Annotated in this window: 55 protein-coding genes (1 of these 55 only partly in view); 28 read left to right on the forward strand and 27 right to left on the reverse strand. The window is 68.5% G+C overall.

The features are described from left to right. From G341_RS23545 to hemE, 6 genes are all read right to left on the reverse strand, one after another. Positions 1-205: transposase (locus G341_RS23545; protein ID WP_155826767.1), on the reverse strand; the 205-nt coding region annotated here is incomplete at its 3' end. Between the two features lie 51 nt (positions 206-256). Continuing rightward, positions 257-1,774, reverse strand: coding sequence for a hypothetical protein (locus G341_RS0114160; protein ID WP_018179809.1), 1,518 nt, complete (start codon positions 1,772-1,774; stop codon positions 257-259). Further along, positions 1,771-2,469 (reverse strand): hydrogen peroxide-dependent heme synthase, encoded by a 699-nt coding sequence (gene hemQ / locus G341_RS0114165; RefSeq protein ID WP_018179810.1) that lies wholly within the window; start codon positions 2,467-2,469, stop codon positions 1,771-1,773. The genes G341_RS0114160 and hemQ overlap by 4 nt, the downstream gene beginning before the upstream one ends. 33 nt (positions 2,470-2,502) lie before the next feature. Further along, positions 2,503-2,943, reverse strand: coding sequence for a nitroreductase/quinone reductase family protein (locus G341_RS0114170; RefSeq protein ID WP_026303675.1), 441 nt, complete (start codon positions 2,941-2,943; stop codon positions 2,503-2,505). Positions 2,944-3,006: 63 nt separating this feature from the next. Beyond that, entirely contained in the window at positions 3,007-4,359 is a 1,353-nt protein-coding gene (locus tag G341_RS0114175; RefSeq protein ID WP_018179812.1) for an FAD-dependent oxidoreductase, read from the reverse strand. Beyond that, a complete protein-coding gene (gene hemE / locus G341_RS0114180) occupies positions 4,356-5,402 on the reverse strand; it encodes a uroporphyrinogen decarboxylase (protein ID WP_051092831.1) in 1,047 nt (348 codons plus the stop codon). Before hemE ends, G341_RS0114175 begins: the two co-directional genes overlap by 4 nt. Positions 5,403-5,472: 70 nt before the next feature. Here hemE and G341_RS0114185 point away from each other — a divergent pair, with 70 nt between their 5' ends. The 5 genes from G341_RS0114185 (at position 5,473) to G341_RS0114205 (ending at position 10,211) form a co-directional block, all read left to right on the forward strand. After that, entirely contained in the window at positions 5,473-6,063 is a 591-nt protein-coding gene (locus tag G341_RS0114185; protein WP_026303677.1) for a DUF3000 domain-containing protein, read from the forward strand. Between the two features lie 12 nt (positions 6,064-6,075). Then, positions 6,076-7,320 carry an HRDC domain-containing protein gene (locus tag G341_RS0114190; protein ID WP_018179815.1) on the forward strand — a complete coding sequence of 415 codons (1,245 nt, stop codon included), beginning with the start codon at positions 6,076-6,078 and terminating at the stop codon, positions 7,318-7,320. A gap of 94 nt (positions 7,321-7,414) precedes the next feature. After that, complete coding sequence (locus G341_RS0114195; RefSeq protein WP_018179816.1) at positions 7,415-8,266, forward strand: LLM class F420-dependent oxidoreductase; 852 nt, start codon at positions 7,415-7,417, stop codon at positions 8,264-8,266. Positions 8,267-8,382: 116 nt separating this feature from the next. After that, positions 8,383-9,417, forward strand: a complete 1,035-nt coding sequence (locus tag G341_RS0114200) for a Dyp-type peroxidase (RefSeq protein ID WP_018179817.1) — start codon at positions 8,383-8,385, stop codon at positions 9,415-9,417. Continuing rightward, positions 9,414-10,211 (forward strand): family 1 encapsulin nanocompartment shell protein, encoded by a 798-nt coding sequence (locus G341_RS0114205; RefSeq protein WP_018179818.1) that lies wholly within the window; start codon positions 9,414-9,416, stop codon positions 10,209-10,211. Before G341_RS0114200 ends, G341_RS0114205 begins: the two co-directional genes overlap by 4 nt. A 26-nt stretch (positions 10,212-10,237) precedes the next feature. On the opposite strand, the gene G341_RS0114210 is transcribed toward G341_RS0114205, so the two are convergent. From G341_RS0114210 to G341_RS0114225, 4 genes are all read right to left on the reverse strand, one after another. Further along, positions 10,238-11,422 (reverse strand): CaiB/BaiF CoA transferase family protein, encoded by a 1,185-nt coding sequence (locus tag G341_RS0114210; protein ID WP_018179819.1) that lies wholly within the window; start codon positions 11,420-11,422, stop codon positions 10,238-10,240. Beyond that, entirely contained in the window at positions 11,422-13,365 is a 1,944-nt protein-coding gene (dxs, locus tag G341_RS0114215; protein ID WP_018179820.1) for a 1-deoxy-D-xylulose-5-phosphate synthase, read from the reverse strand. The genes G341_RS0114210 and dxs overlap by 1 nt, the downstream gene beginning before the upstream one ends. A 140-nt stretch (positions 13,366-13,505) precedes the next feature. After that, positions 13,506-14,756, reverse strand: a complete 1,251-nt coding sequence (locus tag G341_RS0114220; RefSeq protein ID WP_018179821.1) for a class I SAM-dependent RNA methyltransferase — start codon at positions 14,754-14,756, stop codon at positions 13,506-13,508. A 44-nt stretch (positions 14,757-14,800) separates the two neighbouring features. Then, on the reverse strand, positions 14,801-16,786 hold the full coding sequence (locus G341_RS0114225) for an APC family permease (protein ID WP_018179822.1): 1,986 nt from the start codon (positions 16,784-16,786) through the stop codon (positions 14,801-14,803). Between the two features lie 162 nt (positions 16,787-16,948). Here G341_RS0114225 and G341_RS0114230 point away from each other — a divergent pair, with 162 nt between their 5' ends. Next, the gene (locus G341_RS0114230; RefSeq protein WP_026303680.1) at positions 16,949-17,629 is read left to right on the forward strand and encodes a potassium channel family protein; all 681 of its coding nucleotides are present in this window, start codon (positions 16,949-16,951) and stop codon (positions 17,627-17,629) included. Continuing rightward, entirely contained in the window at positions 17,626-18,282 is a 657-nt protein-coding gene (locus G341_RS0114235; protein WP_018179824.1) for a potassium channel family protein, read from the forward strand. Before G341_RS0114230 ends, G341_RS0114235 begins: the two co-directional genes overlap by 4 nt. Here G341_RS0114235 and G341_RS0114240 read toward each other — a convergent pair. Next, the gene (locus G341_RS0114240) at positions 18,265-18,960 is read right to left on the reverse strand and encodes a DUF3159 domain-containing protein (RefSeq protein WP_081622568.1); all 696 of its coding nucleotides are present in this window, start codon (positions 18,958-18,960) and stop codon (positions 18,265-18,267) included. The genes G341_RS0114235 and G341_RS0114240 overlap by 18 nt on opposite strands. Before the next feature lie 67 nt (positions 18,961-19,027). Next, positions 19,028-19,402: an OB-fold nucleic acid binding domain-containing protein gene (locus G341_RS0114245; protein ID WP_018179826.1), complete on the reverse strand. Its 375-nt coding sequence runs from the start codon at positions 19,400-19,402 to the stop codon at positions 19,028-19,030. Positions 19,403-19,459: 57 nt separating this feature from the next. On the opposite strand from G341_RS0114245, the gene G341_RS0114250 reads away from it, so the two are divergent. Beyond that, entirely contained in the window at positions 19,460-20,200 is a 741-nt protein-coding gene (locus tag G341_RS0114250) for an alpha/beta hydrolase (protein ID WP_155826976.1), read from the forward strand. 28 nt (positions 20,201-20,228) lie between these two features. Here G341_RS0114250 and G341_RS0114255 read toward each other — a convergent pair whose 3' ends face one another. Beyond that, complete coding sequence (locus G341_RS0114255) at positions 20,229-21,293, reverse strand: Lrp/AsnC family transcriptional regulator (RefSeq protein WP_026303682.1); 1,065 nt, start codon at positions 21,291-21,293, stop codon at positions 20,229-20,231. Between the two features lie 191 nt (positions 21,294-21,484). On the opposite strand from G341_RS0114255, the gene G341_RS22135 reads away from it, so the two are divergent. Next, entirely contained in the window at positions 21,485-22,849 is a 1,365-nt protein-coding gene (locus G341_RS22135; RefSeq protein ID WP_245557003.1) for an MFS transporter, read from the forward strand. Between the two features lie 92 nt (positions 22,850-22,941). Here the strand turns inward: G341_RS22135 and G341_RS0114265 are convergent, their stop codons facing one another. Together G341_RS0114265 and dut are read right to left on the reverse strand one after the other, a co-directional pair. Continuing rightward, the gene (locus G341_RS0114265) at positions 22,942-23,772 is read right to left on the reverse strand and encodes a DUF3710 domain-containing protein (RefSeq protein ID WP_018179830.1); all 831 of its coding nucleotides are present in this window, start codon (positions 23,770-23,772) and stop codon (positions 22,942-22,944) included. Continuing rightward, complete coding sequence (gene dut, locus G341_RS0114270; RefSeq protein ID WP_018179831.1) at positions 23,773-24,243, reverse strand: dUTP diphosphatase; 471 nt, start codon at positions 24,241-24,243, stop codon at positions 23,773-23,775. 57 nt (positions 24,244-24,300) lie between these two features. Here dut and G341_RS0114275 point away from each other — a divergent pair, with 57 nt between their 5' ends. Beyond that, complete coding sequence (locus G341_RS0114275; RefSeq protein ID WP_018179832.1) at positions 24,301-24,825, forward strand: DUF3093 domain-containing protein; 525 nt, start codon at positions 24,301-24,303, stop codon at positions 24,823-24,825. Positions 24,826-24,843: 18 nt separating this feature from the next. Here the strand turns inward: G341_RS0114275 and G341_RS0114280 are convergent, their stop codons facing one another. Beyond that, on the reverse strand, positions 24,844-25,143 hold the full coding sequence (locus G341_RS0114280; RefSeq protein WP_026303684.1) for a DUF4193 domain-containing protein: 300 nt from the start codon (positions 25,141-25,143) through the stop codon (positions 24,844-24,846). 308 nt (positions 25,144-25,451) lie between these two features. Here G341_RS0114280 and cei point away from each other — a divergent pair, with 308 nt between their 5' ends. After that, a complete protein-coding gene (cei, locus tag G341_RS0114285; protein ID WP_018179834.1) occupies positions 25,452-26,177 on the forward strand; it encodes an envelope integrity protein Cei in 726 nt (241 codons plus the stop codon). 34 nt (positions 26,178-26,211) lie between these two features. On the opposite strand, the gene G341_RS0114290 is transcribed toward cei, so the two are convergent. Continuing rightward, positions 26,212-27,090 carry an inositol monophosphatase family protein gene (locus G341_RS0114290; RefSeq protein ID WP_018179835.1) on the reverse strand — a complete coding sequence of 293 codons (879 nt, stop codon included), beginning with the start codon at positions 27,088-27,090 and terminating at the stop codon, positions 26,212-26,214. 114 nt (positions 27,091-27,204) lie between these two features. Between G341_RS0114290 and ppgK the strand changes: the two genes are divergently transcribed. The 3 genes from ppgK to G341_RS0114305 all read left to right on the forward strand — a co-directional run bounded on the left by ppgK (position 27,205) and on the right by G341_RS0114305 (position 30,061). Continuing rightward, positions 27,205-27,978 (forward strand): polyphosphate--glucose phosphotransferase, encoded by a 774-nt coding sequence (ppgK, locus tag G341_RS0114295; protein ID WP_018179836.1) that lies wholly within the window; start codon positions 27,205-27,207, stop codon positions 27,976-27,978. A 144-nt stretch (positions 27,979-28,122) separates the two neighbouring features. After that, positions 28,123-29,649, forward strand: coding sequence for an RNA polymerase sigma factor (locus tag G341_RS0114300; protein ID WP_018179837.1), 1,527 nt, complete (start codon positions 28,123-28,125; stop codon positions 29,647-29,649). A gap of 205 nt (positions 29,650-29,854) precedes the next feature. Further along, on the forward strand, positions 29,855-30,061 hold the full coding sequence (locus G341_RS0114305) for a DUF7455 domain-containing protein (RefSeq protein ID WP_018179838.1): 207 nt from the start codon (positions 29,855-29,857) through the stop codon (positions 30,059-30,061). 42 nt (positions 30,062-30,103) lie between these two features. On the opposite strand, the gene G341_RS0114310 is transcribed toward G341_RS0114305, so the two are convergent. Further along, complete coding sequence (locus G341_RS0114310) at positions 30,104-31,783, reverse strand: DEAD/DEAH box helicase (RefSeq protein WP_245557012.1); 1,680 nt, start codon at positions 31,781-31,783, stop codon at positions 30,104-30,106. Between the two features lie 94 nt (positions 31,784-31,877). Here G341_RS0114310 and G341_RS0114315 point away from each other — a divergent pair, with 94 nt between their 5' ends. After that, positions 31,878-33,122, forward strand: coding sequence for a YihY/virulence factor BrkB family protein (locus G341_RS0114315; RefSeq protein WP_245557004.1), 1,245 nt, complete (start codon positions 31,878-31,880; stop codon positions 33,120-33,122). A gap of 10 nt (positions 33,123-33,132) precedes the next feature. Here the strand turns inward: G341_RS0114315 and G341_RS0114320 are convergent, their stop codons facing one another. Next, the gene (locus G341_RS0114320; protein WP_018179841.1) at positions 33,133-33,372 is read right to left on the reverse strand and encodes a DUF3039 domain-containing protein; all 240 of its coding nucleotides are present in this window, start codon (positions 33,370-33,372) and stop codon (positions 33,133-33,135) included. A 46-nt stretch (positions 33,373-33,418) separates the two neighbouring features. On the opposite strand from G341_RS0114320, the gene G341_RS0114325 reads away from it, so the two are divergent. The 4 genes from G341_RS0114325 (at position 33,419) to G341_RS0114340 (ending at position 37,772) form a co-directional block, all read left to right on the forward strand. Further along, on the forward strand, positions 33,419-33,775 hold the full coding sequence (locus G341_RS0114325) for a DUF3099 domain-containing protein (protein ID WP_018179842.1): 357 nt from the start codon (positions 33,419-33,421) through the stop codon (positions 33,773-33,775). A 145-nt stretch (positions 33,776-33,920) separates the two neighbouring features. Then, the gene (locus G341_RS0114330; protein WP_018179843.1) at positions 33,921-35,036 is read left to right on the forward strand and encodes a TDT family transporter; all 1,116 of its coding nucleotides are present in this window, start codon (positions 33,921-33,923) and stop codon (positions 35,034-35,036) included. Beyond that, positions 35,033-36,535: a DUF7782 domain-containing protein gene (locus G341_RS0114335; protein ID WP_018179844.1), complete on the forward strand. Its 1,503-nt coding sequence runs from the start codon at positions 35,033-35,035 to the stop codon at positions 36,533-36,535. Before G341_RS0114330 ends, G341_RS0114335 begins: the two co-directional genes overlap by 4 nt. A gap of 226 nt (positions 36,536-36,761) precedes the next feature. Beyond that, complete coding sequence (locus tag G341_RS0114340) at positions 36,762-37,772, forward strand: sigma-70 family RNA polymerase sigma factor (protein WP_018179845.1); 1,011 nt, start codon at positions 36,762-36,764, stop codon at positions 37,770-37,772. A 102-nt stretch (positions 37,773-37,874) separates the two neighbouring features. On the opposite strand, the gene G341_RS0114345 is transcribed toward G341_RS0114340, so the two are convergent. Both G341_RS0114345 and G341_RS0114350 read right to left on the reverse strand, forming a co-directional pair. Further along, positions 37,875-40,517: a bifunctional acetate--CoA ligase family protein/GNAT family N-acetyltransferase gene (locus G341_RS0114345; protein WP_018179846.1), complete on the reverse strand. Its 2,643-nt coding sequence runs from the start codon at positions 40,515-40,517 to the stop codon at positions 37,875-37,877. Next, on the reverse strand, positions 40,486-41,709 hold the full coding sequence (locus tag G341_RS0114350; RefSeq protein WP_018179847.1) for an acetoin utilization protein AcuC: 1,224 nt from the start codon (positions 41,707-41,709) through the stop codon (positions 40,486-40,488). Before G341_RS0114350 ends, G341_RS0114345 begins: the two co-directional genes overlap by 32 nt. Positions 41,710-41,821: 112 nt before the next feature. On the opposite strand from G341_RS0114350, the gene G341_RS0114355 reads away from it, so the two are divergent. Beyond that, on the forward strand, positions 41,822-42,505 hold the full coding sequence (locus G341_RS0114355; protein WP_018179848.1) for an iron-dependent transcriptional repressor DtxR: 684 nt from the start codon (positions 41,822-41,824) through the stop codon (positions 42,503-42,505). Positions 42,506-42,509: 4 nt separating this feature from the next. After that, positions 42,510-43,493, forward strand: a complete 984-nt coding sequence (gene galE / locus G341_RS0114360) for a UDP-glucose 4-epimerase GalE (RefSeq protein ID WP_018179849.1) — start codon at positions 42,510-42,512, stop codon at positions 43,491-43,493. A 7-nt stretch (positions 43,494-43,500) separates the two neighbouring features. On the opposite strand, the gene G341_RS0114365 is transcribed toward galE, so the two are convergent. Both G341_RS0114365 and G341_RS0114370 read right to left on the reverse strand, forming a co-directional pair. Further along, positions 43,501-44,565, reverse strand: a complete 1,065-nt coding sequence (locus tag G341_RS0114365) for a DUF4192 domain-containing protein (protein WP_018179850.1) — start codon at positions 44,563-44,565, stop codon at positions 43,501-43,503. 72 nt (positions 44,566-44,637) lie between these two features. Then, on the reverse strand, positions 44,638-45,612 hold the full coding sequence (locus tag G341_RS0114370; RefSeq protein ID WP_018179851.1) for a hypothetical protein: 975 nt from the start codon (positions 45,610-45,612) through the stop codon (positions 44,638-44,640). 136 nt (positions 45,613-45,748) lie between these two features. Between G341_RS0114370 and G341_RS0114375 the strand changes: the two genes are divergently transcribed. Genes G341_RS0114375 through G341_RS22140 form a run of 3 tightly spaced genes read left to right on the forward strand, consistent with a single transcriptional unit; the run spans position 45,749 to position 48,838 of the window. Further along, positions 45,749-46,930: an SPFH domain-containing protein gene (locus tag G341_RS0114375; RefSeq protein ID WP_018179852.1), complete on the forward strand. Its 1,182-nt coding sequence runs from the start codon at positions 45,749-45,751 to the stop codon at positions 46,928-46,930. Positions 46,931-46,934: 4 nt separating this feature from the next. Then, positions 46,935-48,365: a TFIIB-type zinc ribbon-containing protein gene (locus G341_RS0114380; RefSeq protein ID WP_245557006.1), complete on the forward strand. Its 1,431-nt coding sequence runs from the start codon at positions 46,935-46,937 to the stop codon at positions 48,363-48,365. Next, entirely contained in the window at positions 48,362-48,838 is a 477-nt protein-coding gene (locus G341_RS22140) for a hypothetical protein (RefSeq protein WP_018179854.1), read from the forward strand. Before G341_RS0114380 ends, G341_RS22140 begins: the two co-directional genes overlap by 4 nt. Here G341_RS22140 and G341_RS0114390 read toward each other — a convergent pair. Both G341_RS0114390 and G341_RS0114395 read right to left on the reverse strand, forming a co-directional pair. Continuing rightward, positions 48,832-49,458 carry an MBL fold metallo-hydrolase gene (locus G341_RS0114390; RefSeq protein ID WP_018179855.1) on the reverse strand — a complete coding sequence of 209 codons (627 nt, stop codon included), beginning with the start codon at positions 49,456-49,458 and terminating at the stop codon, positions 48,832-48,834. The two genes, G341_RS22140 and G341_RS0114390, sit on opposite strands and share 7 nt — an antisense overlap. Then, positions 49,455-50,555 (reverse strand): S-(hydroxymethyl)mycothiol dehydrogenase, encoded by a 1,101-nt coding sequence (locus G341_RS0114395; protein ID WP_018179856.1) that lies wholly within the window; start codon positions 50,553-50,555, stop codon positions 49,455-49,457. Before G341_RS0114395 ends, G341_RS0114390 begins: the two co-directional genes overlap by 4 nt. A 225-nt stretch (positions 50,556-50,780) precedes the next feature. Here G341_RS0114395 and G341_RS0114400 point away from each other — a divergent pair, with 225 nt between their 5' ends. Both G341_RS0114400 and G341_RS0114405 read left to right on the forward strand, forming a co-directional pair. After that, positions 50,781-51,731 (forward strand): PAC2 family protein, encoded by a 951-nt coding sequence (locus G341_RS0114400; RefSeq protein WP_018179857.1) that lies wholly within the window; start codon positions 50,781-50,783, stop codon positions 51,729-51,731. A gap of 38 nt (positions 51,732-51,769) precedes the next feature. Further along, on the forward strand, positions 51,770-54,223 hold the full coding sequence (locus G341_RS0114405; RefSeq protein WP_026303689.1) for a DEAD/DEAH box helicase: 2,454 nt from the start codon (positions 51,770-51,772) through the stop codon (positions 54,221-54,223). Here the strand turns inward: G341_RS0114405 and G341_RS0114410 are convergent. Further along, the gene (locus G341_RS0114410; protein WP_018179859.1) at positions 54,210-55,157 is read right to left on the reverse strand and encodes a hydrogen peroxide-inducible genes activator; all 948 of its coding nucleotides are present in this window, start codon (positions 55,155-55,157) and stop codon (positions 54,210-54,212) included. The two genes, G341_RS0114405 and G341_RS0114410, sit on opposite strands and share 14 nt — an antisense overlap. Before the next feature lie 106 nt (positions 55,158-55,263). On the opposite strand from G341_RS0114410, the gene G341_RS0114415 reads away from it, so the two are divergent. Both G341_RS0114415 and G341_RS0114420 read left to right on the forward strand, forming a co-directional pair. Continuing rightward, on the forward strand, positions 55,264-55,851 hold the full coding sequence (locus tag G341_RS0114415; RefSeq protein ID WP_026303690.1) for a peroxiredoxin: 588 nt from the start codon (positions 55,264-55,266) through the stop codon (positions 55,849-55,851). Positions 55,852-55,895: 44 nt separating this feature from the next. Continuing rightward, positions 55,896-56,429 carry an alkyl hydroperoxide reductase gene (locus G341_RS0114420; RefSeq protein ID WP_018179861.1) on the forward strand — a complete coding sequence of 178 codons (534 nt, stop codon included), beginning with the start codon at positions 55,896-55,898 and terminating at the stop codon, positions 56,427-56,429. A gap of 142 nt (positions 56,430-56,571) precedes the next feature. Here G341_RS0114420 and G341_RS0114425 read toward each other — a convergent pair whose 3' ends face one another. Continuing rightward, positions 56,572-57,549, reverse strand: the 3' portion of a protein-coding gene (locus G341_RS0114425; protein ID WP_043451673.1) for an aminotransferase family protein. 258 nt of this gene lie beyond the right edge of the window; only the last 978 of its 1,236 coding nucleotides appear in the window; its start codon lies beyond the right edge, outside the window; its stop codon occupies positions 56,572-56,574.

The raw sequence follows: 57,549 nt of genomic DNA on the forward strand, positions 1-57,549 counted from the left end.
GCCGTTTCCACACCGTCTGCCATGGCCCGAACACCTCCGACGGCAGGTCACGCCACGGAATCCCGGTCCGGTATCGATAGATGATCGCTTCGACAACCTGCCGGTTGTTGCAGAACGGACGCCCTTGCCGCCCAACGTTTGACGGCAACAACGGCTCGATCCGCTCCCACTGCGCATCACTGAGCGACTCACACCTAGAACTCATCCACCGATCATCAGCGACCGATCACCCAATCATTAGGAGACACGCCCTAGATCAGTCCGGCGCGACGATGAAGGCCGTCAGGCCGACGATCTTCTCGTCCTCGTCTTCGCCGACGGTATCGATGATTCCGCGGCGGCCGATCGGTTCGAGATCCGTGCGCGCCAGCTCCGCCATCGACGCCGCGTCCGTGACGACCGCCGGGAATCGCTCGCCGGCTTCGGTCCGCCCGATCACCCAGCCCCGCTTCGGCGTGCCGTCCCGGTTGAACTCGACGGTGTAGGTCTCGATCGTGCCGGTGCCCGCGGTCGGCTCGACCACCGGCGGATGCTCGGTGGCGAACGCGCCATCGACGTCGCCGCCGCGGAAGGGATGTGCCGGGCGCGCCGAATCCAGCACCACCGCATGGTGTTTCGTCAGCATGCCGCCGTTGGCATACACGAGGCCGACGCCAGGTTCGACGCGCAGCCGGTCGGTGACCGCGGCCAGCGCGTGCATCGAATAGTTGTTGCCGGGACCGCCGAAGGCCGATAGACCGCCGGTCGCCGTCAGGTCCGCACCCAACGGGCGGTCCAGATAGGCCGCCGCCAGCTTCGGCACGATCGGGAAGCAGCTGTACAGGTCGAGGACATCGACATCCGCGGCCGCGAGCCCGGCCCGCTGCAGCGATTCGTCCAGCACCGCAGCCATCGCCGGATCCGAATGGAAGTCGACCCGCGAGAGCAGATCGTCGGAGTCGGCGGCACCGGCGCCGGATCGCACATAGACCCAACGGCTTTCGTCGATGCCGGCCTCGCGCGCCGCGGCGACGCTGGTGACGATGACGGCGGCGGCCTGATTGACCGCGATCTGCGCGTTCATCCGCACCGGATAGGGCTGACACACCAGGCGATTGCGGTCGGTGACCGTGCCGATGTCGTCGGCGGTACGTACCTCGGGATCCCAGGCCGCCGGCTGCGTCGCCGCGACGGTGGTGAAGTCGGCGAAGAGCTGCGCCGCAGACCGGTACGCCTCCTCGAAGGTCTGCCCGAGGTGAGCGCGCAAGCCGTTCTCGTACAACGGATATGCGCGCACCGGCGGCGCGAGCTGATAGCGCAGCATGATCTCCGACGCGATGTCCGCAACGTTGACATTCGGGAAGCCGCCGGGCGTCCAGTCCGGCACCTTGCCCGCCGCGAGGAAGGCCCGCATCGATGCGACCGCCTCGACGCCACCCAGTACTGCGATCCGGCTGTCGCCGGCCACGATCGCCGCGGCCGCATCGTCCAGCAGCTTGGCCGGCTGGTTGCCGCCGATCGGGCTGTCGATCAACCTGGTTGCGCCGCCGCCGATCTCGGTCTTGACCAGGGCTGCCAGTCCGTCGTAGCTCCAGCCGAGGACATTGACGATCCCGATCGTGTCGGCCTGGGCGGCCAGCGTCGCCGCGCCGCTGTCGGCGGCCGCGCGGCCGATGACGTCGGTCAGCAGATCGAGTGGCGAGCGAGCGGCGTCGAGCGAGCGTTCGCGGTTGTCACGCAGCTGTCCGACACCGACGATGACCGGGACGCGGTCATCGGTGAGCGGGCCGCTCACGGCAGCCGCGACAGCAGCGCGTCGACCTCGACGCGGGGGCCGGTGAAGAACGGAACCTCTTCGCGCACATGCAGCCTCGCCTCGGTCGCCCGCAGTTCCCGCATCAGGTCGACGATGCGATGCAGCTCCGGCGCCTCGAACGCGAGGATCCACTCGTAGTCGCCGAGCGCGAAGGCCGGCACCGTGTTGGCCCGCACATCCTTGTAGTCGCGCGCCTTCATGCCGTGGTCGGCGAGCATCTTGCGCCGCTCTTCGTCGGGCAGCAGGTACCACTCGTACGACCGGATGAACGGGTAGACGCAGACGTAGTTGCCCGGATCCTCGCCGGCCAGGAACGCCGGAATGTGGCTCTTGTTGAATTCGGCGGGCCGATGCAGCGCGGCATTGCTCCACACCGGGTTCGACACCCGGCCGAGGGCGGTCTCGCGACGGAACGCGTTATAGGCCGCCTGGATCTGCTCGATCTGCTCGGCATGCCACCAGATCATGAAGTCCGCGTCGGCGCGGACACCGGACACGTCGTAGATGCCTCGGACGACCACGACACCGTCATCCTCGAGGCTTTTGAAGAACGCCTCGGTCTCGGCGATCGCCGACGATCGATCGTCGCCCAGCTCGCCTGGCCGTACCGCGAACACCGAAAACATCAGGTAGCGGAGGGTGGAGTTGAGCTTGGCGTAATCAAGACGGGTCATGAACCCATCGTGCCAGGCGGCCCGATCAGCGAATTAGCGCGGTGTCAAGATGACCACCGGAATGTCCCGGTCGGTCCGTTTCTGGTACCCCTCGTAGCCGGGATTGACCTTGGTGATCTGCGGCCACAGCGCAGCCTTCTCCGCGGCCGTCGCGGTCCGCGCGGTCATCGGGGTGGTCACGTCGTCGACCGTGACCTCCACCTCGGGCGTCACAACCAGGTTCTTGTACCAGTCTGGATGGTCGGAATGACCGCCCTTGGAAGCCACGACCACCACCTGGTCCGGGCCGTATACGGGCGCGGTCAGCATGGTGCCGCGCCGCTGGCCGGACTTGCGGCCGGTCGTGTACAGCTCCAGCGTCTGCATCCCCAGCAGCCGCCGCGGAAAACGCCCGCCGGTCACCGCCAGCAGCGCGCGGTGTCCGTTCTCCAACATCCATGCGCCCGCTGATGCGGTTCGATCAGCCATCGACATCCGTGCTGCTCCTTACGGTTCCGACAATCGCCATCCGGGTGGGCGGCGGCGTATTCGATTCACTCAATTCAACTGCGCCACGAGCGACCGCACAACCGCGTCGGCGCGGGCCACACAGGCGGGGACCCCGACCCCGGCATACGCGGCGCCCGCCAGACCCAGACCGCGCGGCGCAGCCGCGTCGATCGCGGCGATCAGGTCGGCATGGCCGGGTGCGTACAACGGGATCCCCGACGACCACCGTTGCACCGCCGCATCGCTGATCGTGGGCGCCGCCAGGCCGACCAGCCCGCAGACGCGCGCCAGGTCGTCGCCCGCCTGCTCGACCAGTTCCGCCTCCGACACATCCACCAACGACTGCGGGTACCGGCCGAAGGAGCAGCGCACCAGCTGCGGACCGCCCGCAAGATGCGGCCACTTGTTGGTGGTGAAGGTGAATGCCTTGGCGCGCAGGGATTCCCCTGACGCCACCAGCACGCCGGAATTGTCCGGGAGTGGGGCCGCCGGGTCGATGGCCAGCACGACCAGCACCGACTGGGCGACCGGAATTCGCGCATGCAATCGGCCCAGTTCGCCGTCCAGCAACCCCGCGGCAACCGGCGGCGAGACGGCGGCGATCACCGCGTCGTAGTCGCGGACGGCGTCGGCATGCACCGACCAGCCGCGCGCGGCCGGCCGAATGGCGGTCACCCGGTCAGTCCGATGTGCCGGCCGCGCCGCGGCGAGCAGCGCGTCGACGAGGACCCGATAGCCGCCGTCGCGAAGCGATCCGAACACCGGCCCGGGCGTGGGCGCCGCCAGCAATCCGCTGACGGCCGCGGTCAGACTCGGCGCACCGGCGTCGAGCCGAGCGGCCAGCTGCGGCAGCGCCGCCCGAACGCTGGTGTGATCGGCACCGGCCGAGTAGACCCCGGACAGCATCGGGTCGACGGATCGGTCGACGACCTTGTCTCCCAGACGATCCCGCACCAACGCGCCGATCGACCGGTCCTCCCCCGGCGTCCAGTCCAGCGGCCGGTCTGCCTCGCCGCGTATCCGTTCGACATCGGCGCCGGCGATGACCTCCCGGACCGCATCGACCGAGGCCGGAATGCCCATCAGCGTCGGCCGCGGCAAGGCTCGCAGATCGCCGTCGGCCAGCAGAGCTGGCTGCCGCCGGGCCGGATGCACGATGCGCCCGGCGATACCCAATTCCGTTGCCAGGTCGACGATCTCGGGTCGGCGGACCAGAAAGGCCTCGGCGCCGACATCGACCGTGACGCCCCCGACGGTCGCCTGGCGGAGCGTACCGCCGGGCTCTGCTGGTTCGTAGAGATCGATGGCCGCGCCGTCACCCAGCAGCCGCCGCAATCGATGCGCGGCGGCCAGCCCCGAGATACCGCCGCCCACGACGGCGATGCGCGGCCCGGAAGTCACAACTGGTGGACCAGGCCGACGATGCGGGTCAGCACATCCGGGTCGGTGGCCGGCAGCACGCCGTGGCCGAGGTTGAAGATGTGTCCGGTCGCGCCCGCCGCGACCGCGCGATCGGCCTCGTCGACGATGCGCCGCACCTGTTCCTCGATCACCGGCCAGGGCGCGGACAGGATCGACGGATCGAGATTGCCCTGCAACGCCTTCCCGGCGCCGACCCGACGCTGCGCCACGTCCAGCGGAATACGCCAGTCGACGCCGACGACATCGGCCCCGACCTCACCCATGGCACCGAGCAGCTCGCCGGTTCCGACACCGAAATGGATGCGTGGCACCGCCTTCGCCTCGCGCACCTCGGTGAGCACCCGGGCGCTGTGGGGTGCGACGAACTCGCGGTAATCGGCGAGCGACAACGCTCCCGCCCACGAGTCGAACAGCTGGACCGCGTGCACACCGGCCTCGACCTGAACCTTGAGGAAGGCGATGGTGATATCGGCAAGCGTGCCGACCAGCTGATGCCAGGTCTGCGGATCGGCATGCATCAGCGCCTTGGTGCGTTCGTAGTTGCGGCTCGGGCCACCCTCGACCAGATACGACGCCAGCGTGAACGGCGCCCCGGCGAAGCCGATCAGTGCCTTGTCGCCGAGCTGCTCGCGGATCTGCCCGATCGCGTTCGCGATCGCCCCGACGGCGTCGGGCTGCAGCCGCGGCAGCGCCGCGACCTGCTCTTTGGTGCGGATCGGGTCGGCGATCACCGGGCCGGTGCCGGCGACGATGTCCAGATCGATCCCGGCCGCCTTCAGCGGGACCACGATGTCGGAGAAGAGGATCGCGGCGTCCACGTCGTGGCGGCGTACCGGCTGCATGGTGATCTCGCAGACCAGCTCCGCGTCGAAGCACGCCTCCAGCATTCCGCGGTCGGCCCGGATCTCGCGATACTCGGGCAGCGAGCGCCCCGCCTGCCGCATGAACCAGACCGGTCGACGGTCCGGGCGCCCTCCCGTCGCGGCTGCAACCAGGGCCGGAACCGTGCTCTCTGTGCTCATCAGGAACAGGTTAGTCGCTGTGACGGCGCGCCTCCGCCGCCGCATCCGCGCCGCGTTCTACCGTCGCCGAGTGACTACATCCGGAGCATCGACCGAGCCCGCGGCCTTCCGCGCAGCCGTCGAATCGATGCACCAGGCGACGGTCCGGCCGGAGATCGAGATCGGCACGATCCGCCCACCGCAGCGCCTGGCGCCGTTCAGCCATGCGATCGGCGCCGAGGTGCGTCAACCGGAGCCCGACGAGATACCCACCGACTCCGAGGGCACCGCGTTCGGCCGGCTGATCCTGCTGCACGATCCCAGCGGCCAGGAGGCCTGGGACGGCACCATGCGGCTGGTCGCCTACATCCAGGCCGAACTCGAGGCCGCGCTGGCCACCGATCCGATGCTGCCCGAGGTGGCATGGAGCTGGCTCACCGACGCATTGGAGTCCGGTCTCGCCGTCACCGCGCTGGGCGGCACCGTCACCTCGACCACGTCCGTCCGATACGGAGACATCGCCGGCCCGCCGCGCGCGCATCAGTTGGAGATGCGCGCGTCGTGGACCGCCCAGGACATCGACCTCGCCCCGCATGTCGAGGCGTTCGCGTCGGTGCTCGCGTCGGCTGCCGGCCTGCCGCCGGCCGGCGTCACCCGCCTGGGCTCGATCGGCAGCGCATAGTCGCGAGTTCCCGTGACCGACCACCCGGACAACGACCCACCGACGCCTGACGCCGACGAGCCCCCTCCCGTCACCCCGCTCACCACGCCCGCCGACGGCGTTCCCCCCGTGCTCGTCTCCGGTGCCGAGTTCGATGCGGCCGCGGCCGCATTGACCGCCGGAACCGGACCGATCGCCCTCGACACCGAGCGCGCATCCGGCTTCCGCTACTCCCAGCGCGCCTATCTGGTGCAACTGCGCCGTCGCGGGTCCGGCTCCTTCCTCATCGACCCGATCGACGAGCCGGACGGCCTGGCCGGCGTCGCGGCCGTTCTCGGCGATGCGGAATGGGTGCTGCACGCCGCCGACCAGGACCTGCCGTCGTTGCGCGAGTTGGGATTCCACTGCTCCGCGCTGTACGACACCGAACTCGGCTGCCGCCTCCTCGGCCTGCCGCGGGTGAATCTCGCCGAGATGGTCGCGCATTTCCTCGGACTGGGCCTCGCAAAAGGTCACGGCGCCGCGGACTGGTCGCAGCGACCGCTGCCCGACGATTGGTTGAACTACGCCGCTCTCGACGTCGAGGTGCTGATCGAGCTGCGCGACGCCGTCGATGCCGCCTTGGTCGAAGCCGGCAAGGACGAGTGGGCGCGGCAGGAATTCGAATGGGTACGCACCCGACCCGAGCCGGCCGAGAAGCCCGATCGGTGGCGCCGCACCTCCGGGATCCACGGCGTCAAGGGTGCCCGCGCGCTGGCCATCGTGCGTGAACTATGGACTGCCCGTGATGAATTGGCTCGCAAGCGGGACGTCGCACCGGGTCGGGTGCTGCCGGACTCGGCGATCGTCGCCGCGGCGACCGCGCCGCCGAAGTCGGTCGCCGAACTGACCGCGATGCCGATCTACAAGGGGCCCCGGCAGCGCCGTCAGGCCGGACGCTGGTTCACCGCGATCGACCACGCCCAGCGGCTGCCGGAATCCGAACTGCCGCGCCGCAACCCGAAATCGACCGGACTGCCGCCGACGAACCGCTGGGACGACCGCAACCCGGAGGCCGCCAAGCGCTACAAGGCGATTCGGCCCGCGCTCCTCGAGCTGGCGGAAGCCAATTCGCTGCCGCTGGAGAACCTGCTGTCCCCCGATATCGTGCGTCAGCTGTGCTGGGACGGGTTCGATGCCAACACCGAGTCGGCAGTCGCGCAGCGCCTCGCCGCCACCGATGCCCGGCCGTGGCAGCAGGAGCTCGCGATCCCGGTGATCGTCGCCGCGCTGCAATAGCCTTCGGCGCCGGTCGGAGATGGCGCAGAAGGACTGTTCCAGTCAGCGGAATCGACCGCGTCGGAACGGATTGCGGCGGTCGTACCGTCGACCAATGAAATTCGGAATGTCGCTGTTCACCTGCGATCGCGGAATCACCCCGGCGGACGCGGCGGTCGCCGCCGAGGAGCACGGATTCGACACCTTCTACGTGCCGGAGCACACCCACATTCCGGTCGTGCGGGCCTCCAATCACCCGGGCACGGGCGATGAGATCCCGGACGATCGCTACTTTCGCACCCTCGATCCGTGGGTCGCGCTCGGCTCGGCCGCGTCGGCCACCAGCCGGATCGGCCTCGGCACCTCGGTCGCGCTACCGCTGGAACACGATCCGATCGCGCTCGCGAAGACGATCGCCACCGTCGACCATCTGTCCGGCGGCCGGGTGACCCTCGGCGTCGGATTCGGTTGGAACATGGAGGAACTCGCCGATCACGGGATCCCGCCGAACAAGAAGCGGACAGCATTGCGTGACTACCTGGCCGCGATGCAGGCGCTGTGGACGGCCGAAGAGGCCGAGCACGATGGCCCGTTCGTGAAGTTCGGGCCCAGCTGGGCCTGGCCCAAGCCGGTGCAGCAGCCGCGGCCGCCGATCCTACTGGGCGCGGGCGGCACCGAGAAGAACTTCGAGTGGATCGTGCGCGCCGGCGACGGCTGGATCACCACGCCGATCGAGCAGGCCATCGACGAGAGCGTGCAACGGCTGGGCGAACTGTGGACGGAGGCCGGACGATCCGGCAAGCCGCGGGTCATCGTGCTGGCCGATCAGCCGGACCTGGAACAGCTTCGGCACTGGGACGCCGTCGGCGTCGACGAGGCCGTCTTCTCCTTCCCGGACGCGTCGGCCGACGAGTCACGGTTGTTCGTGAAGGATCTGGCCGAGAAGCTGGCGCCCTTGCGCCCCTGATGCAGTGAATCGGTCACGATGCGGTTGATCGATCAACTGCATCGTGACCGAAACCTCGCATCAGCAACCGCGATTTGAGCGGCAACAGCGGACGCCGACGCCTAGGCTGGTTCACGATGCCGATGAACCCGCAGTTGCAACCGGTGCTGGCCCCGTTGACGGCGTCAGCGATCTTCCTGGTCTTCACGATCGACCCCGGCGGCGAGGAAGAGCTGAACGCCGCACTCGCCGAATACAGCGGACTGGTGCGCACCGTCACCTCCCGCCGCCCGCCCGTCGAGCCGGCGGGCGCCGTGCTGGGAATCGGCTCCGATGCCTGGGACCGGCTCTTCGACGGGCCGAAACCCGCAGGGCTGCACCCGTTCATCGAACTGACCGGCGACGTGCACCGGGCACCGGCCACCCCCGGTGACCTGATGCTGCACATCCGGGCCGAACGTCAGGATCTGTGCTTCGAGATCGCCAAACTGGTGACCGAGCGGTTCGCGTCGTGCACCACGGTCGTCGACGAGGTCCACGGATTCCGCAACTTCGATCAACGCGCGATGATCGGCTTCGTCGACGGCACCGAGAATCCATCCGGCCCCGCCGCCAACGCCTCGGTGTTCGTCGCCGAGGCCGACGACCCCGGCTTCGGCGGCGGCAGCTATGTCGTGGTGCAGAAGTACCTGCACGATATGTCGGCCTGGGATGGCCTCGGAACAACCGACCAGGAAGCCGCCATCGGCCGCTCCAAGTGGGAGAACATCGAGATGGCCGACGACGTCAAGCCGTCTAACTCGCATATCGCCCTGAACGTGATCGTCGATCCGGACGGCACGCAGCGCCAGATCGTCCGCGCCAACATGCCCTTCGGGCGTCCCGGATTCGGCGAGTTCGGCACCTTCTTCATCGGCTACAGCTCCGACCAGGCGGTGACCGAGGAGATGCTGCAGAACATGTTCATCGGCGATCCGCCCGGCAACTACGACCGGCTGCTCGACTTCTCGGACGCCGTCACCGGCAGCCAGTACTTCGTCCCCACCATCGACTTCCTGGATCAGCCGCCGCCGCTTCCGCAAGCGGCCGCAGCGACGTCAGACGAGCCGGACACCGCGGCATCCATCCCCACCGGCTCACTCACCATCGGTTCACTCAAGGAGCACTCATGAGCAATCTGCATCGCGAACTCGCACCGATCTCGGAGGCCGCGTGGGCCGACATCGAGGAGGAAGCGGCTCGGTCGTTCAAGCGCAACGTCGCCGGACGCCGCCTGGTCGACGTCGACGGACCGCACGGGCTCGGACTGTCCTCGGTCTCGACGGGCCACACCACACCGATCGCCTCCCCGCGCGACGGCATCTCGGCCGCCGTCCGCGAGTCCCAGCCGATCGTCGAGCTGAAGGTGCCGTTCAGGTTGTCGCGCACCGCGATCGATGATGTGGACCGCGGCGCGAAAGACCCCGACTGGGATCCGCTGATCGCCGCCGCACAGAAGATGGCGCTCGCCGAAGACCAGGCCATCTTCACCGGATTCGCCGAAGCGCAGATAGCCGGCATTCGGGATTCGGCTGCCGCGCAAGCGCTTCAGCTGCCCGACGACGTGCGCGAGTATCCCGACGTGTTCAGTCGCGCCGCATCGACGCTGCGCCTCGCCTCGGTCGAGGGCCCGTACTCGGTGGCGGTCAGCGCCGAGGTGTATTCGCTGATCAACGAGACCACCAACCATGGCTACCCGATCATCGAGCACGTCCAGCGCGTGCTGTCCGGCGACATCGTGTGGGCGCCGGCCATCGACGGCGCCTACCTGCTGTCCACCCGCGGCGGCGACTTCCAGCTGACCATCGGCCAAGAGTTGTCGATCGGCTACGACAGCCACGACGCGACGTCGGTGAACCTGTACTTCACCGAATCGCTCAGCTTCGCGGTCTGGACGGCCGAGGCGGCCATCGCGCTGACCCGCTGATCAAGTCCCGGTAGGCCGGGCCTCGCTCAGCGCTGCGCCGCAACTCCGCCGGCGACCATCGCATCGATCTGCGCGCCGGTCAATCCGGCTTCGCCGAGAAGCGCCCGGGTGTGCTGGCCGAGGGCCGGCACTTCCCCCATCGGCGCCTCGAAGTCGTCGAAGGTCGCGGGCGGCAGCAAGGCCTCGATCGTCGCGGATTCCGTTGTCACGGTGCGCCATCGATCACGGGCCTGCAGCTGCGGATGATCGATCACGTCGCCGATCTCCTTCAGCTGCGCGGCCGGGACGCCGGCATCGAGCAACCGGTCGGCCAGCTCCGCGGTCGTGTACCGCCGCGTCCGTTCGGCGACCGCCGCGTCGCAGTCGGTGCGATGCCGCACCCGCAGCACGTTGGTGGTGAACCGTTCGTCGTCGGCGAGTTCCGGCGCATCCAGCGCCTTGATCACCAGATCACGCCATCCGGGATCGCTCTGCACCCCGATCAGCATCTGACCGTCGCTGGTTGGATAGGCGTCATACGGCGCGATCGCCGCATGGCTGACACCCATCCGCGGCGGCGGCGCGCCCGCGTACAGCTGGGTGTACAGGGCGTGGCCCATCCACTCGACCGTGGCCTCGAGCATCGAAACATCAATGGCCGCACCGACCCCCGATACCCCGCGCCGAACCAGCGCGGCGAGAACCGCCTGCGACGCATACATGCCCGCGGCGATATCGGACGTCGGGATTCCGGTCTTGGCCGGATGCTCGGGCGTCCCCGTCAGGGAGATCAGCCCACTCTCGGCCTGGATCAACATGTCGTACGCCTTGTGATGCGCGAACGGGCCGCCGGCGCCGTAGCCGGACATGGTGACGACGATCAGCTCGTCGTGATCGGCCCGCAGGCTCTCGGCATCGAGCCCGAGCCGCGCCGCGGCCCCGGGCGCCGGATTCTGCACCACCACATCGGATTTCGCGATCAGGCTGCGCACCGCATCCGCGCCCTGTTCGCTCTTGAGATCGACCGCGAGCGACTCCTTGCCCCGATTGAGCCACACGAAATGCGATGCCGACCCGTGCACGACGTGGTCGTAGCCACGCGCGAGGTCGCCGCCGTCGACCCGTTCGACCTTGATGACCCGCGCGCCCAGATCGGCGAGATTGCGCGTCGCCAGCGGCGCGGCCACCGCCTGCTCCAGAGCAACGACGGTCACGCCTTCCAGCGGCAGCATCAGGGTTTCTTGGTGTGCGCCGAGTTCTTGGCGGGGGCGGCCGTGGGATCGAGCTCCCCGTCTGACATCCGCGACACGCACTCGGTGATCGTCATCGCGACATCCTGTGCGGTGAGGCCCAGCTTGGCGAGCAGCTGACCGCGGCTCGCGTGCTCGAGGAACTCCTGAGTGATGCCGATGTCACGGCACGGCGTCGACACGCCATGCTGCCGGAGCTTCTGCGACACCGACGACCCGACGCCGCCGTGCACGCCGCCGTCCTCGATCGTCACCACCAGGCGATGCGATCCGGCCAGCTCGACGATCGAATCCGGCACCGGCAGCACCCAGCGCGGATCGACGACCGTGGCGCCGATCCCCTGCTGGGCCAGCCGGCTCGCGGTCTCGACGGCCAGCGGGCAGAACGCCCCGACGCCGATGATCAGCACGTCGTTGCCGTCACCGCGGCCCGGCTCGGCGAGCACGTCCACGCCGTCGGCCAGTCGCCGGGTCGCCCGGAGATCCTCCGGCACAGCGCCTTTCGAATAGCGCAGCGCGGTCGGGCCGTCGGCGGTCGCGAGGGCCTCGGCGAATTCTTCGCGCAGCCGCACCGCGTCGCGCGGCGCCGCAACCCGCAGGCCGGGAACGATCGCCATCAGCGACAGATCCCACATGCCGTGATGCGACGGACCGTCCGGCCCCGTGACGCCCGAGCGGTCGAGCACCAGGGTCACCGGCAGCCTGAGCAGGGCGACATCCATCAGGAGCTGATCGAAGGCGCGGTTGAGGAAGGTGGAGTACAGCGCGATGACCGGATGCAGGCCGCCCAGGGCCAACCCGGCCGCGGACGTGACCGCATGCTGTTCGGCGATGCCGACATCGAACATTCGGTCCGGGAATCGCTCTCCGAACGCCGCGACGCCGGTCGGGCCGGCCATGGCGGCGGTGATCGCGACGATGTCGGCGCGGCGCTCCCCCTCGGCGATGAGCGCGTCGGCGAAGATCGACGTCCAGTCGAGCGGCGCGGCACTGATGGCCTGGCCGGTCGCCGGGTCGATCACGCCGATGCCATGCATCTGATCGGCCTCGTCGTTCTCGGCGTGGGCGTAGCCCATGCCCTTCTGGGTCATCGCATGCACGATCACCGGACCGCCGAACGACTTGGCGTGCCGCAGGGCGTTTTCCAGCGCGCGCTCGTCGTGGCCGTCGACCGGGCCGACGTACTTGATGCCCAGGTCGGAGAACATCTGCTGCGGCGCGATCATGTCCTTGATGCCGCTCTTCATGCCGTGCAGGACGGCGAACGCGCTCGGCCCGACCACCGGGATCTTGCTGACGATGCGCCGGGTCTCGTCGAGCATCCGCTCGTAGCCGGGCTGCAGCCGCAGGCCCGACAGGTGGCGGGCGAAGCCGCCGATCGTCGGCGCGTAGGAGCGTCCGTTGTCGTTGACGACGATGACGACCGGACGATGGGCGCCGGCGATGTTGTTCAGCGCCTCCCAGCACATGCCGCCGGTGAGCGCGCCGTCGCCGACGACGGCGACCACATGGCGGTCGGTCTGGCCTGTGAGCTCGAACGACTTGGCCAACCCGTCCGCGTACGACAGCGCCGCGGAGGCATGCGACGACTCGACCCAGTCGTGCTCGCTCTCGGCGCGCTCCTGGTAGCCGGTCAGGCCGCCCTGCTGGCGCAGCGTGTCGAATCGTCCGGCACGGCCGGTGACGATCTTGTGCACATAGCTCTGATGTCCGGTGTCGAAGATCACCGCGTCGCGGGGCGAGTTGAAGACTCGATGGATCGCCAGTGTCAGCTCGACGACGCCCAGGTTGGGTCCCAGATGCCCGCCCGTGGCCGATACCTTCGCGATCAGGAAATCGCGGATCTCGCCGGCCAGCTCCGTCAGCTCGGCCTGGGTGAGGCCACGCAGGTCCCCGGGTGATTTCACTGAATCCAGCACATCCATTGCGCGGTACCCCTTCTCCCAGCTGTGAACATCTAACGGCCTGCGCCGCGGTACATCGATCGGCCCTGCCGAGGCAGTACCCCGTGAAGTCTACTGTTGCACCGGAGCACCCGGAGTGAGCAACGTGATCGGCCCCGCAGTCATCGCGCGAGCAGCGCGATCGCCTCGAAGTGATGGGTCATGGGGAACGCATCGAAACCCCGGATGACGGTCGGCCGGTAGCCGCGCCGGCCGAAGTCCGCCAGATCGCGCGCGAAGGTCGCTTGGTCGCATCCCACATGCACCACCGCGCGCGGCTGTGCCGCCGACACCGCTTCGACGACCGCGGCCCCGGCGCCGGCACGCGGCGGATCGAGCACGACGACATCCGGCGACGGCAGGCCCGCGATCGCCCGGTCGACCCGGCCGAGATGGAAGCGCACGCCGGCATCGTCGGCGAATGCCGCGCCGCCGGCGTCGACCGCTCGCGGGTCGGACTCCACGACATGCACCTCGTCGGTACTGTCGCGCATCGCCCCCGCCAGCGGCCCGCCACCGCCGAACAGATCCCAGCCGACGGCCGCCCGGCCGACTCCGGAGGCCGCGAGCAGCTCGCCGACCACCGTCGAATAGCTCGCCGCCGCATTCCGGTGCGACTGCCAGAACCCGGTCGCCGGCAGCGACCACGTCCGGTCACCGACGCGCCAGGTCGCCACCCCGGATCCGGCGAGCACGGATTCGCGGCGGGCCTTGGCGGCGCTCGCCCGATGCTGCTGCGCCCGAGCACGTTTGCCGCCGCGCCGCTGCGACACCGCCGCCAGCTCGACCACATGCCGGTCGCCCGCGTCGTCGAGCACCACGACCAACTCCGAGCCGGCCTCGGCCTCGGGAAGATCCGCGAGGAGCCCGTCGGCGGCGGCCGCGCAGTCGAGCGTGGGCACCACGGCCCCGCCGCGCGCGTGCATGCCCGGTCGGCCCTGCGGATCGACGCCGAGCCGCATCCGGCCGCGCCAACCGGTTTCGACCGCAGCCGGGACCGGTTCTGCGGCAAGTGATTCGATTTCGCCCGCCCATTCGATCCCGTCGCCGACACGCTGCAACAGCTCGGTGAGCACGGTCGCCTTGATGCCGCGGGCCGTCGCGCCGGTCATGTGCGAGGCGTCGCAGCAGCCGACCCCGGCAGCGTGTGCGCGGCAGGCCACCTCGATGCGGCCCGCTGCGGCGTCGACGATCTCCTCGATCTGTGCGTGGCAGAACGACTTTCCCTTGTCCTCGGTCACCCGCACGACGAGTCGCTCCCCCGGCAGGGCATCACGGACGAAGACGACGCGTCCGTCCCGGCGGCCGACGCAGACGCCGCCGTGACCGGGACGGTCGACCGTCAGCTCGAACGTCTCACCCTGCCAGTTCACCCGCTAGACCCTACGCGGCCAGGCGCCCGGCGTTCAGTCACTGGCTAGACTCCGCGGCGGGCGTCGCCGGGCGCATGAAAGATGCGTTCGTCGTCCTTGCGCCGCACCGACGAACTGAGCTGCCACGGCACCGACGTCACCATCACGCCCGGCTCGAACAGCAGCCGCCCCTTGAGCCGCAGCGCCGACTGGTTGTGCAGGATCTGCTCCCACCAGTGGCCGACCACGTACTCCGGGATGAACACGGTGACCACATCGCGCGGCGACTCGCGCCGGATCCGGCGAACGTAATCGATTATGGGCCTGGTGATCTCGCGGTACGGCGAGGCGATCACCTTGAGCGGCACCGGGATGTCGCTCTCCTCCCATTTGGCGACCAGCTTCTTCGTGTCCGCGTCGTCGACCGCCACGGTCACGGCCTCCAGCACGTCCGGGCGGGTCGCGCGGGCATAGGCCAGCGCCCGCAGCGTCGGCATGTGCACCGTGGACACCAGCACGATCGAGTGCGATCGGCTCGGCAGCGCCACGTCGTAGTCGATTTCTTCGAGCTCGTCGTGGATCCGCGAATAGTGGCGATGGATCAGCTTCATCATCACGAAGATCGCCCCCATCGCGACGATCGCGATCCAGGCACCGGCCAGGAACTTCGTGATCAGCACGATGATCAGCACCGTTCCGGTCATCCCGAACCCGATGCCGTTGATGACCCGCGACCGCTGCATGTGGCGCCGGGTGCCCGGATCGGTCTCCACCCGCAGCCGTCGCGTCCAGTGCCGCACCATGCCGATCTGGCTCAGCGTGAACGAGACGAACACGCCCACGATGTAGAGCTGGATGAGTGACGTGACCTGCGCGCCGAACGCGGCGATGAAGATGATCGCGGCCACGGCCAGGAAGATGATGCCGTTGCTGAACGCCAGCCGGTCGCCGCGCGTATGCAGCTGTCGCGGCAGATAGCGGTCCTGGGCGAGCACCGAACCGAGCACCGGGAAACCGTTGAAGGCGGTGTTGGCCGCCAGCACCAGGATCAACGCGGTCACCACGGCGATGAAGTAGAAGCCGGGAGTGAAGTTGTGGAACACCGCGTCCGCCAACTGCGCGATCAGCGACTTCTGCTCGTAACCGTGCGGCGCTCCGCCCAGCTGCTTGTCGGGATCCTCGACGTATTTCGCGCCGATGCGCCGCGCCAGCAGGATGATGCCCATCAGCAGCACGACCGCGATCGTGCCCAGCATCAGCAGCGTCGTCGCCGCGTTGCGCGACTTGGGCTTGCGGAAGGCCGGCACGCCGTTGCTGATGGCCTCCACACCCGTCAGGGCGGCACAGCCCGACGAGAAGGCTCTGGCTATCAGGAAGACCAGCGCCACCCCGGCGATGCCGGTGTGTTCGGCGTGGAGCTTGTAATCGGCCGGCTCGGCCCGCAGATTCTCGCCCATCACGAAGATCTCGATGAAGCCCCACACCAGCATCAGGAACACGCCGACGATGAAGGCATACGTCGGAATCGCGAAAGCGGCACCCGATTCCCGGATGCCGCGCAGGTTGATGGCGGTGATGACGACGACCGCGCCGATGCAGAACAGTACTTTGTGGGTGTTGACGAACGGTACCGCCGAACCGATGTTCTCCGCGGCCGACGAGATCGACACGGCGACCGTCAGGACGTAGTCGACCATCAGCGCACTGCCGACCGTGAGACCGGCCGTCGGGCCGAGATTCACCGTCGCGACCTCGTAGTCGCCGCCGCCGGACGGATATGCGTGCACGTTCTGCCGGTAGCTGGCGACCACGACGAGCATCACCACCGCGACCGCGAGACCGATCCACGGCGTATAGGCGTACGCGGACACTCCGGCGATCGACAGCACGAGGAAGACTTCCTGCGGCGCATAGGCGACGGAGGACATGGCATCCGAGGCGAAGACCGGCAACGCGATCCGTTTCGGCAGCAGCGTGTGCGCCAACCGGTCGCTGCGGAACGGCCGGCCGAGCAGCAGCCGCTTGGCGGCTACCGAAGTCTTGGAAACCATGGACACGCGGACAACATTAAAACTCCGCTAAGCAGGCTCGCACACGCGCCCGCTCCTATCCGGTCTATGTTATTGCCGTCAGGTTTTCCGGGACGTCGGCGCAACCGATGGAACGGCTTGGCGCGAACCCGCATCGAGCATGGTCGGAGCAGAGGAGACAGGGTGCACGTAGTCGTCATGGGGTGCGGGCGCGTCGGCTCCTCACTCGCGCTGGCGCTCGCCCGCAACGGCCATTCGGTCGCCGTGGTCGACCGGGACGAGTCGGCGTTCCGCCGCCTCGGCGAGGACTTCCCCGGCGACCAGGTGCGCGGCGTCGGCTTCGACCAGGACGTGCTCCGCCAGGCCGGCATCGAACGGGCCGACGCCTTCGCCGCGGTCTCGTCCGGCGACAACTCCAACATCATCTCCGCCCGCGTCGCCCGCGAGATGTTCGGCGTCGAACGCGTCGTCGCACGCATCTACGACGCCAAGCGTGCCGCGGTCTTCGAGCGCCTGGGCATCCCGACCGTCGCGACGGTTCCCTGGACCACCGAACGATTCATGACGGCCCTCGGCGACAGTCCCGAGCGCAAAGCCGGCTGGCGCGACCCGTCCGGCAACGTCGTGGTGTTCCAGCTCGCGCTGTCCGAGAGCTGGGTGGGCACCACCTCGGCCGGCTTCCAGTCGCAGACCGGCGCGCGGATCGCGTTCCTCATCCGATTCGGGTCGCCGGTGATGCCGGAGCCGAATACCGCTCTGCAGCAAGAGGACCAGGTATTCGTCGCGGTCCCGGCCGACCGGGTCGACGAAGTGAAGGCGATGGCCGCCGGGCCGTCTGCCGAGGGAGAGGGGAACGCCCGATGAAGGTCGCCATCGCCGGGGCCAGCGCGGTCGGGCGCTCGATCGCCCGCGAGCTGCTTTCCAGCGGCCACCACGTGCTGCTCCTCGAACGCGATCCCGCGCGGGTCGACACCAGCGCGATCCCGACCGCGACCTGGGTCTACGCCGACGCGTGCGAACTCGACAGCCTGGAGAACGCTCAACTGCAGACCTACGACGTCGTGATCGCCGCGACCGGCGACGACAAGGCGAACCTGGTCGTCAGCCTGCTGGCGAAGACCGAGTTCGCGGTCGACCGGGTGGTCGCCCGGGTGAACGACCCGCGCAACGAATGGCTGTTCGACGAGTCCTGGGGCGTCGACGTCGCGGTCTCGACGCCACGGATGCTGGCCTCGCTCGTCGAAGAGGCGGTGTCGGTCGGCGACCTGGTGCGGCTGATGACGTTCCGCCAGGGGCAGGCCAACCTGGTCGAGATGACACTGCCGTCGGACACTCCACTCGCCGGCCGGACTGTGAGCCGGCTGCAGCTGCCGCGGGACACCGCGCTCGTCGCGATCCTGCGCGGCGGCCGGGTCATCGTGCCGCAGCCCGACGATCCACTCGAGGGCGGCGACGAGCTGGTGTTCGTGGCGCACGCCGACGTGGAGTCGGACCTGCGCTCAGCGATCGTCGGCTGACGCCGGAGGGCGATCGTCGGCCGACGATGCAGGACGATCGTCGACAGACGCCGCAGGGCCGTTCTCCGCCGGCCCGGCGTCGGCGCTGTCCGCGTCAACGTCGGCCTCCTCGGCGCTTTCGATCCGTTCGGCCCGGCGCACCAGAACGATCGTCAGCAGCGCCGCCACGGCGGTGAGCGGCCAGCCCATGCCGATCCGGGCCACCGCGAGCGCGCCGGTGTCGTTGTGGTTGTACAGCCAGTGCTGAACGACGTACCGGGCGGCGAAGACGACCGCCCATCCGGCGGTCGCGATGTCGTAGGCGTAGAGGACGCGGCGATTCTTGCGCCACGCAGTCCCCTTGCCGTTCAACGCCTCCCAGGCCACGCCGACCAGCGGCCAGCGCACGATGATCGACAGCACGAACAGCCCCGCGTACAGCAGGGTGGTCCAGATGCCGAACAGGAAGTAGCCCTTGGCGCTACCGGTGCGATGGGCGATGAACGCACAGATCGCGACGCCGATGAAGCCGGAGATGGCGGGCTGGATGTTGTCGCGCCGCACCAGCCGGAGCACCAGGATCGCCGCGGCTGCGCCGATGGCCGCCCAGATCGCGGCCGTGAGCCCCCAGAAGCTGTTGACGGGCACGAAGACGACGATCGGCACCGTCGAATAGATGAGCCCCGATACGCCGCCCATCTGGGCCAGCAGGGTCTCGTTCTCGTTGTGCTCGGACTCGTCGTGCTGGGGGTTGGTGCTGCCGTGCTCAGCCGTCAACTGAGAGCAGTTCGTAGTAGGGGTTGTAGATCAGCTTTTCGCCGCCCTGGCTGCCGAGACGGCCGCGGATGAGTACCTGCCGGCCTGGCTCGATACCCGGAATCCGGTTGCGGCCGATCCACTTCAGCAGCACGGTGTCGGTGCCATCGAAGAACTCGGCGACGACCCCGGTACGGGCCGAACGCGAGCACGTCTGCACCGATCGGAGCTCGCCGCGGAGGGTGACCTCCTCGCCTCGGCAGCAATCGCGGGCAGGCTGCGCGCCACTTGCGCGCGACTGCTCGGAGATCACTTCGGCGTCGAGCTGATCGAGGTCCTCGGTGAGCCTGCGCGTGAGGCGTTTGAGGTATCCCGCTGCGGTCATACCCGCCAGATTAGACCCCCCTCGAAACCGTGGCCACTGCCCGGGCAGGATCATCCCGTGCAACGGGATACGAAGCTGTCAGCTGCAGCAATGGTGGCCATGCCGGGCGCCGGATTCGACGGCGACTTCGCAGGTCGGGCGTTCGGGCCGGCGGCGTCGACCCTCGGTATCGCGATCAGACCGGCCGATCCGGATCCGGACGACTGGGTCCTCGGCTACCGCGGCGTGCTGGACGACGTCGCACAACGTGGTCCGGTGCTGGCCGCGGGCATTTCGATCGGTGCCTGCGCCGCTGTTCACTGGGCGCTCGACAATCCGGAGCGCTGCGCCGGCGTATGGGCTGCATTGCCCCCGTGGACCGGTCCCGCCGGGGATGCGCCCGCCGCGCTGAGCGCCCGAATCAGCTCCGACTCGGTCGAAAACATGGGTCTGGACGCCACCATCGCCGAGATGCGCGACGGATCCCCCGCCTGGCTGGCCGACGAACTCGAACGTTCCTGGCGGGCGATCGCCGCGCGCCGCACCGGCAGCGACGGATCAGCGCTCGCGTCGCTTTTTCGGCAGGTCGCGTCGTTCACCGCCCCGACCGACGACGAGTTGGCGGCGCTCGCGGCGACCGGCGTGGCGGTGGTCGTGGTGGCTGCGACGGATGACCCGGTGCATCCGGCGGCGGTCGCCCAGCACTGGCGTGCCGCGTCCGGCGGCCAATTCCACTACGGCACAGTCACTCTCGAGGAGATCGGGATGACTCGCGGCGCCATCGGCGATTCCTGCGCTCGGGTCTGGAGCGGCATCTAGCCTTCGAAAGTGAATCTCGAGGTCGAGATCACAAAGCCGACGACGCAGCGGCCGTGCGCCGTTTCGGCGAGATCTGCGGCGGCGCGAGCTTGTCTCCGTGCACCAGCGCGCCCGCATGCTTGACCCGGCGCAGCAACGGAACCAGCTCATAACCGGTGATCCCGTCGACACGTGCAAGATCCTCGGTGACAAAGGAATACAGATCGGCGGCGCTCGCGCCGATCACATTCGCGGTGAGGTTCGCCCGTCCGGTGACCGCTGCGGCGAACGGGATTCGGGTGTCGGTGCCCAGGGCCTTCCCGACCGAGGCCAACGACCGCGGCGCGACGGTGAGCCATAATGTGGTGCTGCGCAAGCCGATCGCGGCGGTGGCCAGGTCCACATGAAAGTAGGCCACTCCGGAAGCGATGAGCCGCTCCACACGGCGCGTCACCTTTCCGGGGGTACTGCCCGCCGCCCGCGCCAGCGTCGAGTACGGGACCCGCCCGTCCCGGCCGAGCTCGTCGAGCAGGAGACGATCGATGTCGTCGAGCTCGGTCCGTGCGGCCCCCGATGAAACACTATGGGTCGCAGTGGCCTTCAATGCCGCGGTCTGAGCGGGGGTGAGCACATCACTCCACGTGTCCTGATGCTCGCCCGCGCCGCCGATGAAGGTATGCATGATCTCGGCGGGTGCGACGTCGAGCACCGGCGCCGACCTCGGCAGTATCTCGTGCAACAACTCGTGAGTCTCGAAGCCCGCAGGTGCGCGGAGATTGAAATCGACCTCCCAGCCGGCCCCGTAGATCGACACCCACGACACATCGTCGCGCGCGGCGATCGTGCGGGCGATCGCGTCGGCCCCCTCCGGTCGACACCGGACACGGACCAGCCAGTTGGCGCCGCCGGTGCCGTGGAGATCGGCGGTCATCGTGACGCGCAGGAATCCGTCGCGGCGCATCCGCCGGTAGCGTCGGGCGACCGTTTGTTCGGCGACGTCGAGGATCTCGGCGAGTTCGACGAATGCCACCCGAGGCGATATCTGCAGTGCGCGAGCGATCTGCGCGTCCAACTTGTCCAATGTGGAGGATTCCAACGCAACTCTGGCACTCACAGCCGGAATTCTACGTCTGACCACATTGCAGGCGACTAGGGCGACTCCGAGCGCCAGACTAGAGACATACATCAGCACAGCGTCGATCCGGACCCACGTCATCGGGTCCTCGATGGATCGTCGCTCCCGACTCCGACGAATCCCTTGCAACCAATTCCTCGGAGACGAACCTCTGAAAGGTACGAATCCCCATGGCACGTAAATGGTGGACGCTGGTCGTCGTCTGCGCGGCAACATTCATGTTGCTGCTCGACGTCACGATCGTCGTCGTCGCGCTCCCCGACATCGAGCATGCACTCGGTGCGAGTTTCTCCCAACTGCAGTGGGTCACCGACGCCTACGCGCTGGCGCTGGCATCATTGCTGCTCACGTCGGGATCGATTTCGGACAAGTTCGGGCGACGCCGCATCTTCTCGATCGGGCTGGTCGTCTTCACCATCGGCTCGCTGTTGTGCGGTGTGGCGCAGGACCCGACGATGCTCATCGTCTCCCGGGCGCTCCAGGGCATCGGCGGAGCAGCGCTCTTCGCCACGTCGCTGGCGCTGCTCGCCGCGACCTTCCACGGCCGCGAACGCGGGATCGCATTCGGTGCGTGGGGTGCCGTCACCGGCATCGCGACGGCTCTCGGACCGATCCTGGGTGGCGTCCTGACCACCGGCATCACGTGGCGGTCGATCTTCCTGGTCAACCTGCCCATCGGCATCATCGCCCTGTTCCTCACACTGCGCATGGTCGACGAGTCGCGCTCGCCGCACGCACGCCGCATCGATTGGGCGGGAGTGCTCACCTTCACCGCGGGACTGCTCGCCGGCGTGTACGGCCTCACCGAGGCAGGTCAGCGGTCGTGGACCGATGGACTCGTGCTGGGATGTTTCGTCGCCGCCGCCGTGCTGCTGGTGGCGTTCGTCATCGTCGAACTGCGGGTCGCCCAACCGATGTTCGACTTGGGCCTGCTGCGCACCCCGACCTTCGGAGGCGGTCTGATCGCAGCCTTTGCGATGAACGGGTCGCTGTTCGCGATGCTGCTCTATGTGGTTCTCTACCTGCAGAACTCGCTCGGGTACTCCGCTATGGACACCGGCCTGCGCCTCCTCGTGATGTCCGGGTGCACGATGGTCGTCGCGACGATTGCGGGCCGTCTCTCCGAGCACCTGCCGCTGCGTTGGTTGATCGGTCCGGGACTGCTGCTTGTGGGCGGTGGACTGTTCCTGATGGCCGGACTCGACGCCGGCTCATCCTGGACCCATCTGATCCCCGGGCTCATCGTCGCCGGTATCGGCAGCGGCAGGTCAACCCGCCGCTCGCCGCGACCGCGGTCGGCGTGGTGCCGGTACACCAGTCCGGGATGGCCTCGGGCATCAACACCACCTTCCGCCAGATCGGCATCGCGGTGGGCATCGCCGTCTACGGATCGCTGTTCAGCTCTCGGATGGCCGACTCGATGCACCACGACCCTGCCGGTGGCACGCATGCCGCCTATGCCGACGGCCTCAACCTGCTGTTCGGTGTCAGCGCGACGGTCGCCGTCGTCGGCGGCGTGTGCGCGCTGGCGATGATTCGGTCCAAGGACTTCGTGCCGCATGGACCCGCGCCGGCCGCCGACGCTGAACCGGCCCAGCAGGTCCCGGCCGGCTGACGGCGACCGGGCTCAGTGCCCCTGCCGGCGGAGCTGCTGCATCGCCGAGCCGGGCGACGGCGGCGGCCCGGGTGCCGGTTCGGCGGGTTCCACCGGTTCGGGGGCGCTCGGGATCTCGCCTTCGGCGATCACCGACGCCGCGGCCTCCTGGGCCATCGCACCCTGGGCCATCTCCCCACCCGTCATCGACCCGGGCTGGCCGGGTTGCTGCTGCTGGGCCGCGATCACCTGCTCGGCGAGCACCGGCGGCAGCACGATCGGCAGCGGCGCCTTCGGCGGATGCGGCTCGTCGCCGCGGCGCACCACGGATTCGCTGAGAACCGCACGGCCGACCGCTTCGAGAGTTTCGGCCTGGTCGGCGGGGGCACTGATCACCGCACGCACCATCCAGCGCGGGCCGTCCACGCCGATGAAGCGGTGCAGGCCACCGCCGACCTCGGCGATCACCTCGCGGCCCCAATGCCCGTTCGCCAGTGAGACTTCCGCGCCGTCCGAGCGCAGCGCCTCGCTGAGTTCGCCGATCACCTCACGCCACTGGCCGGGCGACTTCGGGGCGGCGAAGGCCTGCACGCTGATCCGGCCCGCGCCCGCGACCAGGTACACGTTCTGCGGCTGATGATCGGCCGACATCTCGACCGTCACCTGTCCGCCCTCGACGACCGGGACCAGCACCGAACCCAGGTCCAGGTGCGAGTTGCTCAGGTCGGTGTCGCCGACCAGGTCGCCGATGTCATACGGGCCCTGACCGCTGCCGATCTCCTTGGCCGTGGTCTCCACGGGCTCCTTCGGCTTACCGGATCCGTAGCGGCCCTTGGCCTTTCCAGCCCGGAAACGTTCACGCATCTATCCGTTCACCTCCGCCGGCGTCGTGTCGAGAATCCCGTGTCCGCCGCTGGATCCGTATCCACCGGCCCCACGGCTGGTCTCGTCGAGCTCGTCGACCTCGACGAAATCGGGCAGCTCCACGCGCTGCACAAGCAGCTGTGCAATTCGGTCGCCCCGCGCGATGTCGATCGCCTCGGTGCGGTCCAGATTGATGAGACAGACCTTGATCTCCCCGCGGTAACCCGCGTCGACCGTGCCCGGGGTGTTCACGATGGACAGCCCCGCACGGGCCGCCAGACCCGACCGCGGATGAATCAGCCCCACCGTGCCGACCGGGAGGGCTATCGCGATCCCGGTCGGGATGAGCTGTCGTTCACCGGGTTCCAGCCGCACGTCGACCGTGCTGCACAGATCCACCCCGGCGTCGCCGGGGTGAGCACGCACGGGAAGCGGGATGTCCGGATCGAGACGGCGAAGTGCGATCTTCATCACGGGCGCCGCACTGTCTGAATCGGTTGTCACAACAGGGCAGACTACGCTGACCTCGTGGCTTCCACTTCATCCGGCGATCAGCATTCCCCGACCGCACCAACATCCGGCTCGGGTGATCTGTTCGACGAGCGGCTCTACGTGCCGTGGTGGTGGTGGCTGGTCGCCGCCGTCATCGTCGGCCTGCTGGGCTACGAGATCCAGATCGCGTTGCGGCACAGCGCGCTGAGCTGGATCGCCTATCTCGTCGTCGCGCCGTTGGTGGCGTGGCTGCTGTGGTCGATGGGGCGCACCCGGATCCGGGTGTCGGCCGATCATGAACTCTTCGCGCACAAGGCGCATCTGCCGGTCTCCGTGATCGATCACGTGGCTGCGGTCCCGGCCACCGCCAAGAGTGCGGCGCTCGGCCGGCAGCTCGATCCGGCCGCCTTTCTGGTGCATCGGGCCTGGGTCAAGACGATGGTGCTCATCGTTCTCGACGATCCTGACGACCCGACCCCCTACTGGCTTGTCAGCACCCGCCACCCGGAACGGTTGATCACCGCTCTCGGGCTGCGCGATGCTGCGACCCCGGACGACTAGCGCCGGGGCGCCGAACTGCTAGGCGCAGTCGACACAGATCTTCTCATTGCCCTTCTCGTAGGCCAATCGGCTGCGGTGGTACACGAGGAAACAGCTCGTACACGTGAATTCGTCGGCCTGCTTAGGCACGACACGAACCGACAATTCTTCACCGGACAGATCGGCGCCGGGCAGCTCGAACGATTCCGCGGTATCCGTCTCATCCACATCCACCGAGGCCGACTGGGCCTCGCTACGGCGAGCTTTCAATTCTTCCAGCGAGTCCTCCGACAGATCATCCGACTCGGACCGCCGTGGGGCATCGTAATCAGTAGCCATGTATCCCGCCTTCCTGCACGTCGTCGGGCGCAAAGTGCAGCCCGGCTCGCCCATCTCTCAACGATCACGACCCTGGAATCGTTGCCCGAAATGGACCTCAATTGAGTGATCTACACCACATATCTTGACGATACGGAAAATGCGCGATCACGGTGAAGCGGCCGAAGTCTAGCCCATAGAGACTGGCAGGTCAACGGTCGCTGTCCGGCGCGCTGACCGTGACGGCACACGAACCGCGCGCCACGCAGTATGCGCAGGGAGTGCGGCATTCCGCGGATTGCGACGACGCGCAGGCTACGCTTTGCCGCGTGGTCTCCTCCATCACTGCCGCCGCATACCCGACCGACGACCACGGCCGCCCGTTCCGGCGCCGCCGTTGGATCCCCTGGGCGTCGGCGGTCGCGGTCCTCCTGCTGCTGACGGTCATCGTGTGGGCCACCGCGCTGAGCACCGGCGGATCGAAGGGCACCGCGGCGGCCTGCCCCGCGCCCCCGGCCCCGTCGTCGACGCCGCCCAGCCCCGCCAATCCGGCCGACGGCGGCGGTGCTGCGGCCACCACCCAGCCGGCATCCTTCGGCAGCCCCATCTCGCGCGCGCAGATGAAGACCGTCGCCCCGGCCGCGCTCTCGTCGTTCCAGATCCGGGTGCTCAATGCGACCAGCCAGCGCGGCGCCGCGTCGAAGGTGCTGGGCGATCTCACCGACGAGGGATTCGTGCCGGTCCCCGAGCCGGCGTCAGCGGACGATCCGGTCTACTACAACCACTCGCTGGAGTGCTACGGCCAGATCCGGTTCGGTGCGGCCGGCGTCGCCGCGGCTGCGGCCGTCTGGATCGCCGCCCCCTGCAACGAGCTGATCCAGGATTCGCGCCCCGGCACCCAGGTCGATCTGGTGCTGGGCAATCAGTACAAGTCCAACGAACGCTCGCAGGACGCCAGCGCGCTTCTCGCGACGCTGAAGTCGGCGGGCCCGCAAGACAAGAACACCGGCGCCGACCCGGCGCTGCTGGCCGCGGTACACAAGACGAAATGTTGATGACGCGGCGTTGACCGCGCGCCGGCCGCAGGGTCTAGAGCGCGCCCAACGCGTTCACCCCGGCCAACGCGTCGGCGAACTGATCGAAGACACCCGGTGCGGCGACGAGCGTCAGTGCCCGGTCGACGGACCGGGAGTCCGCGGCGGGCGTCATGACCCGAGCGCCGGCCTCGGACGCGATCAACGATCCGGCCGCCCAGTCCCACGGACTGAGCCCGTGCTCGTAGTGCACGTCGGCCTGACCGGATGCCACCATGCACAGATCCAGTGCCGCCGAACCGATTCGGCGGATATCGCGCACCCTGGGCAACAGGTCGGCGACCACGGCACCCTGTGCGCGCCGCAGCTCGGCGTCGTACCCGAACCCGGTGGCCACCAACGCCACATCGAGATCGGCGATGTCGTTGCAGCTCAGCGGAATCTCCCCGCCGGGCGCCGCGGCACCGGATCGACAGCAGGCCCCGTCCCCGCGTGCGGCGTGGTAGGCGACGTCGCGTGCCACGTCGACGACGGCGCCGGCAACCGACACGCCGTCGATCTGCGCCGCGATCGAAACCGCGTATGCCGGAACGCCGTACAGGAAATTGACGGTCCCGTCGATCGGGTCGACCACCCAGCGCACCCCGCCGGGCACCTCGATGCTGCCGCCCTCCTCCTCGCCGAGGATCGCGTCGTCGGGTCGCAGGGCCGCCAGCCGATCTCGGATCAATGCCTCGGCCTCGGTGTCGGCCACCGTGACCGGGTCGGTACGGCTGCTCTTGGTGGCGACGGCGGCCGCACGGTCGCGCGCCTCGTGCCCGAACAGCTCCGGCCGGCGCCGACGAATATGCGCGGCTGCGGCCAGCGCGACTTCCAGTGCGATCTCCCGCAACTCGGTCGCCGACACCGCATCACTCGATGAATCACTCACCACTCCATCGCAACACACACCCGGCGCGGTGGCAGCGGCTAGTCTCGTCTAGCACCCGTCACCACGCCGCGGCTCGATGACGCGCATCGTGCGCCGCCACTTCATCAAGGAGGACGCATGGCCGTCACCCAGGCATCCGGGGTCAAGCACGGCTTCGGGGTCGACGTCGGCGGATCGGGCATCAAGGGCGGCATCGTCGACCTTGACGCCGGGCAACTCGTCGGCGATCGATTCAAGGTTCTGACACCGCATCCGGCCACCCCGCAGTCGGTCGCCAGCGGGGTCCGCGAGGTCGTCGACCACTTCGGCTGGACGGGTCCGGTCGGCATCACCCTGCCGGCGGTCATCGCCGCCGGCGTCTGCCGCACCGCGGCCAACATCGACCCCGCCTGGATCGGCACCGAGGTCTACCCGCTGTTCGCCGCCGAGTTGGGCGATCGCGATCTGGCCGTCCTCAATGACGCGGACGCGGCCGGCATCGCCGAGGACGCACACGGCGCCGGACACGGCCGCAACGGCGTCACGATGCTGCTCACGCTCGGCACCGGAATCGGGTCGGCGATCATCCAGAACGGCGTGCTGCTGCCCAATACCGAACTCGGCCATCTCGAGGTCGACGGCAAGGAGGCCGAGCACCGCGCGTCGTCAAAAGTCAAGGAGGACAAGGACTGGTCGTACCAGCGCTGGGCCAAGGAGGTCTCCCTCGTGCTGGAGACCTACGAGAAGCTCTTCTGGCCCGATCTGTTCATCGTCGGCGGCGGAATCAGTCGTAAGGCAGACAAATGGATCCCGATGCTGACCAATCGGGTTCCGGTTGTGCCGGCCGAACTGCGCAACAACGCGGGCTTGGTCGGCGCCGCGATGGCGGTGGACACCGGCCTGCGACCCTAAGGTCGCAGGCCGCTCCCGCATCCTTGTCGTTACAATGGAACGGTCCGGTTCACACCGGGGAAGCCAATCCCAGCGCCGACCGCCATCACGGGCGTATTTTCGCCTGCGTATGACAGCTCAGCGGTCAGTCCCGAAAGGTCGTACGTGGTAGCCAGCATATTCCGTTCGTCGGCAAAGAAATCCGAAGTCGACGCCAAGGATTCGGCCGAGAAGGAAGCCGCCCCGGCGAAGAAGGCACCGGCCAAGAAGGCCGCCGCCAAGAAGGCGGCTCCGGCGAAGAAAGCACCGGCCAAGAAGGCTCCCGCGAAGAAGGCCGCCCCGGCGAAGAAAGCACCGGCCAAGAAGGCCGCCGCCAAGAAGGCAGCTCCGGCGAAGAAGGCCGCCGCCAAGAAGGCACCGGCCAAGAAGGCCGCGGCGACCGGCTCGGCCGCGACCCGCGCGAAGAAGGCCACGTCCAAGGCCGGCCCCGAGACCGAGTCCGATGAGGATGAGGTCGACGGCCCCGGTTCGATCGACGACATCGACGCTCCCGATGGCGAGCTCGACGTGGAGGATGTCGACGTCGAGGAGGTGGCGGTCGAGGAGGCCCCGGCCAAGGGCGGCAAGGACGCCAAGAAGAAGGCCGCCGGCAAGTCCGACGAGGAAGAGATCGAGGAGCCGTCCGAGGCGGACAAGGCCTCCGGCGACTTCGTCTGGGACGAGGAGGAATCCGAGGCGCTGCGACAGGCCCGCAAGGATGCCGAGCTGACGGCGTCGGCAGACTCGGTGCGTGCGTACCTGAAGCAGATCGGCAAGGTCGCGCTCCTCAACGCCGAGGAAGAGGTCGAGCTGGCCAAGCGCATTGAGGCCGGCCTCTATGCCACCGAGTGGATCCGCCGTAAGGCCGAGGCCGGCGAGAAGCTGACCACCGCCCAGCGCCGCGACTACCTGTGGATCTCGCGCGACGGCAACCGCGCCAAGAACCACCTCCTCGAGGCCAACCTGCGACTGGTCGTCTCGCTCGCCAAGCGCTACACCGGCCGCGGCATGGCGTTCCTCGACCTCATCCAGGAAGGCAACCTGGGCCTCATCCGCGCGGTCGAAAAGTTCGACTACACAAAGGGTTACAAGTTCTCGACGTACGCCACCTGGTGGATCCGACAGGCGATCACCCGCGCGATGGCCGACCAGGCCCGCACCATCCGTATCCCGGTGCACATGGTCGAGGTCATCAACAAGCTGGGCCGTATCCAGCGCGAGCTGCTGCAGGACCTGGGCCGCGAGCCCACTCCGGAAGAGCTCGCCAAGGAGATGGACATCACGCCGGAGAAGGTGCTGGAGATCCAGCAGTACGCCCGTGAACCGATCTCCCTCGACCAGACCATCGGCGACGAAGGCGACAGCCAGCTCGGCGACTTCATCGAGGACTCCGAAGCCGTCGTCGCGGTCGACGCGGTCAGCTTCACGCTGCTCCAGGATCAGCTGCAGTCGGTGCTCGAGACGCTGTCCGAGCGCGAGGCCGGCGTCGTGCGGCTGCGGTTCGGACTCACCGACGGTCAGCCGCGCACGCTGGACGAGATCGGCCAGGTCTACGGCGTCACGCGCGAGCGCATCCGGCAGATCGAGTCGAAGACGATGAGCAAGCTGCGGCACCCGAGCCGCTCGCAGGTGCTGCGCGACTATCTCGACTAACGGCTAACGAAACCCGGCGTCGACACGGTATGCCCTGTGTCGGCGCCGGTTCCGCACTGTGGAGTACCCCGAAACAGTGAGTAGCGACACACCCGGGACACCCGGGGAACAAAGCTCAGGGCCGGATCGTCTGACAGAGTAGGAGTAGCGCCTCACCCGAGGCGCCCGCTCGGATCCGGCCATCCAGATGGCCAGGGACGGAGGAATGATGGACATCGCAACTGCTACGACGACCTCTCCCGCCCTCACCGCTGCCGACCGCTGCGATCGTTGCAGTGCCGCCGCCCGCGTACGCGCATTTCTGCCCGCCGGTGGCGAGCTGCTGTTCTGCCAGCACCACTTCAACGAGCACGAGGCCCGCCTGGTCGACCTGGGCGCGACCATCGAGCACGACAGCGATCAGCTGATCTGAGCGTCGCGCCGACGTCATTGGTCGGCGTTCGTCGTCCGAACTTCAGCGCCACTGGCGCAGCTGTGCGATCCGTTCGCGCAGCTGCTCGGCCGTAGCCATCGCCGTCGGCGGTCCACCGAGTGCCGCCCGCAATTCGTTGTGCACCGCGGCATGCGGCTTTCCGGTGCGCTGGTGGTGCATCGCCACCAGACTGTTGAGTTCGCGCCGCAGCACACCCAGCTGATCGCGCGTCTCGGCCCGTTCAGTGGCGCCGGAGTTCTCCGCCGCCTTGATCCCGGCCGTACGCGCGGTCACCTGCTCGGCCTGCCTCCGGTTCAACAGATCGCGCACCTGATCGCGATCGAGTAGTCCCGGCAGGCCGAGATAGTCGGCCTCCTCGTCGCTGCCGACGAAGGTGGCGGTGCCGAAGGACGATCCCTCATAGATGACCTGGTCGAGCTCGGCGTCGGCATGCAACGACTGGAACGTGCCCTCGTCTTCGCCGGGCTCGTCCTCCTGCTTGTTGGCCTCCGCGAGCGCCTCGTCCTGCCAGCCGTCGGATTCCCGATGCGGCTTGCCGAGCACGTGGTCGCGCTGCTCCTCCAGCTGGCTCGCCAGCTGCAGCAGGACCGGCACGGACGGCAGGAAGACGCTGGCGGTCTCGCCAGCGCGGCGGGCACGCACGAACCGGCCGATCGCCTGCGCGAAGTACAGCGGTGTCGACGCGCTCGTCGCGTAGACGCCGACCGCGAGGCGCGGGACGTCGACGCCCTCGGACACCATGCGCACCGCGACCATCCACTCGTCGTCGGACGCCGCGAACTCGGCGATACGGCTCGACGACTTCGGGTCGTCGGACAGCACCAGGGTGACCGGCTTGCCGGAGATCGCAGTCAGCAGATCCGCGTAGTCGCGGGCGACCGTCTGGTCGGTTGCGATCACCAGACCACCCGCGTCGGGCACACCCGAATTGCGCTTCTGCATCAACCGCTTGTGCGCGGCGGTCAGCACCGCCGGGATCCAGTCGCCGTGCGGGTCGAGCGCGGTCCGCCAGGCGCGCGCGGTGTGTTCGGCCGAGAGCGGCTCGCCCAGCCGCGCGGTGAACTCCTCCCCCGCACTGGTCCGCCAGCTCGCCTGCCCCGAGTAGGCCAAGAACACCACGGGACGGACGACGCCGTCGGCGAGGGCGTCCGAGTAGCCGTAGGTGTGGTCGGCCTTGGAGCGCTGCCCGCCGCCCGGCTCGGGCTCGTAGGTGACGAACGGGATCGGGCTGTCATCGGACCGGAAGGGGGTTCCGGTGAGCGCGAGGCGCCGGGTTGCGTCGCCGAATGCCTCGCGGATGGCGCCGCCCCAGCTCTTGGCATCGCCGCCGTGATGGATCTCGTCCAGGATCACCAGCGTCTTGCGGTTCTCGGTGCGCACCCGATGCCGGCTCGGGTGCGACGCCACCTGCGCGTAGGTGACGACCACGCCGTCGTAGTCGGAGCTGGTCTGGCCGGTCGAGTTGGAGAATTTCGGATCCAGCGAAATCCCCTGGGCCGCAGCCGATGCGGCCCACTGGAACTTGAGGTGCTCGGTCGGCGCGACGACGGTGATCTTCTCGACGATCCGCGCCTGCAGCAGTTCGGCCGCGAGCCGCAGCCCGAAGGTGGTCTTACCGGCACCGGGGGTCGCCACCGCGAGGAAGTCGCGCGGGGATGTCGAGAGGTACTTCGTCAGCGCGCGGCGCTGCCACGCACGCAGCGGCGCGCGCTGCGCGCCGGCGGATGCATCCGAAACGTCAGGGACATCCGAGACATCCTGTGCGGCCGAAGTCACCGGGGTGCTGCTCCTGGGGGTGGGGGATGAAAATCGGCGATCGCTGCCGGCCGATCCGGCGGCAGACCGCGGATCGAAACGGCTGCTGACCGCCGGAGCCACTCTACCGGGGGCCGACACGGCCACGGACACGCCGCGCCCATGCGCGACGCACCGCACCGCGATCGGCAATGCTGGTGTCATCGACAACACCGAACCGATCCCGCCGAGACCGACGCCGCCACCTGCCGCGCCGTCGGGTTCGTCGACGTCGCCGCAGAAGACGTCGGTGCTGTCTGTACTGCGGGCGATTCCCCAGGTTGCCTGGCAGGTCGCCAACAAAGCCTGGGATGACGGCATCTTCGCCCGGTCAGCCCAGGCGGCGTTCTGGCAGACGCTATCGCTGCCGCCACTGCTGCTCGCACTCCTCGGAACGCTGGGCTCCGTCGCCAGCTGGTTCGGCCCGGACACGATCGACGCGGTCCGCCGGGGCATCGTCAGCTTCAGCCACCGCATCTTCAGCGAGTCAGTCGTGAACGAGATCATCCTTCCGTCGGTCAACAATGTGCTGGCGCATACGCACGGCGAACTGATCTCGTTGGGGTTCATCATGTCGCTGTGGGCCGGGTCGTCGGCGATGTCGAGCTTCATCGACTCGATCGATCTGGCGCACGGCCAGCACAAGGTGCGGCACCCGGTCAAGCAGCGGCTCTTCGCGCTGTGGGTGTATCTGGGGTTCCTCGTTGTCGCGATCTTCGCCGTGCCGATGGTGGCGCTGGGGCCCAGGTATGTGCGCCACATCCTGCCGAAGTCGTGGGAGCCGCTCAGCTCGAACGTCATCGACTACGCCTATTTCCCGGTCGTCGCGCTGCTGCTGCTGGTCGCCCTGACGACGCTGTACCGGATCGCCCTGCCGCACCCGCTGCCGTGGCGGCGGCTGGCCTACGGGGCCATCCTCGCGGGCGTCATCTTCTGGTGCGCGAGCGCGGTCCTCCGCGTGTACCTGCAGTACGTCGCGAAGGTCGGCTATTCGTATGGCGCGCTGTCGACGCCGATCGCCTTCCTGCTGTTCACGTTCTTCCTGGGCTTCGCGATCGTCGGCGGCGCCGAGCTGAACGCGGTCGTCCAGGAACGCTGGCCGGCCAAGCCCACCTACACCGAGCAGGTGCGCGAATGGGTCAGCTCGAACTCCGGCGAACTCGCCGACCGGATCAAACGCCTACCGACCGGACCGATCCTGCGCCGCGGCGAGCAGGATCCGCGCCGGCGGCCGGACGACCGCTGACCCGGCGCGGTCAGTCGTCCTTCTTCATGCGCTCGTAGATCTTCTTGCACTTCTCGCAGACCGGCGATCCCGGCTTCGGCGACCGCGTCACCGGGAAGACCTCGCCGCACAGCGCCACCACATGGGTTCCCATGACCGCGCTCTCGGCGATCCTGTTCTTCTTGACGTAGTGGAAGACCTTCGGAGTGTCGTCGTCGGTCGATTCGTCCGTGTCGATATCGGGACGGTCCAGAGTCTGTGTCTCGCTCATGGACCTCATTGTGCGCCCGGTTGACGGCAGTGGGAAAATAAAGGTTATGGACGCCGAGTCCCGCAACGCGATTCTCATCACCGAGGCACAGCCCTCGCAGCAGGCCCAGCAGAAAGCTCGGGTCCATAAGTACCTGTTCATGATGGCGTTTCGCGTTCCCGCCCTGGTTATCGCCGGCGTGGTCTACGGCGCCACCCACAACGGCCTGATCGCGCTGGCCATCCTGGCCGTCTCGATCCCGATCCCCTGGATCGCCGTCCTCATCGCCAATGACCGTCCGCCGCGGGGCAAGCACGAGGTCCGTTTCTACAAGTACGGCCCGCCCGCCACACCGTCCCTGGAGTCGCGTAAGCCCACGGCCATCGAGGGCGAAGTCAGCGGCACCATCCGCGACGGCGATTAGCGCGGTCCGGTGCACCTGACGGCATTCCTGTGCCGCCGGCCGCTTTCACCTGTGACTATCGCTGCATGACTGAGCGTCAGCGAACGAATCCATCAACGCAGTGCGCGGGTACCTCGTGCGCGCACGGAGCGAAGCGAGTACGCGCATGAGTGTCGATAGCGTCGAGGCCGCGCGGCTCAACTACTTCGGACCGAACTGGTTCGCGTCGGTGATGGGCACCGGGATCGTCGCCACCGCCGCCGCATCGCTGCCCGTGCATCCGGCCGGACTACGCGCCTTCGCCGAAGTCGTGTGGGTACTCACCGCTGCCCTGCTCGTGCTGCTCATCGGCGCCGTCACGGTGCAATGGATGCGCGACCCCCGAATTGCCCGCAGCCAGGCGCGCAACCCGCAGATGACGCATTTCTACGGCGCGGCACCGATGGCCCTGCTGACCGTCGCCGCCGGCGCACTCCTCGTCGGCCGGGACCTGATCGGCACCCGCGCCGCGGTCGACCTCGCCTGGGTGCTGTGGACGGCCGGCACCCTCGGCGGCCTGTTCACCGCACTCTCCATCCCCTACCTGATGTTCACCCAGCTGGAGGTCGGCCCCGACGCCGCATTCGGCGGCTGGCTCATGCCCGTAGTGCCGCCGATGGTCGCCGCGGCGTCAGGCGCACTGCTGATTCCGCACATGGCGCCGGGCACCGGGCGGACCACGATGTTCTACGGCTGTTTCGCGATGTTCGGCCTGTCGCTGTTCGCCGCGCTGATCATCATCACGATGATCTGGAGTCGCCTGGCGCATTACGGCACGTCCGGATCGGCGCGGGTGCCGACGCTGTGGATCGTGCTGGGCCCGCTCGGCCAGGGCATCACCGCCGCCGGCCTGCTGGGCACCGTCGCCGAGCTCGCGGTCCGGCCCCAATTGGCTTCCGGCATGAAGGTTTTCGCGGTCCTGTTCGGTGTGCCGGTGTGGGGCTTCGCCGTGCTGTGGATCGGGCTGGCGACGGCACTGACGGTCCGGACGCTGCGCCGCGGCATGCCGTTCGCGCTGACCTGGTGGAGCCTGACCTTCCCCGTCGGCACCTTCGTCACGGGCACCTCGCAGCTCGCCGCGCATACCGGGCTGCCGCTGTTCAAGGTCGCCGCCGTGGTGGCCTATATCTGTCTGCTGAGCACCTGGGCGCTGGTGACGATCCGCACCCTGAAGGGCAGCGTCGGCGGCAGCCTGTTCACCCCACCACCGCCGCCGGCGACCATCGGTAAGGATCCCAGATGACTGACACCGCACGATCGTCGGCGACGCTGACGACCATCGCGCCGGCCCTGCGCGCCGCGTTCGAACGGCTCGACTACACCGCCGACGGCCTGCTGCGGATGCTCGGCGCCGACGCCCACGCCGCCCTCGGGCGCGGCGAACCGGTCGCGGTCCGCCGGGCCTGCACCGGCGAGCTCGGCACCCTGGTGCGGCTGCTGCTGGTCGGCGATGTGATCGCGCATCAGGAGGCGGCGGCCGTCCTGGCGCCGCTGGAACTCGACGCCGCGCTGGCGGCGGGCCTGCTCGAAGCGACGGCGGACGGTGTGCGGTCGGCGATCGACGTCCGCCCGTTCGACATCGGATCCGGAAGCCGCTGGGTGTTCGCCGATCTGGACGAGTCGATGCGCATCGTCGGCACCCGGCCCGACCATGTGCTCGGCGTCGGCGAGGCGTCGCTGTCGCTGCTACGCGCGACGCCGCGTGATCCGGTCGCGGACGCGATCGACATCGGCACCGGCTGCGGCGTGCAGACGGTGGCCGCGCTCGATCATGCCGACCGGGTGATCGCCACCGACATCACCCCGCGCTGTCTCGACTTCACCCGAGCGAGCTTGGCGCTCAACGGAATCAACCCCGCCCGCGTACAGATCCGGCAGGGTTCCTGGTACGAGCCGGTCGCCGACGAGCAGACGGACCTGCTGATGGCGAACCCGCCCTTCGTGGTCGGGAGCGGCACGATCGAGCATTCCTACCGCGACTCGGGTCTCGATCTCGACGGCGCGAGCGAACTCATGATCCGCGGCGCCGCCGACCGGCTGGCACCCGGCGGAACCGCCGCGATGCTCGCGTCGTGGATCGTCACCGAGGCAGACTGGCGATCCCGACTGGCGTCGTGGCTGCCCGACCACGGTGTCGACGCGTGGATCGTGCAGCGCGACATCGCCGATCCGGCGCTGTACGTCGGTACCTGGATGCGCGACGGCGGCTTGGATCCGCGCGACGTCGAGGCCCAGCAGGTCGGTGCGCGGTGGCTCGACCGCTTCGCCGATGCCGGCGTCGAAGGCGTCGGATTCGGCTTCGTGTTCCTGCGCAGAACCGACGAACCGAGCGACATCCTGGCCGAGGATCTGCGACACAGCTTCGACGATCCGCTCGGCGACGAGGCCACCGCCTACTTCGACCGCGTCGCCTGGCTGCGCGAGAACGACGTCCGCGACGCCCGGCTGCAGCTGACCGATGGCGCCGCGCTGGAGCGGGTCGCCACGATCGACCCCGACACCGGCTGGGTCGACGTCGTCCGGCGTCTGCATCGCGCCGACGGCCCCCGCTGGGTGCATGAGGTGGACGATTCCGCGGCCGCCCTGGTTGCCGGACTGAGGCACGAGGGGCTCCCGGCCGCCGACGTCGCCGAGCTGCTTGCCGTCGCGACCGGCGTCGAGGGCTTCGACGACCAGGCCCTGGATGAGCTGCTGACCGGCCTCGTCCGGCATGGCGTGCTGCGGCCCGACAACACGCGCTAGCCGGTCCGCGATCCTCGCCCGGTCGGCGGTCGCGGCGGACCTGATGCCGACGAATCGGTTCGCTGCTGGCGAAGTTAATCGAAGTCTCAGGAGACTCTCAGCCCCTATCGACAGCTACCGCAGGTCAGCACGCTTTTGTAAGTGCAGCGCGCCGGAACTACCTGACGTCTGCCAGACGTTGTACCGGGTGAACACGCACAGTTGTCGCCGACAAGGGAGGCTCGAGATGCCCACCACGACCACCGCCACCAAGGCAACCGCCACCAAGGCCGCGCCTGCCAAGGCGACCCGTCCAGCGCTGACATCCGCAGACCTCGACGCCCAGTCCCCGTCCGCCGACCTGGTTCGCGTCTACCTCAACGGCATCGGCAAGACTGCGCTGCTGAACGCGGAGCAAGAAGTCGAACTGGCCAAGACCATCGAAGCCGGCCTGTACGCCAAGCACGTACTCGCCACCAAGAAGCGGCTCTCGGCCGCCAAGAAGCGCGATCTGGCGCAGATCGTCCGCGACGGCGAGTTCGCCCGCGCACACCTGCTGGAGGCCAACCTCCGCCTGGTGGTCTCGCTGGCCAAGCGCTACACCGGCCGCGGGATGCCGCTGCTCGACCTGATCCAGGAGGGCAACCTCGGCCTGATCCGCGCTATGGAGAAGTTCGACTACGCCAAGGGCTTCAAGTTCTCGACGTACGCCACCTGGTGGATCCGGCAGGCGATCACCCGCGGCATGGCCGATCAGAGCCGCACCATCCGCCTCCCCGTCCACCTGGTCGAGCAGGTCAACAAGCTGGCCCGGATCAAGCGCGAACTGCATCAGCAGCTCGGCCGCGAGGCGACCGACGAGGAGCTGTCGGCCGAGTCGGGCATCCCGGCCGAGAAGATCGCCGATCTCCTCGATCACAGCCGCGACCCGGTGAGCCTGGACATGCCGGTCGGCAGCGACGAAGAGGCACCGCTGGGCGACTTCATCGAGGACGCCGAGGCCACGTCGGCCGAGAACGCGGTCATCGCCGGCCTCCTGCACACCGACGTGCGTCAGGTGCTGGCCACCCTCGACGAGCGCGAGCAGCAGGTGATCCGGCTGCGCTACGGCCTCGACGACGGCCAGCCGCGCACCCTGGACCAGATCGGCCGACTGTTCGGCCTGTCGCGCGAGCGCGTGCGGCAGATCGAGCGCGAGGTGATGGTCAAGCTGCGCAACGGCGACCGTGCCGAGCGGCTGCGCGCCTACGCGAGCTGATCGGCTCCACGAAGCATTCCCCTCCAGACCCGGTGTCCGCATGGACGCCGGGTCGCTTCGTTTCAGCCCCGGCGTCAGCCGCCATCCAGCCGCTGGCGGGCGTCAGCGCAGCCGCCGAGGGCCACTGTCAGCACGCGAGGGCACTGGGCCGACTTCGATCTCGACGCTGAGCACCGCCGCCCCGCCGGGCGCGGCGAGCACTGGATCCAGACGCACGGTGCGCACTCCCGGCTGCTGATCGACCAGCAGCGAGACCCGTTGCAGCACATCCGCGATCGCGTCTTTGTCGACCGGCGCGGAGCCGCCGTAGCCGGACAGCAGCGCGGCCGACAGCGGCGCGTCGACCAGTTCCCGGGCCTGCGCGGCCGACAGCGGGACGACGTGCACCGCCCGGTCGCCCACCAGATCGCTGAGCGGGCCGCTCAGCCCGAACGAGATCAGCGAGCCGGCGGCCGGATGATCGCCGGCGGTGATCGCCACGCCGACGCCCTTGGACGCCATGGCCTGCACGTGCAGCTCGGTGTCCCCGGTGAGCGCGGTCAGGTCGGCGAACGCGGCCGCCACGGCATGCTTGTCGGGCAGATCCAGCCGCACCCCTTCGCGGTCGGCACGCCGCCGCCATTGCGGTGACACCGCTTTCACGGCGGCGGGATAGCCGATCTCGTCGGCCGCCGCGATCGCCGCGTCGGCGTCGGTCACCGTCCGGAACTCGGTCACGGCAATCCCGTAGCGGGCGGCGAGTTCAGCCGCGGCGCCATCGTCGAGCACCCCGGCTCCCGCATCGATCGCCGATTCGATCAGTCCGGTCGCGCGGGCGGCGTCGATGCCGGCGGGCAGTTCGGCGTCGGCGCGGGGCGCGCGGAGCCATTTGGCGTACCGCGACACCTGAGCGAGCGCGGAGACCGCGCGTTCGGGAGTCGCGAACGACGGGATCGATCCGCGCACGGGTACGCCGCCGTCGTCGACGATGCTGAGGCCGCGCGGAATGCCGTCCACCGCAAGGAAGGTGGAGACGATCGGCTTGGCGGACCCGCGCGACCCGGTCAGCAGTGCTCCGGCGTAGTCCTGGACGCTCACCGCGACCGGCGGCACGAAGACCGCCATGATCGCGTGCACCGAATCGTCGGCCGTGGCGGCGACGACCGCGGCCTCGAACTCGGCCGGTGCCGCGCCGGGCTCCAGATCGACGATGCCGTCCACCTCGATGCCGTCCCGCGCGCCGGCAGCCGCCGCCATCTCCCCCAGCACCAACGAGTTGGTGATGATCCGCACCCGCGGGCCGGCCGGAAGCGGTTGATAGGCAAGCACTGTCGCGCAGTCGAACAATTCGCTGATGCCGGAGCACGGAATCACGCCGAACTGCCGCAGCAGCTCGTCGTCCTCGCCGAGGTCGTTGCTGACGACGAGCACCGGCTTGCTGCGCGCCACGTGCCGGGCCAGTCGTGAGAACTTGCGCGGGTTGCCGTAGCTCTCCAGATACAGCAGCACCACTTCGGTGTCGGCGTCCGAATCCCAGTACTGCAGCATGTCATTGCCGGACAGATCGGCACGGTTGCCGGCCGAGACGAAGCTGGACAGCCCCAGACGCCGCCGCGCCGCCTCGTCCAGGATCGCGATGCCGAGCGCACCGGACTGGCAGAAGAATCCGACCGCTCCCCGACCCGGAATCCGCGGCGCCAGCGTGGCATTGAGCCGCACGCCGACCTCGTTGTTGGCGACGCCGAGGGCGTTGGGCCCGACCAGCCGCATGCCGTGCGAGCGCACCGACTCGACGAGGCGGTTCTCCGATTCGCTGCCGTCCGAGCCGATCTCGCTGAACCCGGCCGAGACGACCACCATCGACTTGACGCCCTTGGCCAAGCAATCGTCGAGGACCTCGTCGACGACACCGGCCGGCACCGCGACGATCGCCAGATCCACCGGATCGGGGATGTCGCGCACGGTCGGGTACGCACGGATACCCATGACGGACCGGCGATCGGCATTGACCGGGAACACCGGCCCGGTGAAGCCGCCCGCGATCACGTTGGCCAGCACCGCGTTTCCCACCTTGCGCGGATCGGTCGATGCGCCGATCACCGCCACCGATTCGGGGCGCAGCAGATTCGCCACGCTGCGGGCCTCCGACGCCCGCTCACGCGCGTTGCGGACCACTCGCTGCGCATCGGTGGGGTCGATGGTGAATTCGACGTGGATGGTGCTGCCGTCGAAGCTCCGCTCCAGCTGATAGCCGGCATCCCGGAACACCGCGACCATCGTCGGGTTCTCGCTGAGCACCTCGGCCTCGAACCGCTTGAATCCGCTCTCGCCGGCGACCGCCGCCAGGTGTTCGAGCAGGATCGGCCCCAGCCCGCGACCCTGATGCTCGTCGGCGACGACGAATGCAACCTCGGCCGACTCCGGCTTGCCCTCGCCGTCGAGGGACTCGTACAGGCCCATCGCGATGATCTGGTCGTCCAGGATCGCCAGGAACGCCATCCGCTCGCGGTAGTCGATCGTCGTCATCCTCAGCAGATCGCGTTCGGACAGGGTGGGATACGGGCCGAAGTACCGCAGATAGCGCGTGCGCTCGGAGAGCTTGCCGTGGAATTCGGCGAGCTTGGCGGCGTCCGCGGGGACGATCGGCCGCAGATGCACCACGCGGCCGTCCGACGCCAGGACATCCGCAGCCCAGTCGGCCGGGAACGGGGACGACGCGCGGGTGCCGGTCTGTTCAGTCACGGGGATCCTCCGGGTCCAGGCCATGCAGTGGATAGACGGCTGATCGCACCGACGCGATCGCGGCGTCGACCGGCGAATGCCCGCCGGCGCCCTCCCAGGGCTCGTAGTCGCCGGTGCCGTCCTCGTCGCCCATCGACCGCACGGGCGAGCTGCGCAGCATCGGATCGAGCGACTGGGCCGCCAGATCGGCCTCCTGACACCATTTCTCGCCGACCGGGGTCGCCACCGGCAGATCCCGGCCGGAGGCGACGGCCAGCAGATGCGTCCATGCCCGCGGCACGACGTCGATGAGTCCGTATCCGCCACCGCCGACCGCCAACCACTTGCCGTCGCAGTACTTGTCGGCCAGATCGCGCATCGCGATCATCGCCGCGCGCTGACCGTCCACCGTCAGCATCAGGTCGGTGAGCGGATCGCGTCGATGCGAGTCGACGCCGCATTGCCCGACGATGATCTGCGGTTTGAAGGCCCCCACCACGCCGGGCACCACCGCATGGAAGGCCCGCAGCCACAGCGCATCCGGCGTGCCCGGCGGCAGCGGGATGTTCACGGCGGTGCCGGCCGCGGCCCCACTGCCGACCTCGTCCGCGTACCCGGTCCCGGGCCACAGGCTGGCCGGGTCCTCATGCACCGACACGGTGAGCACCCGCGGATCGTCGATGAAGGCCTGCTGCACCCCATCGCCGTGGTGCGCATCGATATCGACGTAAGCGATGCGGTCGTAGCCGTGGTCGAGCAGCCAGGTGATGGCGATCGCGCAGTCGTTGTAGATGCAGAAGCCGGCCGCATGCCCGGCCATCGCGTGATGCATTCCGCCGCTGATGTTGACCGCGCGCCGCGCCTGTCCCGTCGCGACGAGCTCGGCGGCCTGCACGGTCGCCCCGACCAGCAGCGCGCCCGCATCATGCATCCCGGCGAAGATCGGATTGTCCGCGTTGCCCAGCCCGTAGACCCGTTCGAGCAGCTTCGACGACCCCGCGGTGACGCCCTCGGCGCGCGAAGCCGCACGCACCGCCATCAGGTAGTCCTCGGTGTGAATCGACCGCAGGAGCGCGTCGTCCGCCGGTTCGGGATTGTGCAGCCGAACATCCCCGAGCACGTCCAGCGATTCGGCCAGACTGATGGTGAGCGCGAGGCGAATCGGGTTCATCGGGTGCGTCGACACCCAGCGGTAGTGCATGAAGCGGTCTGACCAGGCCACTGCCGTATCACCCATGGCAACCGTCACTCATCCGCCCTGCCGTGTCGCTCATGTCTTCGAGACTATGCGGTGCGGGTAACCTGGACATGCAGACGCGCGTTTGGACCGAAGGGATGGATTGGCTGCAGTGAATGATCTGGTTGATACCACCGAGATGTACTTGCGCACCATCTATGACCTCGAGGAAGAGGGCATCGTGCCATTGCGCGCACGTATCGCCGAGCGCCTCGATCAGAGCGGCCCGACGGTGTCGCAGACGGTCGCACGAATGGAACGTGACGGTTTGGTGCGCGTCGCCGGCGACCGGCACCTCGAACTCACCGACAAGGGACGCGGTCTGGCCACCTCTGTCATGCGCAAGCATCGGCTGGCGGAGCGGCTGCTGGTCGACGTCATCGGCCTGCCGTGGGACCAGGTGCACGACGAGGCCTGCCGCTGGGAGCACGTGATGAGCGAAAACGTCGAGCGCCGGTTGCTCGAGATTCTCGACCACCCGACGACCTCGCCGTACGGAAACCCGATCCCGGGCCTGGAGCTACTCGGCGTGTCCGCGGACGCCCCGGCGAAGCCCACCACCCGCCTCGCGGATATCCCGCAAGGCGAGCCGGTCGCGGTGATCGTGCGGCGGCTGTCCGAGCACGCGCAGACCGACACCGAGCTGATCACGGCGCTGCGCGAGGCCGGTGTCGTGCCGAACGCCCGCGTCACCGTGCAGGCGACGATGGACGCGGTCATGATCTCCACCCCGGGACACGCGGGACTGACGCTGTCCGAAGAGATGGCGCACTCGATTCACGTCGAAAAGGTCTGACCGCGTGCGGCTTCTCGTGACCGGCGGCGCCGGCTACGTCGGTTCGGTGTGCGCTCGGGTGCTCGCCGACCGCGGCCACCAGATCACCGTCATCGACAATCTGACGACCGGCAATCGTGAGGCCGTCGGCGCCGACATCGAGTTCATCGAGGGCGATGTCAGCGCGGTCGCGCCGGCCGTGCTGGCCGGCGCCGATTTCGACGGCGTCCTGCATTTCGCCGCGAAATCCCTTGTCGGCGAGTCGGTCACCGATCCGCATCAGTACTGGCAGGGCAACGTCGTGGAGTCGCTGGCGCTGCTGGACGCGATGCGCGCCACCGATACCAGGCGCCTGGTCTTCTCCTCGACGGCCGCGACCTATGGCGAGCCGGAGCAGGTGCCGATCGTCGAGTCCGCACCCACGGCTCCGACGAATCCGTACGGCGCCAGCAAGCTGGCGATCGACCACGCCATCACCTCCTACTGCGCCGCATACGATTTCGCCGCCACCAGCCTGCGTTACTTCAATGTCGCGGGCGCCTACGGCAGCGTCGGCGAGAACCGGGTCGTCGAGACGCATCTGATCCCGCTGGTGCTGCAGGTCGCCCTGGGCCATCGCGACGACATCAAGATCTTCGGCACCGACTACCCCACCGCCGACGGCACCGCGGTCCGCGACTACATCCATGTGCACGACCTCGCGGAGGCGCATGCGTTGGCCCTGGAGCATTCGACGCCGGGACGGCACGACATCTACAACCTCGGCAGCGGGGCGGGATTCTCGGTGCGCGAGGTGATCACGACCTGTCGCGAGGTCACTGGCCTCCAGATCCCGGCCGAGGAGGCGCCCCGCCGCGCCGGCGATCCCGCTGTGCTCATCGCGTCCAGCGAGCGGGCCATCAGCGAACTCGGCTGGCGCCCGGCGAAGACGGACCTGTCCGTGATCGTCTCCGACGCCTGGGATTTCACGTCGAAGCTCGGCGACCGCGCCCACTCGGCACAGCGCTGACCATCCGCTATCCCGCGCGTCGGCGCATCACGGGCGGCAGCACGACACCGTAGTCCCATGCCATCGCCGAACCCTGGGCCGCGATGTCGTCCATCATGTCCGGCCGGATTCCGGCGCGCAGCGCCTGATCGAGCAGCTGCGCCATCGAGTAGTCCGGGTCGGCGTCCAACGCCACCTCCAGGCAGGTACCGGCCATCGCGCCGTCGCCGCGCAGATAGTTCAGGTGCGCCAGCAGTGTTGCGGCCGCCGCGCGGCCCTCACCGCGTAGCTGCCGGGCCAGCTGCTGCCAGACGTGTTCGGCCGCGGATTGCATCGCCGTCGCGGCGACCGCGAACATGATGTCCCGGACCCCCTTGTGCCGGATCGCATTCTGGGCTCGGTCGACGGCCTCGCAGTCGGCCAGCGGCAGACCGTAGTCCTCGATTGTTTCGAGCAGCCAGTCGCATTCCTCGCCGACCTCGCCGTCGAGCGGCCGCCACGGCGGGCAACCGTCTGCGGCGCACTCCGGGTCATCGCAGTGCGGCCGATCGGACAGCATCTGGGCCATGTCGCTGCGGCGCTGCAGAATTCGGCCCCCGGCGACCGCGTGGGCGACGGCCACCGGGCTGGTCACCGGATCGTCGATATCCCCGCGCGCCCCGCGGCGCAGCGGATCTGTCGCCCACGCGACGTACCATTTCGCGCCGGATTCGATGGTCCCCGCCACGAAACCGGTGACCACACCGCCGGTCTCCCGCATCGCGCGGTCGGCGATCGAGAAGACCCGTCGGTACTGCGGTGCGTCGATGTCGTAGCGATCGTCGACGATCACCGCGATCACCTTGTCGATGTCGTCGCGCAGGCAGATCGCTCCCAGATGGTCGAGCGTCGCGATGAGCTCCGGACTCGGTGCGCCGTCGTCGTTCAGCCGGAGGTCGTAGCGCATGGTCGCGCCGACGACATCCCCCGGCTCATCGAAGGCGATGAGAATGATCGAACGTTCCGGTATGAAGCCGAGCACCGAGGGGACCGCGGCGAGAAGCGCTCCGGGCGCGGAGATCCGGACGTGAATGAAGTCTGATTCATCTGGCATGCGCACATGGTCGCCATCGAATCGGACTAAACGGTCGGAATCCTGGTCGCCTCGCGACGGTTATCCACAGTTTCAGTGACGGGATTTCTCGACGGCCTTGGTGAAGACATCGTCGAGCGCCCGACCGTCCAGCTTGCGGTCGCCGAACGTTAAATACGTGGCGTACACGCGAATTGGGCCGTTCTGTGCCACCAGCACGGTGGTCGTCTGCTTCAGGTTCTCTCCCGAGCCGGTGTTCCGGACGCGACGGAAGGCGACCGAATCGTCGGCCTGTATCGGAGACGGCGGGAGCTTGGTTGTGGATACTTTCGCCGTCGCGCCGTACATGCGGGTCGTGTAGCTGCTGCACGGGTTGACCGCCGATTGAGTCAGGTCACCGTCGACCCGCACGGTGGCGACCGTGAGCGTGCCGGCCTCGGTCGTCGCCACCAGCACCGACGCATCGTCCGGATCGGTCGAGAGCGTCGGGGCGGCGCACTCGGCCGGGATCACCGTGGTGCCGGCCGACGCCGATCCCGAGATATCGGCCAGCACATTCGCGAGCTGATCCGACGGCGGTGCCGACGCCGAGTACCCCGCGGGGAAATCAGCCGGGGTCAGCGCCTTGTCGGCGACCGATCCGGCGGCCGGGCTCGTCGACGAGCCGGGCGACCCCGACTCGGTCGGCGTCGATGCCCCATCGCTGGTCGACGTGCCCGCCGGAATCGATCCGTCGATGGCATGCGCCGAACCCGTCACGGAAGGTCCGGCATCGCCCGCCGTCGACGCCACGACCGCGATCACGACGATCAATGTCACCGCGGCCGCTCCGACAAGGGCCCACACCGGCGCGCTGATCTTCCGCAGCGCGGCCGCCCGCACCGCCCGGGTATCTATCGGCCCGGTCGGCAGATCGTCCGCGGGCGGGTCGTTCGGATCCACGGCATCACCGGGTGTCGCCGCGGCGTCGGGCACATCCTGGTCGTCCGCAGCACCTGCGGCTTCAGCCTGGTCGCCGGCGTCGCGTTCGTCTTCGGGCCGATCGCCCGCCGGGGGTTCAGTGGTCATCGGATCCAGCCTGCCACCGCCGACGCCGGATTCGGGCCACCGACATGCGGATGCGGCAGATGCGTCGCCTCGCGACCCGAATATGTCCGAATGACAGCCCCGTCGCCGGCAGATCGGATACCGCATACTGGTTCCCATGGGCATCATCGGAAAGATCAAGGGCGAACTCGTCGACATCATCGAGTGGATCGATGATTCGCGTTCGACGCTCGCCTGGCGGTTCCCCCGGTACGAGAACGAGATCAAGAACGGCGCACAGCTGATCGTCCGCGAGGGCCAGCAGGCGGTCTTCGTCTACCGCGGCCAGCTCGCCGACCGCTTCGGTCCCGGCCATTACGAGCTGGTCAGTGAGAACCTGCCGATCCTGAGCACGCTGCAGGGCTGGAAGCACGGCTTCAACAGCCCGTTCCGCTCCGAGGTCTACTTCATCAACACCCGGCCGGTCACCGACATGCGCTGGGGCACCACCAATCCCGTCACCGTTCGGGATCCCGACTTCAAGATGGTGCAGCTGCGCGCCAATGGCCTCTGCGTGGTCCGGGTCGCCGATGCGGAGATCTTCCTGCGTGAGGTGATCGGCACCGACAGTTCGGTGAACATCGACGAGATCTCCGAGCTGCTGCGCCGCGTCATCACGCTGGCATTCTCCGACTTCGTCATGGAGTCCAAGCTGGGCGTCATCGACCTGCAGGGCCGGCAGGTCGAACTGTCGGAGAAGCTGCGCCAGTTCGTCGCCGAGCGCGTCGACGACGAGTTCGGTCTGGCCATCGACTCGGTGACCATGAACATCTCGCTGCCGGACGAGATCACCGACGCGATGACCCGCGGCGTCGCGCGCGGCGTCGAGGCCGGCGGCTTCTTGAACAATGTCGGCGACCTCAACCGCTACCAGCAGGCGCAGGCCGCCGATGCGATGGTCGTCGCGGCCGGCAACCCCGGCGGCGCGATGGGCGACATGATGTCGGCCGGCATGGGCGTCGCCATGGGCGGCGCGATGGCCGGTCAGATGGCGGCCGCGCAGCAGGGAGCTCAGCAGGGCGGCCAATCGTCGGCCGCGACTGCCCCGCCGCCGTTGCCGAACACGCCGGTATTCCACGTCGACGCCGGCGGCCAGGCCAGCGGACCGTTCACCGTCGCGCAGATCCAGCAGGGTGCGGCCGGGCAGATCGGTCCGGACACGCTGGTGTGGAGCGCCGGTATGGCCGGATGGGTTGCCGCCCATACCGTTCCGGCGCTGGCAGCGCTGTTCTCCGTGCCGCCGCCGATCCCGCCGACCGGACCGCAGACGCCGCCGCCTCCGCCGGCTCCGGGCCAGTAAATTCATGACGGTTCCACCCGACCCGCCGACCGGGCCGCCGGTTCCGGCTCCCCCGCACCGCGATCCGGCGATGCCGCCGCCCCCGCCCGACCGCACGATGCCGCCCGCGCCGGGACCGGCCATGCCGTCCGGTCCCGGCGGACCGGCCATTCCCAGCGGCCCCGGCCCCGCGATGCCGGCAGGCACCGGCCCGTCGATGCCCACCGGCCCTTCGGGACCGGGCATGCCCGCCAACACGTCCGGGCCGGCCATGCCGAGCGGGCCATCGGGACCGGCGATGCCGCCGGCACCGCCCCCGCCGCCTCCCGGTACGACGCCGCCTCGCGATCCGGCGTCGTACCACCAGTCCGAACAGACGCGCACCTACCCCTGCCCGTCCTGCGGCGACCAGCTGGCGTTCGATCCCCGGACGCAGAGCCTGACCTGTCGCAGCTGCGGCCGGACGGTCGCGATCACCGCACCCGAGGGACAGATCGAGGCGCATGAACTCGGCGCGGCCATGGCGCGCATCCGGCAGTCCGCGGACCAGCAGATGGCCACACTCCTCGGCACCGCCAAAGAAGTGGTCTGCCAGAACTGCGGCGGCCGAACGCGATTCGAGGGCACGGTGACCGCGACCCGGTGCCCGTACTGCGCGTCCGTGATCGCCCGCAACGACATCCAGGACGCGCCCGCCCGGCTCCCGGCCGACGGCGTGATCCCCATGCAGGTCGATGAGAAGACGGCCCGCACGATGATCGACAAGTGGATCAACAGCCGGTGGTTCGCCCCGACCGAGTTCAAGAAGTACCGCGAGGTCGGCGCATTCACCAGCCTCTATGCGTCCTACTTCGTCTATGACGCGGAGTCGACGACCGAGTATCGCGGGCAGCGCGGCATCGAATACACGGTCTCGGTCGGGTCCGGCGACAACGAACACCTCGAGACCCGCGTCAACTGGTACCCGGTGTCGGGCGTCGTCCAGAACACCTTCGACGATGTACCGGCACTGGCCAACACCGGATTCGATACGCAGCGGGTCCGCGAGCTGGAGCCCTGGCCGACCGAACATGCGCTGCCCTATACGCCCGAGTACATGGCCGGACACGCCACCCGCACCTACGACCTCGACGCCGAGCAGGCCTTCGGCGAGGCACGCTCGCAGATGGAGCCGGTCGTCGACAACACGATTCGTGCCGACATCGGTGGCGATCGGCAGCAGATCAATTGGCGCGACATCCGTTTCGACACGATCGCGTTCAAGTACCTGCTACTGCCGATGTGGTTGCTGACGGTCGTCTACGAAGGCCGCCCGTTCCAAGTCTTCATCAACGGTGTCACCGGCGAAGTGCAGGGACAGCGGCCGTGGAGCAAGGTCAAGATCATCGCGGCCAGCGTCGCCATCACGGTGCTGATCCTTGCGATAGTGATACTCATCCAGGTGGCACGAAAATGACGGCCGTCCTGGTGATCATCGTGCTGGTGATCGTTGCGGCCGGCGCGGGCATCGTGGTGGTCGTCGCGCGGCTGCAGGCTGCCAATCGCCGTCGTGCTCAATTGATTCCGGGCGTGGATGCGGACGTGCCCGACTCGTGGGCCGGCTCACACGATCCGGAGGCACGGCTGCACCGCCGGCTCCGCGACGCGCTCGCGGCGCTGCGCAGCTCGCCGACGCTCGACTACGACGGAATGCTGATCGACGCCCGGGTCCGGCTGGAAGCCGCGGCCACCGAGTTCGACGGGCGGCTCGTCGCCCTGTCGCAGCTCCCATCGGACGCCAAGACGTCGATGCTGGCCGACGCGGAAGCCGCCGTCGGCCAGGTCGAGACGGTGGTCGCCGAGCTCATCGCCAACCCGTCGAATGCGTTGCCCGCGCTGGACTCCGCGGTCGGCCGGCTCCAGCAGCCGCCCCCGCAGCTGAGTCAGTGACCTCTGCGGATCCACTCCTCCAAATGCGGCGCCTCGTCGCCGACCGACGTGCTGTCGCCGTGTCCGGTGCGCACGGATGTCTCGGCCGGCAGCGTCAGGATCCGATCGCGGATCGACTCGATGATGGTCGGGAAATGCGAATGCGATCGACCGGTGGCACCCGGGCCGCCGGAGAACAGGGTGTCCCCGCTGAACAAGGTGCCGTCCTCGGGCGCATACAGGCAGATCGACCCGGGCGAATGCCCCGGCGTATTGATCACCGTCAGCTCGGTCCCCGCAACCGATAGGCGCTGACCGTCGGCCAGGTCGCCGGGATCGATCCCGGGATGTGTGTCGTCCCATAGCATTCGGTCGCCGGGGTGCAGCAGCATCGGGGCACCGACCGCCGCCGACAGCTCGGGCGCCACCGTCACATGATCGTTGTGCCCGTGGGTCAGCACTATTGCCCGAACATTGCGGTCGCCGACCGCCTCGATGATCGCGTCGGCCGAATGCGCGGCGTCGATGATCACGACCTCGGAGTCGTCGCCGACCAGCCACACGTTGTTGTCGACATCCCAGGTGCCGCCGTCGAGACTGAACGTCCCGCTCGTCACCACCCGGTCGATGCGCAGGCTCACAGCACCACCACCGAGCGCAGCACGTCGCCGGATTCCATTGCGCTGAAGGCTGATTCGATCTCATCGAGCCCGATCCGCGCCGACACGAACTTGTCCAGGGGCAACCGGCCCTGCTGGTACAGATCTGTCAGCATCGGGAAGTCCCGCTCGGGCAGGCAGTCGCCGTACCACGACGACTTCAGCGATCCGCCGCGCGAGAAGAAGTCGACGAGCGGCATCTCCAGGCGCATCTCCGGCGTCGGCACCCCGACCAGCACCACGGTGCCGGCCAGATCGCGGGCGTAGAAGGCGGTTTCGTAGGTCTTCGGCGTGCCGACCGCGTCGACGACGACATCGGCACCATTGCCGTCGGTCAGCTCTTGCACGGCCTCGACGATGTCAGTGTCGGCGGCCGCGACGATCACATGGGTCGCGCCGAACTCCTTGGCCCACTGCAGCTTCTGCGGATCACGGTCGATTGCGATGATCGTGTTCGCGCCGGCGAGGCGGGCGCCGGCGATCGCGGCATCGCCCACGCCCCCGCAGCCGATGACCGCGACCGAGTCGCCGCGCGTGACCGCGCCGGTGTTGATCGCCGCACCGAGACCGGCCATCACGCCGCAGCCCAGTAGCCCGGCGACCGCCGGATCGGTCCCGGGGTCGACCTTGGTGCACTGCAATTCGTGTACGAGCGTCTTGTCGGCGAAGGCGCCGATGCCAAGAGCCGGGGTGAGTTCGGTGCCGTCCTCCAGCGTCATCGGCTTGCTCGCGTTGAACGTATCGAAGCAGTACCACGGCCGCCCGCGCCGACAGGCCCGGCAGGAGCCGCACACCGCGCGCCAGTTGAGCACCACGTAGTCGCCGACCTCGACGTGCGTGACGTCCGATCCGACGCGCTCGACGATGCCGGCGGCCTCGTGTCCGAGCAGGAACGGGTATTCGTCGTTGATGCCGCCGTCGCGGTAGGCCATGTCGGTGTGACAGACGCCACACGCCTGGACCTCGACGATCACGTCACGCGGCCCCGGCGGCGGGATCAGTACCGTCTCCACCGTCGTCGGCGCGCCCTTGCTCGCCGACACCACACCCCGGACCCGAATCGTCTCGTCGCTGCTCATGCCCTCACCATGCCACGTCGGGCAGCGGTCCTGCGGCCTTCCCCGCTGTTCGCCGATAGCAGAACCGGATACCGCATCGGATGCCGCAAACTGGGAATCGGGCCGGTCGCGGGGCGCGTTGTACCCGATGAACGGTTATCGATTGGCCGTTGCACGGCTCGGTGCGCGACAATTGATGCAAGAGCACCGCCCAGCAGACGCGCCGATCGGAAGGAGAGGAAAGGCATGACCGACCATTCATCGATGTACCGCCTGGTCTTTCCGGCACCATCGGTCGATACCGGCGACGGAGTGGGACCCGTACTGGTCCACGCACTCGAGGGCTTCGCGGATGCCGGCCACGGCGTCAAGCTGACCGCCGACCACCTGCGCGAGAGCCTCCATTCGGAGCTGGTCGCCTACTTCGACACCGACTCGATCATCGACTACCGCTCACGCCGGCCGATGATGACCTTCGCCGACGACCAGATCACCGATGTCGACATGCCGCGGCTGCAGCTGCACGTGGTGCGCGACAACTCGGGCCGACCGTTCCTGCTGCTGTCCGGCTCGGAGCCGGATCTGCGCTGGGAAGGATTCGTCGATGCCGTTCAGGAACTCGCCGACCGGTTCTCCGTGTCGACGGTGATCGGGCTCAATTCGATTCCGATGGCGATCCCGCACACCCGACCCGCGACGCTCACCGCCCACGGCGACGAGGACCTGATCGAAGGCCTGCCCCGGTGGGGCGGTGCCCTGAAGTTCCCGGCGAGCGCATCGATGCTGCTGGAGCTGCGCCTCGGCCAGGCCGGCTACCCGGCGCTCGGCCTGTCGGTGCATGTGCCGCATTACCTCTCGCAGACCGATTACCCGGCCGCGGCGCTCAAGGCGGTCACCGCACTCGGCGGCGTCGCCGGACTGGATCTGCCCGTCGCTGCCCTGGAGAACGCGGCCGAATCGATGCGGGCGCAGATCGATGACGAGGTCGACGGCAACGCTGAGGTCGAGGGCGTCGTGCGAGCCTTGGAGTCGCAATACGATTCATTCGCCGCCGGTCAGGCCGAGGAGCGATCGCTGCTGGCCGCCGACGAGCCACTGCCCAGCGGCGACGAACTCGGTGCCGAATTCGAGAAGTATCTGGCACAGCATCACGCCGGGGACACCAAGAACCCCGACGACTCGACCGACGACGAGTGACCGCCGGCCCGGCGTCTCCGCTGGTAGCCCCACCCTCGGTGGACGGCGCCGCCGCGTGGAATCCCGACGACAGCTACGTCGCCTTCACCGATTGGTGGAACGAGCGCGGCATTGAGCTCTACCCCACCCAGGACGAGGCCGTCCTCGAACTCGCGTCGGGTTCGCACGTCATCCTGTCGACGCCGACCGGCTCCGGTAAGTCGCTGGTGGCCAGCGCCGCACTGTATTTCGCGCTGTGCCGCGGCGAACGGTCGTACTACACCGCGCCGATCAAGGCGCTGGTGAGCGAGAAGTTCTTCGACCTCTGCCGGCAGTTCGGCGCCGACCAGGTCGGCATGCTGACCGGCGATGCCTCCGTCAATCCGCAGGCGCCGATCATCTGCGCCACCGCTGAAATCGTGGCGAATATCGCTCTCCGCGAGGGTGATTCGGCCGCGCCGGGCGTCATCGTGATGGATGAGTTCCACTACTACGCCGAGCCCGATCGTGGCTGGGCGTGGCAGGTGCCGCTCATCGAGCTGCCCCAATTCCAATTCCTGCTGATGTCGGCGACCCTCGGCGACGTGTCCTTCTTCGTCGATGACCTGCGCACGCGCACCGGTCGCGCAACCGCGGCGATCACCGGCACGACCCGGCCGGTGCCGCTGGAGTACGCCTACGCCCTGACCCCCACGGTTCACACCATCACCGAACTGCTGGAGAACGACCGCGGCCCGGTGTATGTCGTGCACTTCACCCAGGCGGCCGCGGTCACTCAGGCGCAGTCGCTGCTGAGTGTCACCGTCGCCGACCGGGCGACCCGCGATGCCATCGCGGCGGAGATCGGCGACTTCCGATTCGCGACCGGATTCGGAAAGGTGCTGTCCCGCTTGGTTCGTGCCGGGATCGGTGTCCATCACGCCGGCATGCTTCCCCGCTATCGACGGCTGGTGGAACGCCTAGCGCAGCAGGGGTTGCTGCGCGTCATCTGCGGGACCGACACCCTCGGCGTGGGCATCAACGTCCCGATTCGTACGGTGCTGCTCACCGGGCTGACCAAGTTCGACGGCGTCCGGCAGCGGCATCTGCGGGCCCGCGAGTTCCATCAGATCGCCGGCCGGGCCGGGCGCGCCGGATTCGATACCGTCGGATACGTCGTGGCCCAGGCGCCCGAACATGACGTCGAGAACGCTCGCGCGGTCGCCAAGGCCGGCGATGATCCCAAGAAGCTCAAGAAGATCCAGCGCAAGAAAGCACCCGAAGGCTTCGTGTCCTGGAGTGAGGCCACCTTCGACAAGCTGGTCGCCGCACCGCCGGAGCCGCTGCGATCGCGGTTCACGGTGACGACATCGATGATCCTGGAAGTGATCGACCGACCCGGCGACTGCTTCGCGCATATGCGGCATCTGCTGGAGGCCAACCATGAACCGCGTGATCGGCAGCGGGCGCACATCCGGCGCGCCATCTCGCTGTACCGGGGATTGTTGTCCGGCAACGTCGTTCAGAAACTCGATCGGCCCGACCGCTCCGGCAAGTGGGTCGCGATCGCCGCCGACCTGCCGAAGAACTTCGCTCTCACAAATCCGCTGTCGGAGTTCGCGCTGGCGGCCACGGATGTACTCGACTACGAGTCGGATGGCTACCCCCTGCAACTGGTCTCGCTGATCGAGTCGACGCTGGAGGATCCGCGGCAGGTGCTGATGGCGCAGCAACGGGTGGCCCGCGACGCGGCGATGGCGGCGATGAAGGCCGACGGCATCGAGTACGACGAGCGAATGGAGCGGCTCAGCGAGGTCACCTGGCCGAAGCCGGAGGCGGAGCTGATCGACGCCGCATTCGAGATCTATCAGCAGTCACATCCGTGGCTGCGCGGCAATCAACCGGCGCCGAAATCGGTGCTGCGCTACATGGTCGAGCATGGGCTGACCTTCAACGAGTTCGTCTCCGAGTTCGGCCTGGCGCGCAGCGAAGGAGTGCTCCTGCGCTACCTGACCGACGCCTATCGAGTGCTGCGCCAGGGCATCTCGCTGGCGGCACGATCAGCCGAAGTCGACGAGGTCATCGAGTGGCTCGGCGTGCTGATCGCACAGATCGATTCCAGCCTCGTCGACGAGTGGGAGCAGCTCTCGTCCGGCCACGTCGACCAACCGGTCACCGACACACCCGCCCCGACAGCGCTGACGACCCAGCCCCGCGCACTGCGAATCATGGTGCGCAACGCCATGTTCCGGATCATCGAGCTGGTTGCCCGGCGACGCTGGGATCAGCTGCCCGGCGATCTGGACTGGGCGGCGGAATTGGCACCGTATTTCGACGAGTACGGCGAGCTCGGCACCGGCCCCGCCGCCCGCGGCCCGGCGTTGTTCAGCTTCGACGGCGACCGACTGGCACGCCAGGTGCTCGACGACCCGGACGGCGACCATGGCTGGGCGGTCGAGGCCGAGATCGACCAGGAGGCGACCGATCAGTCCGGCGAGGTCGCCCTCGCGTCCGTACGGGTCATCGCGGGCTGAGCACTCGCACCGCCCCGCTCGCGGCCACCGTCTCGGTGATGGCGGCGGCGAACTCCCGGAACTCCGTCAATCGCGGGCTGCTCGCCCGTGCGACCAGCCCGATCCGCCGGCCGGGTCGCGCTGCACCACCGGCGAATTCGGCGGTGGTCAGCGGTCCGCGCTCGGCCTCGACCGCGACGGCCGTCCGCGGGATCAGCGTCACCCCGAGGCCGCCCGCCACGCATTGCACCGCGGTCGCCAGCGACGCCGCACGGGTGGGCCCGACATCGGGCCGGACCCCGGCGAGCTGACACACCTCAAGCGCTTGATCGCGCAGGCAGTGCCCCTCGTCGAGGAGCAGCAGCGGCAGATCGGCGAGCACCTCCGGCGAGACCCGCCTACGTCCCGACAGCGGATGACCGGCCGGCAGCGCCAGCACGAAATCCTCCTGGTACATCGGGATCTCGACGATCCCGGACGCGTCCGTCGGCAGCGCCAGCATCGCCACATCGACCGCCCCCGACCGCAGCGCGTCCAGCAGGCGGGCCGTCTGGTCCTCCACCACCCGCAGCCGCAGACTCGGCAGCTGATCGGCCAGGCCCGCGAGCACGCCCGGCAGTACATAGGGGGCGATCGTCGGGATGAGCCCGAGGCGCACCGTCCCCGACAGCGAGCCGCTGGAGCCCGCCGCGACCGATGTGAATTCCGTCACGGAGTCGACCACCCGCTCGGCCGCAGGCAACAGTCGCTCACCGTCTTCTGTCAAGAAGACACGCCGGGTAGATCGTTCGACCAGCGAACGCTCCAGGCCGGCCTCGAGGCCTGCCAACGCCTGCGACAGCGTGGGCTGGCTGATACCCAAACTCTTTGCGGCAGTGCCGAAGTGGCGATGCTGCGCGACCGCGACGAAGGCCCGGAGTGCGGCGATTGTCGGCACATAAAATTGATCGGTCATACCTATGAGTGTAGTGCCATTAATCACGTTTCGCTTTTGACTGTTCTTCGGCAGAATAGGCACAGACGTACGAAACCTGAACTCATATATCTAAGGAGCGATGAGCATGACCCTGCTGACCATCGGCGACCAGTTCCCCGCCTACTCCCTTACCGCCGTCATCGGCGGCGACCTCTCCGCCGTGAACGCTCAGCAGCCCGACGACTACTTCACGAACGTCTCCAGCGACGACGCGGCCGGCAAGTGGCGGATCGTCTTCTTCTGGCCCAAGGACTTCACCTTCGTCTGCCCGACCGAGATCGCCGCGTTCGGCAAGCTGAACGACGAGTTCGAGGACCGCGACGCGCAGGTGCTGGGCGTTTCGGTGGACAACGAGTTCGTCCACTTCCAGTGGCGCGCACAGCATGAGGATCTCAAGACCCTCCCGTTCCCGATGCTGAGCGACCTCAAGCGTGAGCTGGCCGCCGCCACCGGCGTGCTGAACGCCGACGGCGTCGCCGACCGCGCGACCTTCATCGTCGACCCCAACAACGAGATCCAGTTCGTCTCGGTGACCGCAGGTTCGGTCGGCCGCAATGTCGACGAGGTGCTGCGCGTGCTCGACGCTCTGCAGTCCGACGAGCTGTGCGCCTGCAACTGGCGCAAGGGCGACCCGACCATCGATGCCGGCGAACTCCTTTCCGCAAGCGTCTAGCCGGCACCAGCTGAAGAAGGCCTAGTCAACAAGGAGCACAACCTATGTCGATCGAGAATCTGAAGAACGCGCTGCCCGAGTACGCGAAGGACCTCAAGCTCAACCTGGGCTCGATCAGCCGGACCACCGCGCTGAACCCGGAGCAGCTGTGGGGCACGCTGCTCGCCACCGCTGCCGCAACCCGGAACCCGGTGGTGCTCAAGGAGATCGCGGACGAAGCCGCCGACAACCTCTCGGCCGAGGCGTACAACGCCGCGCTGGGTGCCGCGTCGATCATGGGGATGAACAACGTCTTCTACCGTGGCCGCGGATTCCTCGACGGCAAGTACGACGACCTGCGTGCCGGTCTGCGGATGAACATCATCGGCAACCCCGGTGTCGACAAGGCGCTGTTCGAGCTGTGGTCGTTCGCCGTGTCGGCGATCAACGGCTGCGGGCATTGCGTTGCCGCGCATGAGAACACGCTGCGCGAGGCGGGCGTCGACCGCGAGGCCATCCTCGAGGCGCTCAAGGCCGGCAGCATCGTCGCCGGTGTCGCCCAGGCGATCTCGACCGCGGAGCTGTTGGTCAACGCCTGACCCAAGCAACGCCTGACGCAGTAAGACGACGAGAACGGGCCGAGCGCATGATGCGCTCGGCCCATTCTTCGTCGTGTCGGCCCCGTTCGGCCCAGTGCAGCTCGGCCCAGTGCAGTTCCGGTGCAGTTCAGCTCAGAGCAGTTCAGCCCAGGGCGGCGGCGAAGCGCTCGGCCAGCTCGGCGGTCTGGTCGGCGGTCATCACGAACGCCGGCGAGATCTGCATCGCGCCGGCACCCGCGGCCCGACCGCTGACACCGCGCTCGCGCAGCCTCTTCACGAACGGCATCGCCTCGGCGGGATCGGCCAGCTGCACGGCGGCCACCGCACCGTTGCCGCTGCGCACCTCTTCGACGCGCGGATGATCGGCCAGCGGCGCCAGTGCCGAATGCAGGTTGTCGGCCAGCTCCTGCGCGCGGGTCAGCAGATCCTCACGCTCGACGATGTCCAGGCTGGCCATTGCGGCCGCGGCGGCTCCGGCATGTCCGCCGTAGGTGTAGCCGTGGCGCCACCAGACGCCGCCGGCATAGAACGGCTCGGCGATCCTCGGCGCGACGAAGACCGCGCCCATCGGGACGTAACCGGAGGTCAGCCCCTTGGCGACGGTCATCATGTCGGGCTGCAAGTCGAACTTGCCGGATGCGAACCAGCTGCCGCCGATCCGTCCGAAGCCGGTGACGACCTCGTCCGCGACGAACAGCACGTCATGTTCGCGGCAGATGTCGCGCACCTCCCGCAGGTAGCCGTCCGGCGGCAGGTAGATGCCGCCGGCGCCGATGATCGGCTCGCAGAAGAAGGCCGCGATGTTGTCGGCACCGATCCGCTCGATGAGCCCGAGCAGGCTCTTCGCGTCATCCCACTCGACCGTGGCGGCATCCGGCATCAGCTCGCCGTAGCCCTCGCGGTTCGGCGGCAGGCCCGACAGCGCGGTTCCGGCCACGTGCATGCCGTGATAGGCCTTGGTGCGTCCGACGATGATCTTCTTCTCCGGCTTGCCCATCTCGTGCCAGTAGCGGCGCGCCAGCTTGGCCGCCGAATCGATCGAGTCGCTGCCGCCTGAGGTGAAGAAGATCTTGGAGCCCGGGATCGGCGCGATCGCCGACAACCGTTCGGCCAGCTCATA

The organism is Jongsikchunia kroppenstedtii DSM 45133 (assembly GCF_000380485.1).
GTDB lineage: Bacteria > Actinomycetota > Actinomycetes > Mycobacteriales > Mycobacteriaceae > Jongsikchunia > Jongsikchunia kroppenstedtii.

Coding starts and splice junctions, on each gene's coding strand:
- G341_RS0114170 (WP_026303675.1), bottom strand. CDS start 2,943: ATGTCGATGGCTGATCGAACCGCATCAGCGGGCGCATGGATGTTGGAG.
- G341_RS0114345 (WP_018179846.1), bottom strand. CDS start 40,517: ATGGCCTGGACCCGGAGGATCCCCGTGACTGAACAGACCGGCACCCGC.
- G341_RS0114380 (WP_245557006.1), top strand. CDS start 46,935: ATGACGGTTCCACCCGACCCGCCGACCGGGCCGCCGGTTCCGGCTCCC.
- G341_RS0114420 (WP_018179861.1), top strand. CDS start 55,896: ATGTCGATCGAGAATCTGAAGAACGCGCTGCCCGAGTACGCGAAGGAC.
- G341_RS0114200 (WP_018179817.1), top strand. CDS start 8,383: ATGCCGATGAACCCGCAGTTGCAACCGGTGCTGGCCCCGTTGACGGCG.
- G341_RS0114280 (WP_026303684.1), bottom strand. CDS start 25,143: ATGGCTACTGATTACGATGCCCCACGGCGGTCCGAGTCGGATGATCTG.
- G341_RS0114225 (WP_018179822.1), bottom strand. CDS start 16,786: ATGGTTTCCAAGACTTCGGTAGCCGCCAAGCGGCTGCTGCTCGGCCGG.
- G341_RS0114395 (WP_018179856.1), bottom strand. CDS start 50,555: ATGAGCAGCGACGAGACGATTCGGGTCCGGGGTGTGGTGTCGGCGAGC.
- dxs (WP_018179820.1), bottom strand. CDS start 13,365: ATGGATGTGCTGGATTCAGTGAAATCACCCGGGGACCTGCGTGGCCTC.
- dut (WP_018179831.1), bottom strand. CDS start 24,243: ATGAAGATCGCACTTCGCCGTCTCGATCCGGACATCCCGCTTCCCGTG.
- G341_RS0114365 (WP_018179850.1), bottom strand. CDS start 44,565: ATGCCAGATGAATCAGACTTCATTCACGTCCGGATCTCCGCGCCCGGA.
- G341_RS0114350 (WP_018179847.1), bottom strand. CDS start 41,709: ATGGGTGATACGGCAGTGGCCTGGTCAGACCGCTTCATGCACTACCGC.
- G341_RS0114375 (WP_018179852.1), top strand. CDS start 45,749: ATGGGCATCATCGGAAAGATCAAGGGCGAACTCGTCGACATCATCGAG.
- G341_RS0114195 (WP_018179816.1), top strand. CDS start 7,415: ATGAAATTCGGAATGTCGCTGTTCACCTGCGATCGCGGAATCACCCCG.
- G341_RS0114265 (WP_018179830.1), bottom strand. CDS start 23,772: ATGCGTGAACGTTTCCGGGCTGGAAAGGCCAAGGGCCGCTACGGATCC.
- G341_RS0114335 (WP_018179844.1), top strand. CDS start 35,033: ATGACTGACACCGCACGATCGTCGGCGACGCTGACGACCATCGCGCCG.
- G341_RS0114415 (WP_026303690.1), top strand. CDS start 55,264: ATGACCCTGCTGACCATCGGCGACCAGTTCCCCGCCTACTCCCTTACC.
- G341_RS0114410 (WP_018179859.1), bottom strand. CDS start 55,157: ATGACCGATCAATTTTATGTGCCGACAATCGCCGCACTCCGGGCCTTC.
- G341_RS0114330 (WP_018179843.1), top strand. CDS start 33,921: ATGAGTGTCGATAGCGTCGAGGCCGCGCGGCTCAACTACTTCGGACCG.
- G341_RS0114325 (WP_018179842.1), top strand. CDS start 33,419: ATGGACGCCGAGTCCCGCAACGCGATTCTCATCACCGAGGCACAGCCC.
- G341_RS0114235 (WP_018179824.1), top strand. CDS start 17,626: ATGAAGGTCGCCATCGCCGGGGCCAGCGCGGTCGGGCGCTCGATCGCC.
- G341_RS0114245 (WP_018179826.1), bottom strand. CDS start 19,402: ATGACCGCAGCGGGATACCTCAAACGCCTCACGCGCAGGCTCACCGAG.
- G341_RS0114305 (WP_018179838.1), top strand. CDS start 29,855: ATGATGGACATCGCAACTGCTACGACGACCTCTCCCGCCCTCACCGCT.
- hemE (WP_051092831.1), bottom strand. CDS start 5,402: ATGAGCACAGAGAGCACGGTTCCGGCCCTGGTTGCAGCCGCGACGGGA.
- hemQ (WP_018179810.1), bottom strand. CDS start 2,469: ATGACCCGTCTTGATTACGCCAAGCTCAACTCCACCCTCCGCTACCTG.
- G341_RS0114370 (WP_018179851.1), bottom strand. CDS start 45,612: ATGACCACTGAACCCCCGGCGGGCGATCGGCCCGAAGACGAACGCGAC.
- G341_RS0114400 (WP_018179857.1), top strand. CDS start 50,781: ATGACCGACCATTCATCGATGTACCGCCTGGTCTTTCCGGCACCATCG.
- G341_RS0114205 (WP_018179818.1), top strand. CDS start 9,414: ATGAGCAATCTGCATCGCGAACTCGCACCGATCTCGGAGGCCGCGTGG.
- G341_RS0114340 (WP_018179845.1), top strand. CDS start 36,762: ATGCCCACCACGACCACCGCCACCAAGGCAACCGCCACCAAGGCCGCG.
- G341_RS22135 (WP_245557003.1), top strand. CDS start 21,485: ATGGCACGTAAATGGTGGACGCTGGTCGTCGTCTGCGCGGCAACATTC.
- G341_RS0114320 (WP_018179841.1), bottom strand. CDS start 33,372: ATGAGCGAGACACAGACTCTGGACCGTCCCGATATCGACACGGACGAA.
- G341_RS22140 (WP_018179854.1), top strand. CDS start 48,362: ATGACGGCCGTCCTGGTGATCATCGTGCTGGTGATCGTTGCGGCCGGC.
- ppgK (WP_018179836.1), top strand. CDS start 27,205: ATGGCCGTCACCCAGGCATCCGGGGTCAAGCACGGCTTCGGGGTCGAC.
- G341_RS0114240 (WP_081622568.1), bottom strand. CDS start 18,960: ATGGGCGGCGTATCGGGGCTCATCTATTCGACGGTGCCGATCGTCGTC.
- G341_RS0114210 (WP_018179819.1), bottom strand. CDS start 11,422: ATGCTGCCGCTGGAAGGCGTGACCGTCGTTGCTCTGGAGCAGGCGGTG.